Here is a 56,196-nt window from a genome sequence, read left to right on the forward strand (position 1 = left end):
AGGGTTGGGCTGTTCGCCCATTAAAGCGGTACGCGAGCTGGGTTCAGAACGTCGTGAGACAGTTCGGTCCCTATCCGTCGTGGGCGTAGGAAATTTGAGAGGAGCTGTCCTTAGTACGAGAGGACCGGGATGGACGCACCGCTGGTGTACCAGTTGTCTTGCCAAAGGCATAGCTGGGTAGCTACGTGCGGACGGGATAAGTGCTGAAAGCATCTAAGCATGAAGCCCCCCTCAAGATGAGATTTCCTTTAGCGCAAGCTAGTAAGATCCCTGAAAGATGATCAGGTTGATAGGTTCGAGGTGGAAGCGTGGCGACATGTGTAGCTGACGAATACTAATCGATCGAGGACTTAACCAATTTAAATGAACGATATGAATAATCTTGATGAAAATATATTATCTAGTTTTGAAAGAACAAATCTTTCAACTAAATATGTCTGGTGATGAAGGCGAAGAGGTCACACCCGTTCCCATACCGAACACGGAAGTTAAGCTCTTCAGCGCCGATGGTAGTTGGGGGCTGTCCCCCTGTGAGAGTAGGACGTCGCCAGGCAAAAGGAAAAAACGGTTTTGTGCTAATAGGCGCTGACCGTTTTTTTTGTTGTCTAGTTCCAGGTGTTAGCGGCTAACAAACTTCCCATTCTGTCCGTACGATAAGTCAACATCGGTTCATGCTAACGCATTCACCGTGTTTCCTTTATCTCCTACCAGAATAGTCCAGTTTGTACGCCGCTGATCGAACGCCTTCCACTTTTCTACTTTGTTCGGTATGGGAACGACCGAAGGTCGAAAAGTAAATATTATTAAAATGGAATAGAAAATAAAACAGTACACTCCCGATGGTGCCAGAGAAGCGAGAAGATCGAGGAAGCGAAGGCCGTGAGGACCGGAGTGTACGTTTGCGAGGGTACATGAGGACCGGAGCGGCAGAGCTGACGAAGAGGTTCGACGCTTATCGGGCGCCAGCGGCGAACACGGAAGTTAAGCTCTTCGGTGCCGATGGTAGTTGGGGGCTGTCCCCCTGTGAGAGTAGGACGTCGCCAGGCAAAAGGAAAAAACGGTTTAGTGCTAATAGGCGCTGACCGTTTTTTTGTCTAGTTCAGGCGTTAGTGGTTAATGCCATTTATATAAGCAAAAAATCCCGCTCTGTAATGCTGAATCGGCTCAAGGGTGGTTTATTTTTATCGGTTAATAATAGCAAACTCGAACACCTACGTTATACAGTGTCTATATCCGTTTCATCATATTACATGGAGCAAAAGAAACTCATTTGAAACATTAATGTACAATTATTGAGATAACATGGGGTTCATTCTATTCATTGCGAGTAAAATGATGGTGTAAAATATGTTTTATTATAAAAATAGGTAAGGTACTTAACAGATTTACTGATTTACTTAACAAGTTGAGAAGAATACTTAACAGATTTACAGATTTACTAACAAATTGAAAAAAATACTTAACAGATTTACTGATTTACTTAACAAGTTGAGAAAATTACTTAACAGATCTGCTGATTTACTTAACTTGTTGAAAAAAACTTAACAGACCGACTTATTTACTTAAAAGTGATGAATTTGCCCTTTTTAATTCAAAAAAATAAACAGTACTACTTTTGGAAGGTTCACAACACTAGAGGCTGCCCCCCCTGTGAGAGTAGGACGTCGCCAGGCAAAAAGAAAAACGGTTTAGTGCTAATAGGCGCTGACCGTTTTTTTTGTTGTCTGGCTATGGTAAATAGGATTAGCCCATAAAGTTGGTCAATAAATGCAAATCACTTAACGTTACCTTTGGATGTGAATGATGATGGTGCACATATCCTCACACTACTACTAACGTTCTTTTATCATTATATGCGTCAAATAATTGAACATGGATATGTATACGGATAAAGGCGCTACTGTCTAACTCTTTACTATCTGTTTAACTTCAACCATGTGAAAATTCAAAAGAAAAATTTACTGACTAATATTTTCTACTAATTAAGTTTAACTAGAGGCAAAATGTGGAATTCTGTTTATGGAGGTTCTAATAGTTGAAAAATCTTCTCGGACATTATATATTTTTATTATAGTCAAAGATAGTCAAGGTCAAGAGAGGGGGTAATCCGGCAATGAGAAACATTTCAGACATCATTGAGCAATATTTGAAGCAAGTATTAGAGCGAAATGATAATAATTTTGCTGAAATTAAAAGAAGTGAAATTGCTGATAAGTTTGAATGTGTACCTTCCCAAATTAATTATGTCATTAATACAAGATTTACGTTAGAGCGTGGTTATATTGTTGAGAGTAAGCGAGGTGGCGGCGGCTATATTCGAATAATGAAAATTAAACCACATAGTCATATACATCTCATAGATCAAATAATTGATATTGTACGAAACAGGGTTTCGCAATCGAGTGCCGAAGATATAATATACCGTTTAGTGGAAGAAGAAGTAATCTCTGCGAGGGAAGCAAAAATAATGATTAGTGTTATGGATCGTTCCGTATTATATTTAGAATTACCTCAAAGAGATGAATTGCGGGCGAGGATGCTCGTGGCAATGCTAAATTCTTTAAAATATCGATAGGGGAGAGTGTATCGATGATATGTCAAGAGTGTGGCCAAAGACCAGCTACAATGCATTTTACGAAAATTATTAATGGTGATAAAACAGAGTCTCATTTGTGTGATCAATGCTCACAAGAAAAAGGAGAAATGTTTATGTTCCCAGGGAACTCGGCTTTTTCCATTAATGATTTATTGTCGGGGTTATTAAATAATAATCAACAAATGTCACAGTCCAAAGAGAGTGCTGTACAGAATAATAAAGTACTTCAATGTGATCGTTGCAAATTAACATATGAACAATTTACGAAGATTGGAAGGTTTGGTTGCTCTAATTGTTATAAAACATTTCAACCAAACATTTTGCCGATTTTGAAAAGGTTGCATGCAGGAAATACAAGTCATACAGGGAAAATACCTAAACGTATCGGCGGTGGCTTGCATATTCGAAAAGAAATAGAAGAATTAAAAACACAGTTACAATCGTTCATCGCAACAGAAGAGTTTGAAAAGGCTGCGGAAGTGAGAGATCGTATACGGAATTTAGAAAAAGTGCTAAATGAACAGGGGGATCGATAGTTATGTCTCTTGAGCATTTTTTAAATCATACGGTAAATTCTTGGATGAATGAGGAAGGCCCCTACTCTGATATCGTGTTAAGTAGTCGAATTAGATTGGCTCGAAATTTAAATAATATTCAGTTCCCAACGGTTGCAACAAACGAAGAAGGTCAACAAATTATCGGATTAATGATGGAGCATTTTGCTGAAAAGGAAGTCGAAAAAGTTGGGAAACTTGAGTTCCTAAACATTAGTGAATTAAAATCATTAGAAAAATGGGTGTTAGTGGAAAAACATTTAATAAGCCCTCAACTTGCAGAAGAATCTAACTATGGTGCTTGCTTACTATCACCAAATGAAGAAGTTAGCATTATGATTAATGAAGAAGATCATATACGGATACAATGTCTTTTTCCGGGTTTGCAATTAAATGAAGCGTTGGAGTTAGCTCAGCAATTTGATGATTGGATGGAAGAAAAACTAGATTTTGCATTTGATGAAAAATTAGGATTTCTAACGAGTTGTCCAACAAATGTAGGTACAGGTATGAGAGCTTCCGTTATGATGCATTTGCCAGCTCTTGTCATCACTCAGCAAATAAACCGAATGCTACCAGCTATTAATCAATTAGGTTTAGTGGTAAGGGGCACATATGGTGAAGGTAGTGAGGCACAGGGTAATATTTTTCAAATATCAAATCAAATTACTTTAGGTAAATCTGAAGAGGATATTGTTGATGATCTATTAAGTGTTGTACATCAATTAATTACTCAAGAGAGAACAGCGAGAGAAGCATTACTAAAAACTTCTCACATACAATTAGAAGACAGAGTCTTTCGTTCTTACGGAATATTAGCCAATAGTCGAATAATTGAATCGAAAGAAGCTGCTATTTGCTTATCTGATGTCCGTTTAGGGATTGATTTAGGATTAATTAAAAATGTTTCAAGAACGATATTAAATGAGTTAATGATTTTAACACAACCGGGATTTTTACAACAGTACGCTGGTGGTCCACTTCGACCAAATGAGCGTGATATAAGAAGAGCTACTTTTATACGTGAAAGATTAAAACTAGAAGAGTTAAAAGATAATGGAGGCGATGTAAAATGATGTTCGGTAGATTTACAGAAAGAGCACAAAAAGTATTAGCACTAGCCCAAGAAGAAGCACTTCGTTTAAAACATAATAATATTGGTACAGAGCATATTTTACTAGGTCTAGTACGTGAAGGAGAAGGTATTGCGGCAAAAGCACTTATTGCACTTGGCTTAGGTCCAGAAAAGATACAAAAAGAAGTTGAAAATTTAATTGGACATGGGCAAGAAAGTGGTCAATCAATACCTCACTACACACCAAGAGCGAAAAAAGTTATTGAGCTTTCTATGGATGAGGCAAGAAAACTAGGACATTCCTATGTCGGAACAGAGCATATTTTATTAGGGCTAATTCGCGAAGGTGAAGGTGTAGCAGCTCGAGTATTAAATAACTTAGGAGTTAGTCTAAATAAAGCAAGGCAACAAGTGCTACAATTGCTAGGTAGTAGTGAGACTTCAAGTGGACACCAAGGTGGTGCTGCGTCTAATGTTAATACACCAACTTTAGATAGTTTAGCTCGTGATTTAACAGCCGTAGCTCGAGAAGGTAGCTTGGATCCTGTAATAGGAAGAAGCAAAGAGATTCAACGTGTTATTGAAGTTCTTAGTCGTAGAACAAAAAATAACCCAGTATTAATAGGAGAGCCTGGTGTAGGTAAAACAGCTATTGCTGAAGGTTTAGCTCAACAAATTGTAAATAATGAAGTTCCTGAAATACTTCGTGATAAACGAGTAATGACACTCGATATGGGTACGGTAGTAGCAGGTACGAAATATCGTGGGGAATTTGAAGATCGTTTAAAGAAAGTAATGGATGAAATTCGTCAAGCAGGCAACATTATTTTATTTATTGATGAGCTTCATACGTTAATTGGTGCTGGAGGAGCAGAAGGTGCTATCGATGCATCGAATATTTTAAAACCTTCATTAGCACGTGGAGAATTACAGTGTATTGGTGCAACGACATTAGATGAATATAGAAAATATATTGAGAAAGATGCTGCTCTTGAAAGACGTTTCCAACCAATCCGTGTTGACGAACCAACAGTGGAAGAGTCTATTCAAATATTAAAAGGGTTACGTGATCGTTACGAGGCTCATCACCGTGTATCCATTTTAGATGAAGCAATTGAGCAAGCAGTAAAGCTATCAGACCGTTATATTTCAGACCGCTTCTTACCGGATAAAGCGATTGACTTAATCGATGAAGCTGGTTCGAAAGTACGTTTACGCTCTTTTACTACTCCACCAAACTTAAAAGAGTTAGAAGTAAAGTTAGAGACAGTTCGTAATGAAAAGGATGCAGCAGTTCAAGGCCAAGAGTTTGAAAAAGCAGCATCACTCCGAGATACAGAACAGAGATTAAGAGAACAACTAGAAGAAACGAAAAAGACGTGGAAAGAGAAACAAGGTAAAGAAAATACGGAAGTGACAGTAGAAGACATCGCAATGGTCGTTTCTAGCTGGACGGGAGTACCAGTATCGAGATTAGCACAAACTGAAACAGATAAGTTATTAAATATGGAACAACTTTTACACGGTCGAGTAATTGGTCAAGATGAAGCGGTTATAGCCGTTTCAAAAGCTGTTCGTCGTGCTCGTGCAGGGCTAAAAGATCCAAAACGCCCAATAGGCTCTTTCATTTTCTTAGGACCAACAGGTGTAGGGAAAACAGAATTAGCTAGAGCGCTTGCAGAGTCTATTTTCGGAGACGAAGATGCAATGATCCGTATCGACATGTCAGAATATATGGAGAAACATTCAACATCACGTTTAGTTGGGTCGCCTCCAGGGTATGTAGGTTATGATGAGGGTGGTCAATTAACAGAAAAAGTTCGTCGTAAACCATATTCAGTCGTATTGTTAGATGAAATTGAAAAAGCACACCCTGACGTATTTAATATTTTATTACAAGTTTTAGAGGATGGTCGCTTAACAGATTCTAAAGGAAGAACAGTAGATTTCCGAAATACAATTTTAATTATGACATCTAACGTCGGAGCAGATGCATTAAAACGTAATAAATTTGTAGGATTCAATATACAAGATGAAAACCAACAGTATAAAGATATGAAAGGGAAAGTAATGGATGAACTAAAGAGAGCGTTCCGTCCCGAATTCCTAAACCGTATCGATGAAATGATTGTATTCCACTCTTTAGAAAAACAACACTTAAAAGAAATTGTAACGTTATTAGCAGATCAATTAACAAAACGTTTAAAAGAGCAAGATATTGATCTTGAATTGACGGAAGCAGCAAAAGAAAAAATATCAGAAGAAGGATATGACCCTGAATACGGTGCAAGACCACTTCGCCGAGCAATTCAAAAACATATTGAAGACCGTTTATCAGAAGAGCTTTTAAAAGGCACAATAGAAAAAGGTCAAAAAGTTGTATTAGATGTGCAAGATGGACAGTTTGTCGTGAAAGCAGCGGAAAAAGCAATAAAATAAAAGCCTTAGCATCTAGGAGGTAAGCCATGAAAGAAAAAATGGATTACCTCCTTTTTTAAAATGTTTTAGGCTATCTTTTCGAGAAATTTTTATCATAAAAGAAACGAAACAAAGGTATTTTAATATAGAGAGGGTTTATGTATGGCTAAGACAAAAACAAAATTTATTTGTCAAGATTGCGGTTATGAATCTCCAAAATGGATGGGGAAGTGTCCAGGGTGTAATGCTTGGAATTCAATGACGGAGGAAATAGAAAAAAAAGCTTCGAGAAGAGGTGGGTTTACTACTTCAGACAGTTCTATCGTTCGAAAGCCAGAGCCAATCACCTCGATTGAATCTAGGAAAGAGCCTAGAATAAGGACGGAAATGAAGGAATTAAACCGAGTACTTGGCGGTGGAATTGTTCAAGGTTCCCTCGTTTTAATTGGAGGAGATCCAGGGATAGGGAAATCTACTTTACTATTACAAGTATGTGCACAACTCGCTTCAAACAAGCAACGAGTACTCTATTTATCTGGTGAGGAATCTGTTCAGCAAACGAAATTACGCGCAGACCGATTAAATGTTAGTGCCGATGAACTTTTCGTCCTAGCAGAAACGGATTTTGAATTCATTTCCAAGGCAATAGACGAAGTAAAACCAGACTTTGTTATTGTTGACTCTATTCAAACAATCTATCACCCAGCTGTAACATCTGCACCTGGAAGTGTTTCACAAGTACGTGAGTGTACATCTGAACTTATGAGAATAGCAAAAACAAAAAATATAGCTATCTTTATTGTCGGTCACGTGACGAAGGAAGGTGCTATTGCGGGGCCGAGATTATTAGAACATATGGTAGATACCGTCCTTTATTTTGAGGGAGAACGCCATCATACATATCGAATACTTCGCTCTGTGAAAAATAGATTTGGTTCTACAAATGAAATGGGAATATTTGAAATGAAGGAGGAAGGGTTGCGAGAGGTTGCCAATCCTTCGGAAATCTTTTTAGAAGAACGTTCTAAGGGAGCTGCCGGTTCAACAGTTGTTGCCTCAATGGAAGGTACAAGACCAGTCCTAGTCGAAATACAAGCACTTATTTCACCAACAAGTTTTGGTAATCCTCGTAGGATGGCAACAGGAATCGATCATAATCGTGTTTCGTTAATTATGGCTGTTTTAGAGAAAAGAGCAGGGCTGTTATTACAAAATCAAGATGCGTACTTAAAAGTAGCTGGAGGAGTCAAACTAGATGAGCCTGCGATTGATTTAGCAGTTGCTGTAAGTATAGCTTCAAGTTTTCGAAACCAATCTACAGAAGCTACTGATGTTGTAATTGGAGAAGTCGGATTAACCGGAGAAGTTAGGCGAGTGTCGCGTATTGAGCAACGTGTACAGGAAGCGGCAAAGCTTGGATTTAAACGTATTATTATTCCAGAACGAAATTTAGGAGGATGGACCCCACCAGAAGGTATTGTAATCCTAGGAGTTTCCACAATTAATCAAGCCCTGAAGTACACACTAGGAGGTTAACATGGAAACGAGTGAAAAAATAAAAGCAGAAATACTGCAATTTATTGCACCAGGAACACCTATTCGTGAAGGTATGGACAATATTTTACGGTCAAAAACGGGTGGTTTAGTAGTCCTCGGTATTAATGACAAAGTAAAACAAATAGTTGATGGTGGATTTTATATTAATTGTGCATTTAGCCCTGCCTATGTATACGAATTAGCAAAAATGGATGGTGCGATTATTTTAAATGAAAAAGGAACGAAAATTTTGTATGCAAATGCTCAATTAACACCAGACCCAACGATATTATCAACAGAAACAGGAATGAGGCATCGAACAGCAGAACGAGTTTCAAAACAGACAGGGTGCTTAGTTGTTGCTATATCTCAAAGGCGAAACGTTATTACATTGTATAAAGGTAATTACCGGTACGCATTAAAAGATATCGGCGTTATTTTCACTAAGGCAAACCAAGCTATCCAAACGTTAGAAAAATATACAACGGTGCTAGAGCAGGGAATTACTAATTTAGGTGCATTAGAATTCGAAGAGCAAGTAACGTTGTCTGAACTATTACAAGTTATACACCGAATAGAAATGGTCCTTCGCATTAAAAATGAGATTATTAGTTATATAAATGAACTTGGAACAGAAGGTCGACTTATCCGTTTACAAATGACTGAGTTACTGTCTCATGTTGAAGATGAAGCAACTCTATTAATAAAAGATTATTGTGTCGATAAAGAAATGGATGCTGCACAAATTATAAAAAAACTACAAAGTATGGCAAACACAGAACTTTTAGAAGATAGTATCGTCTTAAAGTTATTAGGTTTTTCTAATTTTGTTAATGTTGAAGAGCTAGTGTACCCAAGAGGGTATCGAATTCTTCATAAAATTCCAAGATTACCACCACTTGTTATTGAAAATTTAGTTTGTAGCTTTAAAAATTTGAAACATATTATTAAAGCAACCGTAGAAGAATTAGATGAAGTTGATGGTATTGGAGAGGTGAGGGCCCGTAAAATTAAAGAAGGGCTAAAAAGAATACAAGATCAATTACAAATTGATCGCCAAATTTAGAAAAATGACGTTGATATTTCAAAAACGTGTCAAAAATCTAACAAATATTCATTTTGATTGTTTCAACACGTTATAATCGGTCAAAACTGTTTATAATGAATATAGGGAGGTGACACAATGTTAAGGCGCATTGTTCAAATTTTCTTCGTCGTTATTGGTGGGATGCTAGGCATCTTCTTTATCCCTGAATTGTTTTATCTATTTGGTTGGGGAGATACATTATTAACGAAGCCTTATACGGTTGCTATTTTAGGAGCAATTATATTTTTTATCCTTACTTTTTGGTTAGTTGATTATGTAGTTGGATTCATTAAATGGATGGAAGAATCACTTGTTAAAGCACCTGTTACAGACGTGTTATTTGGTAGTTTAGGATTAATTTTTGGTTTGATTGTTGCATTTCTTGCGGTTATCCCTTTAGGGAAAATACCATTTCAATTAGTAAGTACAGTAATACCAATTTTCCTAACGATTTTATTAGGTTATTTAGGATTCCAAGTTGGGTTTAAAAAGAGAGATGAATTAGTTGGTCTTTTCTCGATTTCTGGTAAGTTCGGTAAGAAAAAAGTGCTGGAAGAAGAGGAAGTTGACCTTTCCTCCAAAAAGCTTAAAATATTAGATACAAGTGTCATTATTGACGGTCGTGTAGCAGATATATGTCAAACAGGATTTTTAGAAGGAACTATAGTTATTCCGCGCTTCGTTTTAGAAGAATTACAGCACATTGCAGATTCTTCGGATGTGTTAAAACGTAATAGAGGAAGACGTGGTTTAGATATACTAAACCGAATTCAAAAAGAGCTTTCGATTAAAGTTGAGATTTATGAAGGGAATTTTGAGGACATTCAAGAAGTCGATAGTAAACTTGTAAAATTAGCTAAATTGACTTCTGGAGTCGTCGTAACAAATGATTTTAACTTAAATAAAGTTTGTGAGCTTCAAAATGTTGACGTGTTAAACATTAACGATCTAGCTAACGCCGTCAAACCAGTAGTTTTGCCAGGAGAAGAATTAACGGTACAAGTAATTAAGGATGGGAAAGAACATAATCAAGGTGTGGCATATTTAGACGATGGGACGATGATCGTTGTGGAAGAAGGAAGAGACTTTATCGGCAAACATATCGAAGTGTTGGTTACGAGTGTGCTTCAAACCTCTGCCGGGCGTATGATTTTTGCAAAACCTAAATTACTAGAAAAAGCACTGTAAAAAATGCTAAATGGAGAGTACGTATGCAATATCAAGTAATTATTCCAGCTGCCGGTCAAGGTAAAAGAATGAACGCTGGTAAAAACAAGCAATTTATTGAGTTGCAAGCATTACCTGTCATGATTCATACATTAAATATATTTGAAATGGATGAGCGTTGTGATGAGATTATTCTTGTGATTAATCCAAATGAGAAACAGTTGGTAGAATCGTTATTAACACAACACAAAATAACGAAAGCAAGAAGGCTTGTCACTGGTGGTGCTGAAAGGCAACATAGTGTATATAACGGATTACAATCACTGAAGGATGCCGAAATTGTACTAGTGCATGATGGGGCAAGACCGTTTATTACTCATAATATCATTCATCGTTTAGTAGATGTCGCAGCGGAAAAAGGAGCATCTGTTGCAGCAGTCCGAGTTAAAGATACAATTAAACGAGTAAGTGATGATGGTGTAGTACTAGAAACAATGGAGCGATCTAGCTTGTGGGCGATCCAGACCCCACAAGCTTTTCGTGTTTCTGTATTAGAAAAAGCGCATGAAGTAGCGAAGGAAAAAGGATTTATTGGGACGGATGAAGCTAGCTTAGTAGAAGAGATAGGTATTCCTGTTCATATTGTTGAAGGAGATTATCAAAATATTAAGCTTACTACTCCTGATGATATACTGTATGCTGAAGCTATATTAGAAAAACAAAGCGGAGGAAGATAGATATGTTTCGAATTGGACAAGGATTTGACGTTCATCAATTTTCAGAAGGGCGCCCTCTCATTATCGGTGGAATTACAATTCCGTACGAAAGAGGACTATTAGGTCATTCAGATGCAGATGTTCTTTTACATACGGTAGCCGATGCTTGCTTAGGAGCAATTGGTGAAGGTGATATTGGAAAGCATTTTCCTGACACAGATCCTAATTTTAAAGATGCAGACTCTGCTGAGTTATTGCAACAAGTATGGAAAATGGTTGAGGAAAGAGGATATACATTAGGCAACATTGATTGTACAATTATTGCACAAAAGCCGAAAATGGCACCTCATATTGAAAGCATTCGTGCACGAATCGCACAACTATTAAACAGTACAGTTGATCGGGTGAATGTTAAAGCAACAACAACAGAAAAATTAGGTTTTACTGGAAGAGAGGAAGGAATTGCTTCTCAAGCGGCAGTACTAATCGTAAAAAAATAGATAAAGTGAATACTTTTAACTCATTGTAATAGATGATAAAATAAGCAATAGATTTTTAAAGATAAAAAAAGGTCTACATAAAATAAAAAGGCTGTGTTATGACAAGTCGGTCATTATTTTAACAGAGCCAATTAATTAGCGGAGGTTACATACAATGACAGTACGTGTACGTTATGCGCCAAGTCCAACAGGACATCTACACATTGGAAACGCACGAACAGCACTTTTTAATTATTTATTTGCTCGTAATCAAAATGGCAAATTTATTATCCGTATTGAAGATACTGATAAAAAGCGTAATATTGAAGGTGGAGAAGAAAGCCAACTAAAATTTTTAAAATGGCTAGGAATCGACTGGGATGAAAGTGTTGATATGGGAGGAGAGTACGGTCCATATCGCCAATCAGAGCGCAATGAAATTTATAAAAAACTGTATGATGAGCTAGTGGAAAAAGGACTTGCATATAAATGCTATTGCACGGAAGAAGAGTTAGAAGCAGAACGCGAAGCACAAATCGCCCGTGGAGAAATGCCACGATACTCAGGTCAACATCGTAATTTGACGAAAGAGCAACAAGATGCATTCGTTAACGAGGGACGTCAACCAAGTATTCGTTTCCGAGTTCCAGAAGGGAAAGTTTATAAGTTTAATGATATGGTAAAGGGAGAAGTTGCCTTTGAATCGGATGGAATTGGTGACTTCGTAATTGTGAAAAAGGATGGAACACCTACTTACAATTTTGCAGTTGCAGTAGATGACCATTTAATGCAAATTTCTCACATATTACGTGGAGATGATCATATATCTAACACTCCTAAACAAATGATGATATACGAAGCATTTGGTTGGGATATTCCACAGTTTGGTCATATGACTTTAATCGTAAACGAAGAGCGTAAAAAATTAAGTAAACGAGACGAAAGTATTATTCAATTTATCGAGCAATATGAGGAACTAGGATATTTACCGGAAGCTCTCTTTAATTTTATAGGACTATTAGGTTGGTCACCGGTCGGCGAAGAGGAAATTTTCTCGAAAGAGGAGTTTATTAATATTTTCGATCCTGCCCGCTTATCTAAATCTCCGGCTGTATTTGATACACAAAAATTAACATGGATGAATAATCAATACTTGAAAAAGTTAGATTTAGACACAGTGGTAGAACTTTCTTTACCGCATTTAATTAAAGCTGGTCGTTTCCAAGAGAATATGTCTGATACAGAGAAACAATGGGCAAAAGATCTTATTTCTCTTTACCAAGAGCAAATGAGTTTCGGAGCTGAAATTGTAGAGCTAACAGAAATGTTCTTTAAGACGCATATTGAATATAATGAAGAAGCTTCGGTAGTGCTAGCTGAAGACCAGGTTCCAGAAGTGTTAAGTGCTTTTGCAGAGGAACTAAAAGATGTAGAAGATTTTTCTGCAGCTAATGTTAAGCAATCGATTAAACACGTACAAAAAGCAACTGGTCATAAAGGGAAAAAGCTATTTATGCCAATTCGAGTAGCAACAACTGGCCAAACACATGGACCTGAACTACCACAAGCTATATCGCTACTAGGAAAAGAAACGGTATTAGCACGATTAGAAAAACTAATTAGTTAACAAATTGAAGAAAAAGTAATATAGTATAAGTATCAATAAAGAACGAAGATGAGGAGAGTAGAAAAGTACCTTTTCATATTAGAGAGAATCGTCATCGGCTGAAAGCGATTTATGAAAAAACTTTTTGAAATGCACCTCGGAGTCTATTACTAAACAGTACTTACCTAGTAAGTAATAGCGGTCGCCTCCCGTTATGAGGAAAAGTGGGATGTATAGTTTTTTACTATACCCAAACAGAGTGGAACCGCGCCAAAAAGCGTCTCTGTGTCTTTAAAAGACACAGAGACTTTTTTATTTGAATTTACTCACGCGCAAAAGCGTTTGTTCTTTGCATTTCACGGGAAAATTTAAGGAGGGGAGAAAATTGTTTCGGTTATTAAAAGAGGATATTGAAGTAGTGTTTGAACAGGACCCAGCTGCTAGAAGTTATTTAGAAGTAATTTTAACGTATTCAGGTTTACATGCTATATGGTCACACCGACTAGCTCACGGATTATATAAACGTAAATTTTTCTTCTTAGCAAGAGTTATTTCTCAAGTCAGTCGCTTCTTTACTGGCATAGAAATTCATCCTGGCGCAAAAATAGGAAGAAGATTTTTTATCGACCATGGCATGGGGGTTGTCATTGGAGAAACGTGTGAAATAGGGAATAATGTTACTGTGTTCCAAGGGGTGACGTTAGGTGGTACGGGAAAAGAAAAAGGAAAAAGACATCCGACCATTCATGATAACGCGTTAATAGCAACTGGTGCAAAAGTATTAGGTTCCATTACTATTGGAGAAAATTCTAAAGTAGGAGCGGGATCAGTCGTCTTAAAAGACGTACCGCCTCATTCAACAGTTGTTGGTATTCCAGGAAAAGTCGTTATTCAAGATGGAATAAAAATAGCCAGAAGTAAAGATTTAAACCATCAAGACTTACCGGATCCAATTGCTGACAGATTTAAAGAGTTAGAAAAACAAATGGAAGAACTTCAAAAAGAGTTGATAAAGGTTACAGAAAGAGAGGGCACGAAAGAATGACCATTCAAATTTTTAATACGTTATCAAGACAGAAGGAACCTTTTATTCCATTAGAGCCTGGTAAGGTAAAAATGTATGTTTGTGGACCAACTGTTTATAACTATATTCATATAGGAAATGCGAGACCTGCAATCGTGTTTGACACGGTAAGAAGATATTTAGAATATAGAGGTTTTGATGTTAATTTTGTTTCGAATTTTACGGATGTGGACGATAAATTAATAAAAGCAGCAAATCAACTTGGTGAAGATGTCCCAACGATTGCAGATCGATTTATTTCTGCCTATTTTGAAGATGTTGAAGCACTAGGTTGCAAACGAGCGACAGTGCACCCTCGAGTTACGGATAATATTGATACAATTGTTACGTTTATCGAGACGTTAATCGAAAAAGGGTATGCTTATGAATCTGAAGGCGATGTTTACTATAAAACGAGAGAATTTGATGGGTATGGTAAGTTATCACATCAGGCAATTGATGAACTTCGCCTAGGGGCAAGAATAGAAGTTGGTGAGAAAAAACAAGATTCGTTAGATTTTGTACTATGGAAAGCTGCTAAAGAAGGAGAGATATATTGGGATAGTCCATGGGGGAAAGGGCGACCGGGTTGGCATATCGAATGCTCTGCGATGGCTAAAAGATACCTAGGAGAATCTATAGATATTCATGCAGGCGGTCAAGACTTAGCTTTCCCTCACCATGAAAATGAAATTGCTCAATCAGAAGCAGCGAATGGGAAAGAATTCGCAAAATATTGGATGCACAATGGGTATATTAATATCGATAATGAAAAAATGTCCAAATCACTAGGGAATTTCATTTTAGTTCATGACATTATTAAACAGTATGATCCGATGTTAATTAGATTTTTCATGCTATCTGTTCATTATCGTCATCCAATTAATTTTAGTGAAGAGTTACTTCTAAATACTAAAAATGGATTAGAAAGATTAAAAACATCTTATAATAACTTGCAACATCGATTAACCAGTGCTGCTAACTTAACAGATAATGACGCAGTGTGGTTATCTAGCATCACTAGTTTGAAAGAGCAGTTTGAAGAGGCAATGGATGATGATTTTAATACAGCTAATGCCATTTCTGTTTTATTTGATCTCGCGAAGCAAGCGAATCTTTATTTAAATGAAAAAAACACATCAACGAACGTTTTAACTTCTTTTATTAATTTATATGATGAGTTAGTAAATGTTCTTGGAATAACATTAAAGGAGAAAGCGGAACTACTTGATGAAGAAATTGAACAGCTTATACAACAAAGAATAGATGCAAGGAAAAATAGAGATTTTGCCTTAGCCGATCAAATTAGAGATGAATTAAAAGAGCGAAACATTATTTTAGAAGATACAGCTCAAGGAACGAGATGGAAAAGAGGCTAAAAAGTGAATGTAGAAAAGAAAGCAATAGACGGACGTCAATTAAATAGTTTAGCTTTAGCTTATTTAGGCGACGCCGTCTATGAGCAATATGTAAGACTTCATTTATTACAGCAAGGTAACGTTAGGCCACATCAATTGCATAAAATTGCAACCAAATATGTTTCAGCAAAGGCTCAAGCAAAATTGCTTCAACAGTTAAAGGAAATATTACCGTTTACTCTAGAGGAAGAAGGAGTAGTAAGACGAGGTAGAAATGCAAAATCTGGAACTGTACCGAAAAATACAGATGTGCAAATATACCGATACGCTACTGCATTCGAGTCATTAATTGGCTTTTTATACGTAACGGAACAAACAGAAAGAATGATGGAAATTATCGAACTATGTCTAAAATTAATTGATGATGAAAGGGGTGCGAAAAATGTCTAAAGAATTTATTATTGGTCGTAATCCCGTACTAGAGGCTTTGAAGGCAAAGCGGGAAATTAACAAGTTATGGGTTGCAGAAGGCGCTGCAAAAGGATCAATCCAACAAGTGGTACATCTAGCAAAAGAGTCGAATGTCCTTGTACAATATGTTCCGAAAAAAAAGTTAGATCAAATGATTGAAGGGAACCATCAAGGAGTAATTGCATCTGTAGCGGCATATGATTATGCGGAGTTAGATGACTTATTTGCACTTTCAGAAAAAAGACAAGAATCTCCATTTTTCCTCATTTTAGATGAACTAGAGGATCCTCATAATTTAGGATCTATTATGAGAACAGCTGATGCGATTGGTGCTCATGGTATTATTATTCCGAAGAGACGAGCAGTCGGACTTACTGCTACGGTAGCAAAGGCGTCAACAGGAGCCATTGAACATATTCCAGTAGTAAGAGTAACAAATCTAGCTCGAACAGTGGACGAGCTAAAAGATAAAGGGCTTTGGATATTTGGAACAGATGCAAAAGGTAGCGATGACTATCGGAATATGGACGGTACGCTACCGTTAGGATTAATTATCGGCAGTGAAGGTAAAGGAATGAGTCGATTGTTAAAGGATAAGTGTGATTTCCTCCTTTCTTTACCGATGGTTGGAAAAGTTACATCGTTAAATGCTTCTGTAGCGGCGAGCCTCCTTATGTACGAAGTGTATAGGAAAAGATACCCAATTGGAGAAAAATAAAAATGGATATCCTACTTGTGGATGGATACAATATTATCGGGGCATGGCCCGAACTTAGAAGGTTAAAAGGAGAAGACCTTGCACTTGCACGAGATATTTTAGTGTCAAAAATGGCCGAATATCAAGCTTATACTGGTTATCAAGTCATTATTATATTTGACGCTCATTTAACTCAAGGTGTAGAAAAAAAATATACAAACTCCAGAGTCGATGTTATTTATACTAGAGAAAATGAGACAGCAGATGAACGTATAGAAAAATTAGCAAGAGAGCTTTCAAATATACGAACACAAATTCATGTAGCAACTTCTGATTTTACCGAACAATGGGCCATTTTTGGACAAGGTGCGTTAAGAAAGTCAGCGAGGGAGCTATTAACAGAAGTAAATGTTATCGAATCAAGAATTAGGAAAAAAGTAACAAACTTCAAAAATGAAAAACCATCAAAACGAATTGAATTAGATGATATAATTTTAAAAAAATTCGAAAAATGGAGAAGAGGGGAGCGTTAAGTGGGTTGACGCTCTTTTTCTATGTACTGTATAATATTGCTATCTACTGTGCGATCGGGGGGATGCGTGTGATAGTTAGCGGCCAGAGAGATCGAATAACAAACTTTGATGTAATGGAAGATGAAGTAGTAGTGGAATTAGTTCATGATGGAAATAGTGAAGCGCTAGATTACTTAATTAATAAATATAGAAACTTCGTAAAAGCGAAGGCGCGTTCTTACTTTCTTATCGGAGCGGATCGTGAAGATATTGTTCAGGAAGGGATGATTGGGTTATATAAAGCAATTCGTGACTTTAAGGAAGACAAGCTTACTTCTTTTAAGGCGTTTGCAGAGCTTTGTATTACAAGACAAATCATCACTGCTATTAAGACAGCAACAAGACAAAAGCATATTCCACTTAACTCTTATGTTTCTTTGGACAAGCCTATCTACGACGAAGAATCAGATCGTACGTTGATGGATGTTATTTCAGGAGCAAAAGTGTCAGATCCAGAAGAATTAATAATAAATCAAGAAGAATTTGATGATATTGAAGTGAAGATGGAGGAGTTACTAAGTGATCTTGAAAGAAAGGTTCTTTCCCTTTACTTAGATGGTCGTTCTTACCAAGAAATTTCAGAAGATTTAAACCGACACGTCAAATCTATTGATAACGCTTTACAAAGAGTAAAACGTAAGTTAGAAAGATATTTAGAACTTAGAGAAATAACACTTTAATGCTTTGTTGACACTTAGATTACCAATATGGTAAAGTTTTAAAGACTTAAATTGTCAAGTGGTGATAAAAGATGAGCAAAAAAGTTGTACTTGCCTGCTCTAATTGTGGAGCTAGAAATTATACAACGATGAAAAGTGAAAAACAAAGCAACGTTCGTTTAGAGATAAATAAGTTTTGTAAAGTATGTAACATACACACGATACATCGAGAAACAAAGTAGTTCGTACTATTCTAGGTGGAGGTAACATCGATGCAACGTTTAACTAACTTTTTCCGTGGTGTCAAACGAGAAATGAAGAAAGTAAGCTGGCCAAAACAAAAAGAACTAACTAGATACACGATTACAGTTGTTGTAACCGTTCTTATTGTTGCGATTTTCTTTGCTGTTATTGATACAGGTCTTTCTGCACTTATGCGATTCCTTATTAATTAATTTTTTATGTATATTTTCATTTATGGTTGAATAACGGCTCGCAAATCATGGTATAATGTGAATAATATCGATTGACAAAAAAAGCCCGGTTACCGGGTTTTTTCATTTGGTAAAAATATATAAATAGAGGGGGGACGGACAGTAAGTCCTTGCGGATGGAAAAGAACTGGTACGTCGTTCATACTTATTCAGGATACGAAAACAAAGTAAAGGCGAATCTTGAAAAAAGAGTAGAATCAATGAATATGCAAGATAAAATCTTCCGAGTTGTTGTACCGGAAGAGGAAGAAACAGAATTAAAGAATGGAAAGAAAAAAGTAGCAAAGAAAAAAGTATTCCCTGGTTACGTGTTAGTAGAAATCGTCATGACAGATGATTCGTGGTATGTAGTAAGAAACACTCCAGGTGTAACAGGATTCGTTGGATCTGCTGGATCTGGTTCAAAGCCAACACCGCTACTACCAGAGGAAGTTAATTCCATTTTAAAGAGAATGGGAATGCAAGAAAAACAGTTAGATGTTGATTTTGAATTAAAAGAAACTGTTAAAGTAAAAGAAGGTCCATTTGCTAATTTTACTGGGTTTATCGATGAAATGGACAAAGAGAAACATAAGGTAAAAGTTTTAGTAAATATGTTTGGTAGAGAAACACCGGTAGAACTTGATTTTTCACAGATAGAAAAATTATAATTGAAAAGAACTTGAAATTATCGAAGGAAAATGATATTATTTCAAAGGTCAGTATGTCTCAATTGAGATGTTCTAATATTAAATATTCTTTATCTCATAATATAAAGAATTAGGATGAGTGGGAGGGAGCAATCCCAAATACCACATCACGGACTTAAGGAGGTGTGTCTCGTGGCTAAAAAAGTAATAAAAATGGTAAAATTACAAATTCCGGCAGGTAAGGCAAACCCAGCTCCACCAGTTGGTCCTGCATTAGGTCAAGCAGGTGTTAACATCATGGGTTTCTGTAAAGAGTTTAACGCTCGTACAGCTGATCAAGCTGGATTAATTATCCCTGTTGAAATTACGGTATTTGAAGACCGTTCATTTACATTTATTACGAAAACTCCACCTGCTGCAGTTTTACTTAAAAAAGCAGCTGGTATTGAGTCAGGTTCTGGTGAACCAAATCGTAATAAAGTAGCTACAGTTAAGCGCGATAAAGTACGCGAGATTGCGGAAACAAAAATGCCGGATCTTAACGCTGCAAGCGTAGAAGCTGCAATGCGCATGGTTGAAGGTACAGCTCGCAGCATGGGTATCGTTATTGAAGACTAATCCTATGTAACTGTTAGCTTTTCTTGTTCTAGGTTGCGAAAAAGGTCTTGGCCAATTCGCAACCTTTATTCGTGGGAGGTTATTCCGCTAAAACCACATAAGGAGGATTTTTAAAATGGCAAAAAAAGGTAAAAAATATGTAGAAGCAGCTAAATTAGTTGACCGCACAACAGCTTACTCTGTTGAAGAGGCAATTGAATTAGTGAAGAAAACTAGCATCGCTAAATTCGATGCAACTGTAGAGGTAGCATTCCGTTTAGGAGTTGACCCTCGTAAAAACGACCAACAAATTCGTGGTGCAGTAGTATTACCACACGGTACTGGTAAAACTCAACGTGTGTTAGTATTTGCTAAAGGCGAAAAAGCGAAAGAAGCAGAAGCTGCTGGAGCAGATTTCGTTGGAGATGCAGACTATATCAACAAGATCCAACAAGGTTGGTTTGATTTTGATGTTATCGTAGCTACTCCAGACATGATGGGTGAAGTTGGTAAACTTGGTCGTGTGTTAGGACCTAAAGGTTTAATGCCGAACCCTAAAACTGGTACAGTTACTTTTGACGTAACAAAAGCAATTAATGAAATTAAAGCAGGTAAAGTAGAGTATCGTGTAGATAAAGCTGGAAACATCCACGTTCCAATCGGAAAAGTATCTTTCGAAAACGACAAACTTGCTGAAAACTTCGCTACAATTTATGAAACTATGTTAAAAGTGAAACCAGCTGCGGCTAAAGGAACTTACGTGAAAAACGTTTCTGTAACTTCTACAATGGGCCCTGGTGTTAAAGTGGATCCATCTACTTTCACTGTAAAAAACTAACATATTGACATTATAAATACACGCGGTTATAATAAATAACGTTGTGTTGAAATAAATATTGTTTGTACCGTAGACAGTAGGTGCCCTTAAAGGCTTAATTTCCTACCGAGGTGTAATTTGAACGTAAAACTTTCTCGTTTTAACGATTAAATTCATACCTCCATGTCTGATGGAGGTATTTTTTATGTACACCAAACGGTATAAGGATATATCACTTTATTAGGAGGTGTAATAATGAGCAAAGCAGTTGAAATGAAGAAACAAGTAGTTGATGAAATCGCTGCAAAACTACGCGAGTCAGTTTCGACAGTTGTAGTAGATTACCGTGGACTAAATGTTGCGGAAGTAACAGAATTACGTAAGCAATTACGGGATGCGGGCATCGACTTCAAAGTTTACAAAAACACATTAACTCGTCGTGCAGCAGAAGCTGCTGAGTTAGCAGGTCTTAACGATGCATTAACAGGACCAAACGCTATCGCTTTCTCTAAAGAAGATGTAGTTGCTCCTGCGAAAATCTTAAATGATTTCGCTAAAAAGCATGAAGCGTTAGAAATTAAAGCGGGTGTAATCGAAGGTAATGTTGCTACTTTAGAAGAGGTAAAAGCTCTTGCGGAACTTCCGTCTCGCGAAGGTTTACTTTCTATGTTGCTTAGCGTCCTTCAAGCTCCTATTCGTAACCTTGCTCTTGCAACAAAAGCAGTTGCAGATCAAAAAGAAGAACAAGGCGCATAATTGTCTTAAAGCAAGTTAACTAGATTTTTTTATAAATGAATCACTTAAAAACAAGGAGGAAATAACAATGACTAAAGAACAAATCATTGAAGCGGTTAAAAATATGACTGTTTTAGAATTAAATGACTTAGTAAAAGCAATCGAAGAAGAGTTTGGTGTAACTGCTGCAGCTCCTGTAGCTGTTGCTGCTGCTGGTGCTGGTGAAGCTGCTGCAGAGCAAACTGAATTTGACGTAGTACTTGAATCTGCTGGTGGACAAAAAATCAAAGTTATCAAAGTAGTACGTGAAATCACTGGTTTAGGATTAAAAGAAGCTAAAGAATTAGTAGACAACACTCCTAAAGCTCTTAAAGAAGGCGTATCTAAAGAAGAAGCTGAAGAAATGAAAGCTAAACTTGAAGAAGTTGGAGCTTCTGTAGAAGTTAAGTAATAACAAAAAGCTCGCTATTAATTTAGCGGGCTTTTTTTATGTATATAAATGTGTAAGATTAATGGGAATAAGACATAATAATAAAGTTGCTAATTTTTATGTTGTCTTATTGCATTTACATTGAGAAAAAGGAGGGTAAATACAATTGAGTAATCACTATTATTCAGAAAATCCAACGGTCGAAAGTGACAGAAAAACTTGGGAGTACAAGTTGAGAGATTTTACTTTAAGTTTTACAACTGACGCTGGTGTGTTTTCAAAGAATGAAATTGATTTCGGTTCAAAGGTGTTGATCGAAGCGTTTGAAATGCCGTTGGTAGAGGGAGATGTATTAGATGTAGGTTGTGGCTATGGACCTATTGGCATAACTTTGGCGAAACAGTTTCAGGATAGACTCATTAAAATGGTAGATGTAAATGAGAGAGCGTTACAATTAGCGAAACAAAACGCGGTTCAAAACGAAGTTGATAATATAGAAATAAAGAAAAGCGATGCTTTAAAAGGTTTAGAAAAGAGCGACACTTTTGCAGCTATTTTAACAAATCCACCTATTCGGGCTGGGAAAAAAGTTGTGCATGAAATTTTAGAAACTTCTTATGAACACTTAGTGAACGGAGGGGAATTGTGGGTAGTTATTCAAAAGAAGCAAGGAGCTCCCTCGGCTATAGATAAATTAAATGAAGTTTTTGAAGAAGTCGAAGTGGTTTTGAAGAAAAAAGGTTATTATATCATAAAATCAAAAAAAGGTTGACGACTTTTTTTACTTGTGGTAGCATTGTTTAATGCCAATATGTATTTTCATGTGTTGTAAAACTTTGCGCACTTTTTGTGTATAAATTTAGTACATATGGAAAAGATAGTAAAATCAATAGAGCGTTAAGTAAAAATGTGGTTTTCTATTAGAAGCCATTTTTCTTTTTTAGCATTTATTAGTTTTATTGCTAAAAATAATAGTAGTATTCCATCAATTACGCTAGATACGAGGGGTGAATCAGTTGACAGGTCAACTAGTTCAATACGGACGACACCGCCAACGCAGAAGTTATGCTCGCATTAGTGAAGTGTTAGAATTACCAAATTTAATTGAGATTCAAACTTCATCTTACCAATGGTTCTTAGATGAAGGCTTAAGAGAAATGTTTCACGATATTTCTCCTATTGAAGATTTCACTGGAAATCTATCATTAGAATTTATTGATTATAGCCTTGGAGAGCCGAAATATCCAGTAGATGAATCGAAGGAAAGAGATGTTACATACTCAGCACCTTTACGTGTAAAAGTGCGCCTCATTAATAAAGAAACAGGGGAAGTTAAAGACCAAGATGTATTTATGGGCGATTTCCCGTTAATGACGGATACTGGTACGTTTGTAATTAATGGTGCAGAACGTGTTATCGTTTCGCAATTAGTACGTTCACCAAGTGTTTATTACAATGGGAAAATGGACAAAAACGGGAAAAAGGGCTTTACAGCTACTGTTATCCCAAACCGTGGTGCTTGGTTAGAATATGAGACAGATGCGAAAGATGTTGTGTACGTTCGTATCGATCGTACTCGTAAACTACCGGTAACGGTTCTTTTGCGTGCGCTAGGATTCGGTTCGGATCAAGAGATTATCGATTTATTAGGTGATAATGAGTATTTACGCAACACGCTTGATAAAGATAATACAGAAAGTACGGAAAAAGCGCTACTAGAAATCTATGAGCGTTTACGTCCAGGTGAACCACCAACAGTTGAGAACGCAAAAAGTTTGTTAGAATCAAGATTCTTCGATCCAAAACGATATGACTTAGCAAGTGTTGGTCGTTACAAAATCAACAAAAAGCTTCATATAAAAAACAGATTATTTAATCAAACGTTAGCTGAAACATTAGTTGACCCTGAAACTGGTGAAATTATCGCAGAAAAAGGGACTATGTTAGATCGCAGAACGTTAGATCGTATCCTACCTTACTTAGAAAACGGTATTGGATTAGTTTCGTTCCATCCATCTGGCGGTGTTGTTGAAGAGGAAGTTGCTCTTCAATCAATTAAGATTTATGCACCAAGTGATGCTGATGGAGAAAAGGAAATTAATGTAATCGGAAATGGGTTTATCGAGGAAAACGTTAAACATATTTCTGCATCAGATATTATTGCTTCTATTAGTTATTTCTTTAATTTACTACATCAAGTTGGAGATACAGATGATATTGACCATTTAGGTAACCGTCGTTTACGTTCTGTTGGTGAACTTTTACAGAACCAGTTTAGAATTGGGTTATCCAGAATGGAGCGTGTAGTACGTGAAAGAATGTCTATTCAAGACACAAACACGATTACTCCGCAGCAGTTAATTAATATTCGTCCTGTTATCGCATCTATTAAAGAGTTTTTCGGAAGCTCTCAGCTTTCACAATTCATGGACCAAACAAACCCACTTGCAGAATTAACACATAAGAGAAGATTGTCTGCTTTAGGACCAGGTGGTTTAACTCGTGAACGTGCTGGATTTGAGGTTCGTGATGTTCACTATTCTCACTACGGTCGTATGTGTCCGATCGAAACTCCAGAGGGTCCAAACATCGGGTTAATAAACTCGTTATCTTCTTTTGCAAAGGTAAACAAGTTTGGATTTATTGAAACTCCTTACCGTAAGGTTGATCCGGAGACTGGTAAAGTAACTTCGCAAATCGACTACTTAACAGCAGATGAGGAAGATAATTACGTTGTAGCCCAAGCAAACGTACTGCTAGGTGACGATGGATCTTTCTTAGATGAAAATGTAGTAGCTCGTTTCCGTGGTGAAAACACAGTAGTAAAACGCGAACGAATTGACTACATGGACGTTTCTCCTAAGCAGGTAGTTTCTGCTGCAACGGCTTGTATCCCGTTCTTAGAGAATGACGACTCAAACCGTGCATTAATGGGAGCGAACATGCAACGTCAAGCAGTTCCTTTACTAAATCCAGAGTCACCAATTGTTGGTACTGGGATGGAGCATGTATCTGCAAGAGATTCAGGTGCTGCAGTAATCTGTAAATATCCTGGAATTGTAGAGCGTGTTGAGGCTCGTGAAGTTCATGTTCGTCGTATCGAAGAGGTAGACGGACAAAAAGTAAAAGGTAATTTAGATAAATATCGCTTACAAAAGTTCATCCGTTCGAACCAAGGTACTTGCTATAACCAACGCCCAATCGTAGCAGTAGGCAATGAAGTGGTAAAAGGAGAAATCCTCGCTGACGGCCCATCTATGCAATTAGGGGAACTTGCTCTTGGTAGAAACGTAATGGTTGCATTCATGACATGGGATGGTTACAACTATGAGGATGCTATCATTATGAGTGAACGCCTTGTAAAAGATGATGTATATACTTCTGTTCATATTGAAGAGTATGAGTCTGAGTCCCGTGATACGAAGCTTGGACCAGAAGAAATTACAAGAGATATTCCTAACGTAGGGGAAGATGCATTAAAGAATTTAGATGAGCGCGGAATTATTCGCATCGGTGCAGAGGTAAAGGATGGCGATCTATTAGTAGGTAAAGTAACTCCTAAAGGTGTAACGGAACTTACTGCAGAAGAAAGACTTTTACATGCAATCTTTGGTGAAAAAGCTCGTGAAGTTCGTGATACATCTCTACGTGTACCACATGGTGGTGGAGGAATCGTTCTAGATGTAAAAGTGTTTAATCGTGAAGATGGAGATGAACTACCTCCAGGAGTTAATCAACTAGTTCGTGTCTACATCGTTCAGAAGCGTAAGATTTCCGAAGGTGACAAAATGGCTGGACGACATGGTAACAAAGGGGTTATTTCCCGCATCTTACCAGAAGAAGATATGCCATATTTACCGGACGGAACACCTGTTGACATCATGTTAAACCCATTAGGAGTTCCATCTCGTATGAATATCGGTCAGGTGCTAGAGCTTCACTTAGGAATGGCAGCTCGTAGACTTGGAATTCATGTAGCATCTCCTGTATTTGATGGTGCAACGGAGGACGATGTTTGGAGTACGTTAGAAGAAGCAGGAATGGCGCGTGATGCGAAGACTGTTCTTTACGATGGAAGAACTGGTGAAGCGTTCGATAATCGTGTTTCTGTAGGAATTATGTATATGATTAAGTTAGCCCACATGGTTGACGATAAATTACATGCTCGTTCCACTGGCCCGTACTCATTAGTTACGCAACAGCCGCTTGGTGGTAAAGCACAATTTGGTGGTCAGCGTTTTGGTGAGATGGAGGTTTGGGCACTTGAAGCTTACGGTGCAGCTTATACACTTCAAGAAATCTTGACAGTTAAGTCGGATGATGTTGTAGGACGTGTTAAGACTTACGAAGCGATCGTTAAAGGTGAGAATGTACCTGAACCAGGAGTACCAGAATCATTCAAAGTATTAATCAAAGAACTTCAAAGTTTAGGAATGGATGTTAAAATCCTATCTGGAGACGATGAAGAGATTGAAATGCGTGACTTAGAAGATGATGAAGATCCTTCTTCTGAAAGCTTAAATGTAAACGCAAATGAAGAAGAAGTAAAAGAAACAGTAGTGAAAGAATAGTGCTGACAGGCATTTGGGTAAAACCTGTATACTATAAGGGAGGTAGGCCCCTTGCTAGATGTTAATAACTTTGAATATATGAAGATAGGTTTAGCTTCTCCGGATAAGATCAGATCATGGTCTTTCGGAGAAGTAAAAAAACCGGAAACAATCAACTATCGTACACTTAAGCCTGAAAAAGACGGCTTATTTTGCGAAAGAATATTCGGTCCAACAAAGGACTGGGAGTGTCACTGTGGTAAGTATAAGCGTGTCCGTTATAAAGGAGTAGTTTGTGATCGTTGTGGAGTTGAAGTAACGAGACAAAAAGTACGCCGTGAGCGTATGGGGCATATTGAGCTTGCAGCACCTGTATCACACATTTGGTATTTCAAAGGAATCCCAAGTAGAATGGGTCTTGTTCTAGATATGTCACCGCGTGCGCTGGAAGAAGTAATTTATTTTGCTTCTTACGTTGTAACGGAAACGGGAGATACACCACTCGAGAAAAAGCAATTGCTTTCAGAAAAGGAATATCGTGCGTATCGTGAAAAATACGGGCAAACTTTCCAAGCTTCTATGGGAGCAGAAGCAATTCGAAAACTTTTATCTGATATCGATTTAGAAAAAGAAGTAGATACATTAAAAGAAGAATTAAAAACTGCACAAGGACAAAGACGTACAAGAGCAATCAAGCGCCTTGAAGTTTTAGAGTCATTTAGAGGGTCTGGTAATGAACCTTCATGGATGATTTTAGATGTTCTGCCGGTAATTCCACCAGAACTTCGTCCGATGGTACAGTTAGATGGTGGTCGTTTTGCAACTTCTGATTTAAACGATCTATATCGCCGTGTTATTAACAGAAACAATCGTTTAAAACGTTTGTTAGATCTTGGTGCGCCAAGCATTATCGTTCAAAACGAAAAGCGTATGCTTCAAGAGGCGGTTGACGCACTAATTGATAACGGTAGACGTGGGCGTCCTGTTACTGGACCGGGTAACCGTCCATTGAAATCCCTATCACATATGTTAAAAGGGAAACAAGGTCGTTTCCGTCAAAACTTATTAGGTAAACGTGTTGACTACTCTGGACGTTCTGTTATCGTCGTTGGTCCGAACTTAAAAATGTATCAATGTGGTCTTCCAAAAGAGATGGCACTTGAACTATTTAAGCCTTTCGTTATGAAAGAGCTAGTTGAAAGAGGACTTGCGCATAACATTAAGAGTGCAAAACGAAAAATCGAAAGAGTTCAACCTGAAGTTTGGGATGTATTAGAGAGTGTTATTAAAGAACACCCGGTTCTACTAAACCGTGCTCCAACGTTACATAGACTTGGAATTCAGGCATTCGAACCTACATTAGTAGAAGGTCGTGCGATTCGTTTGCATCCGTTAGTATGTACAGCTTACAACGCTGACTTCGACGGTGACCAAATGGCTGTTCACGTACCTCTATCTGCAGAAGCGCAAGCAGAAGCACGTATCCTAATGTTAGCTGCTCAAAACATCCTTAACCCTAAAGATGGAAAACCTGTTGTTACTCCTTCTCAAGATATGGTTTTAGGTAACTATTACTTAACTCTTGAAAGAGAAGGTGCAGTAGGGGAAGGTATGGTGTTTAAAGATGTAAATGAAGCACTAATTGCATACCAAAACGGATATGTACATTTACATTCACGTGTCGCAGTTCACGCAGGATCTTTAACGAACGAAACGTTTACTGAAGAACAAAGAAGAAAACTTATCGTTACAACTGTTGGAAAAATGATCTTTAATGAAATTTTACCAACGTCGTTCCCATACATTAATGAGCCTACTCAATATAACTTGGAAAAAGAAACACCATCTAAGTACTTCATTGAGCCGGGAGTAAATGTGAGAGAATTTATTGTGGCACAACCGCTAATCGATCCATTTAAAAAGAAAATTTTAGGTAATATCATTGCAGAGGTATTTAAGCGTTTCAAAATTACTGAAACATCAAAAATGCTTGATAGAATGAAAAACCTAGGATTTAGATACTCGACAAAAGCTGGTATTACAGTTGGTGTGGCTGATATCGTAGTATTGAAAGAAAAAGAAGAAATTTTAACAGAAGCACAAACAAAAGTAGACACTGTTCTTAAGCAGTTCCGCCGTGGTTTAATTACGGAAGAAGAGCGTTATGATCGTGTAATTGCCATCTGGAGTGCTGCAAAGGATAATATTCAAGGTAAGCTAATGGCTTCCTTACCAAGTCTAAACCATATCTTTATGATGAGTGACTCTGGTGCCCGTGGTAACGCATCTAACTTTACACAGTTAGCTGGTATGCGTGGACTTATGGCAAACCCATCTGGTCGTATTATTGAGTTACCGATTAAATCTAGTTTCCGTGAAGGTTTAACCGTATTAGAGTACTTTATCTCTACCCACGGGGCTCGTAAAGGTCTAGCAGATACAGCGTTAAAAACAGCCGACTCTGGTTACTTAACTCGTCGTCTTGTTGATGTGGCGCAAGATGTAATCGTTCGTGAAGAAGACTGTGGTACAGACCGTGGTTTAGAAGTATCTTCTCTAAAGGATGGTACAGAGGTAGTAGAAAAACTAGAAGAACGACTAATCGGTCGTTATGCTAGAAAAAATGTTAAACACCCAGAGACAGGTGAAATACTTGTTGAAGAAAACGGCTTAATAACTGAAGATATCGCTAAAATTATTGTAGATGCAGGTATTGAAACTACTTGGATTCGTTCCGTATTCACTTGTAACACAAGACACGGTGTTTGTAAGAAATGTTATGGACGTAATTTAGCGACTGGTTTAGAAGTAGAAGTTGGGGAAGCTGTCGGAATTATAGCGGCTCAATCCATCGGAGAACCAGGAACTCAGCTTACAATGCGTACGTTCCATACAGGTGGGGTAGCAGGAGACGATATCACACAAGGTTTACCGCGTATTCAAGAGTTATTTGAAGCTCGTAACCCGAAAGGTCAAGCAGTTATTTCTGAAATTTCAGGAGTTGTAACAGCGATAAATGAAGGTCGCGATCGTCAACAGGAGATTGTTGTCCAAGGTGAAGTAGAAACTAGAACGTATACTGCACCGTATACAGCAAGATTAAAGGTTGCTGTTAACAGTGAAGTAGAGCGCGGACAGGTGCTTACAGAAGGTTCTATCGATCCGAAAGAGCTACTAAGAGTAAAAGATATGAACGCAGTTCAAGAATATTTACTTTTAGAAGTACAAAAAGTTTATCGTATGCAAGGGGTAGAAATAGGAGATAAACACGTAGAGGTAATGGTTCGCCAAATGCTTCGTAAAGTACGTGTTATCGACGCGGGAGATACAGATGTATTACCTGGAACTCTGCTCGACATTCACCAATTTACAGATGCAAATGAAAAAGTATTACTAGAAGGTCGTATACCAGCAATTGGTCGCCCTGTATTACTAGGTATTACAAAAGCATCTCTTGAAACTGATTCATTCTTATCTGCTGCATCATTCCAAGAAACAACTCGTGTCCTAACAGATGCTGCAATTAAAGGTAAGCGCGATGAATTATTAGGATTAAAGGAAAATGTAATTATTGGTAAATTAGTACCTGCAGGAACAGGGATGAATCGTTACCGTAAATTTGAATTATCAAAGCAAACGGACGAAGAAGCAGTTCCGGCTGAATAAATAAAGTGATTGTCGGGCGGATCTCGCCCGGCAATCTATTTTAAAGAATAACTAATAGAAAGTGAGAGTATATAATATGCACTCAACTTCTTATTATGATTTTTCTTTTAAATAAAGTTGACTTTTAAAAACAAAGGTGATAATATAGCAAAGGTGCTTATATAACCTGTTGCTTTGGAGGATATATTATATGTCTTATGAAAAAGTAATGCAGGCTACGAACTTCATTGTTGGTACAAAACAATCAGTGAAGGCGCTGAAAGCAGGAACAGCTAGAGAAGTAGTTATTGCAGATGATGCTGATGTGAAAGTTACACAAAAAGTCATCCAAACTGCAATAGAGCATAACGTGCCTATCACAAAAGTAGATTCTATGAAAAAGCTTGGCAAAGCTTGTGGAATTGAAGTGGGAGCTTCTGCTGTTGCAATCATTAAATAAAAACTGTTTTTGTGCTTTTAAACACAAAGACTTTGTTTTTTAATTTAAAATGAACCACCTGGATGTGTGGTCTTAAAAAATTAGGGAGGAGGAAACAAATAATGCCTACTATTAACCAATTAGTACGTAAAGGACGCGAAAGCAAAACGACTGCTTCTAAGTCACCTGCTTTAAACAAAGGTTATAACAGCTTTAAAAAAGCTCAAACTAACCTAACGTCTCCGCAAAAGCGTGGAGTTTGTACTCGTGTTGGTACTATGACACCGAAAAAACCAAACTCAGCATTACGTAAATATGCTCGTGTACGTTTAACTAACGGTATCGAGGTAACTGCTTATATCCCAGGTATCGGGCACAACCTACAAGAGCACAGTGTTGTGTTAATCCGTGGAGGTCGTGTAAAAGACTTACCGGGGGTACGTTACCATATCGTACGTGGTGCACTTGACACTGCTGGAGTTAACAACCGTATGCAAGGTCGTTCTAAGTACGGAGCAAAAAGACCTAAAGCTGCTAAGAAATAATATTAAAACATACAAGAATATCGCTTGAAAGGAGGAAATACTATGCCACGTAAAGGCCCAGTTGCGAAAAGAGACGTGTTACCAGATCCACTTTATAATTCAAAGTTAGTTACTCGTTTAATTAACAAAATGATGATCGATGGAAAAAGAGGTAAGTCTCAAGCAATCATCTATAATGCATTCAAACTAGTAAGCGAGCGTTCTGGTAAAGATGCAATGGAAGTGTTCGAACAAGCACTTAAAAACATCATGCCAGTTCTTGAAGTGAGAGCTCGTCGTGTTGGTGGTGCAAACTACCAAGTACCAGTTGAGGTGCGTCCTGAGCGCCGTATCACATTAGGTCTTCGTTATTTAACTAACTACTCTCGTCTTCGTGGAGAAAAAACGATGGAAGAGCGTTTAGCTAACGAAATCCTAGATGCTGCAAACAACACAGGTGCTTCCGTTAAGAAACGTGAAGACATGCATAAAATGGCAGAAGCAAACAAAGCGTTTGCTCACTACCGCTGGTAAGATCACATACAAACTTAAAGCTGTTACGTGCAATCCGCCTAACAGCTTTAGGTATAAAATAATAAAATCTATACTTACTATAGGAAGGAGAAATACCCAATGGCAAGAGAGTTCTCCTTAGAAAAAACGCGTAATATCGGTATCATGGCTCACATCGATGCTGGTAAAACAACTACAACTGAGCGTGTTTTATTCTACACTGGACGTATCCATAAAATTGGTGAAACTCATGAAGGTGCTTCTCAAATGGACTGGATGGAGCAGGAGCAAGAACGTGGAATCACGATTACATCTGCTGCTACAACAGCTCAATGGAAAGGCCACCGCGTAAACATCATTGACACTCCTGGACACGTAGACTTCACAGTTGAAGTTGAGCGTTCACTACGTGTACTTGATGGTGCGGTTGCAGTTCTAGATGCGCAATCTGGAGTTGAGCCACAAACAGAAACTGTTTGGCGTCAAGCAACAACTTACGGAGTACCACGTATCGTATTTGTAAACAAAATGGACAAAATTGGTGCGGATTTCTTATACTCTGTAGGTACAATACATGATCGTTTACAAGCGAACGCTCACCCAATCCAATTACCAATTGGTGCAGAAGATCAGTTCAACGGTATTATTGATCTAGTAGAAAATGTTGCGTATTACTATGAGGATGATCAAGGGACTCGTACTGAGGCTCGTGAAATCCCTGAAGAATACAAAGAGCAAGCAGAAGAATACCGCAATAGTTTAATCGAAGCGGTTGCTGAGCTTGATGAAGAATTAATGATGAAATACCTAGAAGGTGAAGAACTAACAATAGATGAAATCAAAGCTGCTATCCGTAAAGGTACAGTAAATGTTGAATTCTATCCAGTAATTTGTGGTTCTGCCTTCAAAAATAAAGGTGTACAATTAATGTTGGATGCAGTTATCGATTACTTACCAGCACCAACTGATGTACCTGCTATTAAAGGTATTATTCCTGATACAGAAGAAGAAGTAATTCGTGAGTCTAGTGACGATGCTCCATTCGCTGCACTAGCATTCAAAGTTATGACTGACCCATATGTAGGGAAATTAACATTCTTCCGTGTGTACTCCGGTACATTAAACTCTGGATCTTATGTTATCAACTCTACAAAAGGTAAACGTGAACGTGTAGGTCGTATCCTACAAATGCACGCAAACACTCGTGAAGAAATCTCCATTGTATATTCTGGAGATATCGCGGCTGCAGTTGGTTTAAAAGATACAACAACTGGTGACACTCTATGCGATGACAAAAACCTAGTAATTCTAGAGTCTATGGAATTCCCAGAGCCGGTAATTCAGTTGTCTGTTGAACCTAAATCTAAAGCAGACCAAGACAAAATGACTACAGCGTTGCAAAAATTACAAGAAGAAGATCCAACATTCCGCGCACATACTGACCCTGAAACAGGTCAAACAATTATCGCTGGTATGGGTGAACTTCACTTAGACATTTTAGTAGACCGTATGAAACGTGAATTCAAGGTAGAAGCTAATGTGGGTGCTCCACAAGTTGCTTACCGCGAAACGTTCCGTGCATCTGCTAAAGTTGAAGGTAAATTCGCTCGTCAATCTGGTGGTCGTGGTCAATTCGGACATGTATGGATTGAATTCGAACCAAACGAAGAAGGTAAAGGTTTTGAATTCGAAAACAAAATCGTCGGTGGTGTAGTTCCACGTGAATACGTTCCTGCAGTTCAAGCTGGTCTTGAAGATGCTATGGCTAACGGTGTTCTTGCTGGTTACCCATTAATCGATGTGAAAGCTGCTCTAGTAGATGGATCTTACCATGATGTTGACTCTAGTGAGATGGCGTTTAAAATTGCTGCTTCTTTAGCTCTTAAAAACGCAGTTTCTAAATGTAACCCAGTAATCTTAGAGCCAGTTATGAAAGTTGAAGTAGTAACACCAGAAGAATATATGGGAGATATCATGGGTGGTATCACTGCTCGTCGTGGACGTGTAGAAGGTATGGAAGCTCGTGGTAACGCTCAAGTAGTTCGTGCAATGGTTCCACTTTCTGAAATGTTCGGTTATGCTACATCATTACGTTCTAATACACAAGGACGCGGTGTGTTCACAATGCATTTCGACCATTATGAAGAAGTACCTAAGTCGATCTCAGAAGAAATTATCAAAAAAAATAAAGGTGAATAATTGATTTTATAGTTATCATCCTTTATAAATAATTATGTAGGCTATAAAGTGAGATTCGCTTTCTAGCATCTCATATAAATAAAAACTTTTATTGTAAATTAAGGAGGAATTACGAATGGCTAAAGAAAAATTCGACCGTTCCAAGACGCATGCCAATATCGGTACAATTGGACACGTTGACCATGGTAAAACAACTTTAACAGCTGCTATCACAACTGTACTTGCAAAGCGCAGTGGTAAAGGTGCAGCAATGGGTTATGATATGATTGACGCAGCTCCTGAAGAAAAAGAGCGTGGAATCACTATCTCAACTTCTCACGTTGAGTACGAAACTGACACTCGTCACTATGCACACGTTGACTGCCCAGGACATGCTGACTACGTTAAAAACATGATCACTGGTGCTGCTCAAATGGACGGTGGTATCCTAGTAGTATCTGCTGCTGATGGTCCAATGCCACAAACTCGTGAGCACATTCTTTTATCTCGTCAAGTAGGTGTACCTTACCTTGTTGTATTCATGAACAAGTGTGATATGGTAGACGACGAAGAATTATTAGAACTAGTTGAAATGGAAGTACGTGACTTACTTTCTGAGTACGATTTCCCTGGAGACGACATTCCTGTAATTAAAGGTTCTGCTCTTAAAGCTCTTGAAGGAGAAGCTGAGTGGGAAGAAAAAATTATCGAACTAATGAACGCTGTTGATGAGTATATTCCAACTCCAACACGTGACACTGATAAGCCTTTCATGATGCCTGTTGAGGATGTATTCTCGATCACTGGTCGTGGAACAGTTGCAACTGGACGTGTTGAGCGTGGACAAGTTAAAGTTGGTGACGTTATCGACATCATCGGTTTAACTGAAGAGCCAAAATCAACAACTGTAACTGGAGTAGAGATGTTCCGTAAGCTTCTTGACTATGCTGAAGCTGGAGACAACATCGGTGCACTTCTTCGTGGAGTAGCTCGTGACGATATCCAACGTGGCCAAGTATTAGCTAAGCCTGGTACTATCACTCCACATACAAAATTTAAAGCTGAGGTTTACGTACTATCTAAAGAAGAGGGTGGACGTCATACTCCATTCTTCTCTAACTACCGCCCTCAGTTCTACTTCCGTACAACTGACGTAACTGGTATCTGTAACCTTCCTGAAGGTGTAGAAATGGTTATGCCTGGTGACAACATCGAAATGACTGTTGAACTAATCGCTCCAATCGCGATCGAAGAAGGAACTAAGTTCTCTATCCGTGAAGGTGGACGTACTGTAGGTGCTGGAGTAGTAGCAACTATTCAAGAGTAATTTTACAGATTAAAAGCTGGTATGTGTAAACATACCAGCTTTTTTATATGTTTTACTATTATTTAAACAGTTTATAATTAAATCAACTATATATACTACATTCCAGGTCCGAGTCCTATCAAGCTCCCTTTACTAACATTAGCAGTTTTCTAGGAGACAGATACTGCAAAGTAAGTATTCTTCCTCAATGCCGACGTTATATAACGACTAGTTTCTTCTATATTAATAGAGAGAAAAATATGTTTGGGTGGAATCATTAAACAATTAATTGGTAATAACTGATTAGTAGTAGAATGCATAACTTTTATTGCAATCTTAATAGTAACTAGTTATAATAGTTAAGTGCTCACAGATACACAAAAAAACATTTGCATTATATATTATAGTTATGTATAATAAATAATGTTGGTCTTTGACTTGCGATGAAACGGAAGGTTGCTGACACACCCGGCCGCTTTGCCATGGCGAGTGTCTCAGGTTAATTTCCGCGGAGAATGTCTATGAGTAAATAGGCGAAAGAAGGAGGGAAAATAATGGCAAAAGAAAAAATTCGCATTCGTTTAAAAGCTTATGATCACAGAATTCTTGATCAATCAGCTGAGAAAATCGTGGAAACTGCAAAACGTTCTGGTGCTGCTGTATCTGGACCGATTCCACTTCCAACTGAAAGATCTGTTTACACAATCTTGCGTGCTGTACACAAGTACAAAGATTCTCGTGAACAATTCGAGATGCGTACGCATAAGCGTTTAATCGATATCGTAAACCCAACACCACAAACGGTTGATTCTTTAATGCGTTTGGACTTACCGTCTGGTGTAGACATTGAAATTAAACTTTAATGAAATAAATAATACTTATAATGGAGGTGTGACTCATGACCAAAGGAATCTTAGGAAGAAAAATCGGTATGACTCAAGTTTTTGCTGAAAACGGCGATCTTATCCCTGTAACTGTAATCGAAGCTGCTCCAAACGTAGTGCTTCAAAAGAAAACAGTTGAGACTGATGGATACGAAGCTATCCAATTAGGTTTTGATGATAAGCGTGAAAAATTAGCGAACAAACCTGAAAAAGGTCATGCTACAAAAGCAAACACTGCACCTAAGCGCTTCATTCGTGAAATTAATGGAGTTACCTTAGAAGAATACGAAGTTGGTCAAGAAGTCAAAGTAGATGTATTCGCAAAAGGCGATGTGGTAGATGTAACAGGAATTTCTAAAGGTAAAGGTTTCCAAGGTGCTATTAAGCGTCACGGACAATCTCGTGGACCTATGTCCCACGGTTCTCGTTACCATCGTCGTCCAGGATCAATGGGTCCTGTAGCTCCTAACCGCGTTTTCAAAGGTAAACTATTACCAGGACGTATGGGTGGAGATCGTATTACTATTCAAAATTTAGAAATCGTTAGTGTGGACGCTGAGCGTAACTTACTTTTAGTAAAAGGTAATGTACCAGGTCCTAAAAAAGCATTAGTTACAGTTAAAACTGCTGTTAAAGCGAAGTAATTGTGTAGGAAAGGAGGAACTGTAAATGCCTAAAGTATCATTATTTAACCAAACTGGCTCTCAAGTTGGTGAAATCGAGTTAAATGATGCTGTATTCGGTATCGAACCAAATAACAGTGTTATCTTTGATGCTATCATGATGCAACGTGCTTCATTACGTCAAGGAACTCATAAAGTAAAAGGTCGTTCAGAAGTAGCAGGCGGTGGACGTAAGCCTTGGCGCCAAAAAGGTACTGGTCGTGCACGTCAAGGATCTATTAGATCTCCACAATGGCGTGGTGGTGGTATCGTATTCGGTCCAACTCCAAGAAGCTACAGCTATAAATTACCTAAAAAAGTACGTCGTTTAGCTATCAAATCAGCTTTATCATCTAAAGTTAAAGAAAACGAAGTATTAGTATTAGAAGGTTTAGCATTTGATGCACCAAAAACAAAAGATATGAAGGGTGTCTTATCAAACCTTGATATCACTCGTAAAGCATTAATCGTTACTGGTGATGACAACGAAAACGTTGTTCTATCTGCGCGTAATATTCCAGGAGTTACAGTGATTGCTGCGAATGGTGTAAACGTGCTTGATGTTGTGAACCATGACAAAGTAATCTTTACGAAAGACGCTGTTCAAAAATTAGAGGAGGTGCTTTCATAATGAGAGATCATCGTGATGTTCTTAAGCGCCCCGTTATCACTGAGCGTTCTACTGACTTAATGACAGAGATGAAATACACTTTTGAAGTAGATGTTAAAGCTAATAAAACTGAAGTAAAAGACGCTGTTGAAGCTGTCTTTGGCGTAAAAGTTGAAAAAGTTAACATCATGAACTACAAAGGGAAATTCCGTCGTGTAGGTCGTTACAGCGGATTAACTAACCGTCGTAGAAAAGCAGTTGTAACACTTACTAAAGATAGTGAACCAATCGAGTTCTTCGAGGTATAATTCATAAATTTACGAAAAAGGAGGGAAACATGATGGCGATTAAAAAATACAAACCAACCTCTAACGGTCGTCGTGGAATGACAGTTTCTGATTTTGCTGAGATTACAACTGACAAACCAGAAAAGTCTCTACTTCAACCAATTAAGAGAAAAGGTGGTCGTAATAATCAAGGTAAAATGACAGTTCGTCACCAAGGTGGTGGACATAAACGTCAATACCGCGTCATCGATTTCAAACGCGATAAAGATGGTATACCAGGACGCGTTGCTACAATCGAGTATGATCCAAACCGTTCTGCAAACATCGCGTTAATTCATTATGCTGATGGAGAAAAACGTTACATTCTAGCTCCGAAAAATTTAAAAGTAGGTTTAGAAGTAATGGCTGGTCCAGAGGCAGATATTAAAGTAGGTAATGCATTACCATTAATCAACATTCCAGTTGGTACGGTGATTCATAATATCGAATTAAAACCAGGTAAAGGTGGACAATTAGTTCGCTCTGCAGGTACATCTGCACAAGTACTTGGTAAAGAAGGAAAATACGTATTAGTACGTTTAAATTCTGGTGAGGTTCGTATGATCTTAGCTACTTGTCGTGCTACTGTAGGTCAAGTAGGTAACGAGCAACATGAACTTATCAACATTGGTAAAGCTGGACGTTCTCGTTGGTTAGGTATTCGTCCAACTGTACGTGGTTCTGTAATGAACCCTAACGACCATCCACACGGTGGTGGTGAGGGACGTTCTCCAATCGGACGTAAGTCACCTATGACACCTTGGGGTAAACCAACTCTTGGTTACAAAACTCGTAAGAAGAAAAACAAGTCTGATAAATTTATCGTTCGTCGTCGTAAAAAATAACGGGGTTGTACTACGGTTCATAGGAACCGTAGAGCAATCACGAAGGGAGGTTTCCAAATGGGTCGCAGCTTAAAAAAAGGGCCTTTTGTAGATGATCATTTAATGAAAAAAGTAGAAAAGTTAAATGAAACTGAATCCAAGCAGGTTGTAAAAACTTGGTCTCGTCGTTCTACTATTTTCCCGCAATTTATTGGTCATACGATTGCGGTATATGATGGCCGTAAACATGTACCGGTATATGTAACTGAAGATATGGTAGGTCACAAACTTGGTGAATTCGCTCCAAGTCGTACTTACAAAGGTCATGCAAATGATGATAAGAAAACTAAACGTTAATTAGAGGGGAGGCATTTACATGCAAGCAAAAGCTGTTGCAAGAACAGTTCGTATTGCTCCTCGTAAAGCACGCCTAGTAATGGATTTAATTCGAGGTAAGCAAGTTGGTGAAGCTATTTCTATCTTAACTTTAACACCGAAAGCAGCTTCTCCAATTATCGAAAAGGTTCTAAAATCTGCTATCGCAAACGCAGAACATAACTATGAAATGGACGCTAACAACCTAGTTGTTTCTCAAGCATTCGTTGACGAAGGTCCAACATTAAAGAGATTCCGTCCACGCGCTATGGGTCGCGCAAGCCAAATTAATAAACGCACTAGCCACATCACTATCGTGGTATCAGAAAAGAAGGAGGGATAAGCTGTGGGTCAAAAGGTAAATCCAGTCGGTCTTCGTGTCGGGATCATTCGCGATTGGGAATCTAAATGGTACGCTGGAAAAGATTATGCTAATCTTTTACATGAAGATATCAAAGTACGCGAATATATCACAAAACGCTTAAGCGACGCTTCTGTTTCTAAAGTAGAAATCGAACGTGCGGCTAACCGTTTAAACATCACAGTTCATACTGCTAAACCTGGTATGGTAATTGGTAAGGGTGGTACAGAAGTTGAAGCTTTACGTAAAGCTTTAAACCAGTTAACTGGTAAACGTGTACACATCAACATTATGGAGGTTAAGAGAGCTGATTTAGATGCAAAGTTAGTTGCTGATAACATTGCTCGTCAGTTAGAAAACCGCGTTTCATTCCGTCGTGCGCAAAAGCAATCAATCCAACGTGCTATGCGTGCAGGAGCAAAAGGGATTAGAACAATGGTTTCTGGTCGTCTAGGAGGAGCAGACATTGCTCGTTCTGAACAATACAGTGAAGGTACTGTTCCACTTCATACACTTCGTGCTGATATCGACTATGGTACAGCTGAAGCTGATACAACTTATGGTAAATTAGGTGTGAAAGTATGGATTTATCGTGGAGAGGTCCTTCCTACAAAGAAGAACACTGAGGAAGGAGGAAAATAATTATGTTAATGCCTAAACGCGTTAAATATCGTCGCGAACACCGTGGAAAAATGCGCGGTAAAGCTAAAGGCGGTACAGAAGTTCACTTCGGTGAGTTCGGTTTACAATCAACTGAAGCTTCTTGGATTACAAACCGTCAAATCGAGGCTGCACGTCGTGCGATGACTCGTTACATGAAACGTGGCGGTAAAGTTTGGATTAAAATTTTCCCTTCAAAACCATATACTGCAAAACCTCTTGAAGTACGTATGGGTTCCGGTAAAGGTGCTCCTGAAGGTTGGGTAGCTGTTGTAAAACCAGGAAAGGTTATGTTCGAAATTTCTGGTGTATCTGAAGAAGTTGCACGCGAAGCACTTCGTCTTGCAGCACATAAACTACCTGTTAAATGTAAATTCGTAAAACGTGAAGAAATTGGTGGTGAATCTAATGAAGGCTAATGAAATCCGTGATTTAACCACTGCTGAGATCGAACAAAAAGTTAAATCATTAAAAGAAGAATTATTCAACCTACGCTTTCAATTAGCGACTGGTCAATTAGAAAACACTACTCGTATTCGCGAAGTACGTAAGTCAATCGCTCGTATGAAAACTGTTATTCGCGAGAGAGAGATCGCTTCTAATAAATAATGAAGAGGAGGTTCGCGGGAATGAGTGAACGTAACCAACGTAAGGTTTACACTGGACGTGTTGTTTCTGATAAAATGGACAAAACAATTACAGTGTTAGTAGAGACTTACAAAACTCACCCACTATATGGTAAACGTGTAAAGTACTCTAAAAAGTACAAAGCGCATGATGAAAACGGTCTAGCTAAAACTGGCGATATCGTTAAAATCATGGAGACTCGTCCGTTATCGGCGACAAAACGTTTCCGTTTAGTAGAGGTTGTAGAAAAAGCAGTAATTATATAATTATATAAAGTTCGGATATAAACATTCCGAAGGGAGGTACCATGTATGATTCAACAAGAAAGTCGTTTGAAAGTTGCTGACAACTCTGGCGCTCGTGAAGTACTTGCAATTAAAGTTCTAGGTGGAACTGGACGTCGCTATGCAAATATTGGTGATGTTATCGTTTGTACAGTGAAACAAGCAACACCAGGAGGCGTTGTTAAAAAAGGTGACATTGTAAAAGCTGTAGTTGTACGTACAAAACGTGGAGTTCGACGTACTGATGGTTCTTATATTCGTTTTGATGAGAATGCATGTGTAATTATCAAGGATGACAAGAGTCCACGCGGAACTCGTATCTTCGGACCTGTTGCTCGTGAATTACGTGATAGCAACTACATGAAGATCGTTTCTTTAGCTCCAGAAGTTATTTAATAAGATAAAGTTTTGTTTCCTAAGGAGGTGCAAAAAGATGCATGTAAAAAAAGGTGATAAAGTTCAAGTTATCTCTGGAAAAGATAAAGGTAAGCAAGGTGTAATCCTACAGGCTTTCCCTAAAAAAGACAGAGTACTTGTTGAAGGTGTAAACATCGTGAAAAAACACGCTAAACCTTCCCAAGCAAACCCACAAGGTGGAATCATTAGCCATGAGGCACCTATTCATGTATCAAACGTTATGCCTTTAGACCCTAAAACAGGTGTACCAACTCGTGTTGGTTATAAGGTAGTAGACGGTAAAAAAGTACGTGTTGCAAAAGAATCTGGTGAACAATTAGATAAATAGACAGTAAAGAAAGGAGGTACTTTAGATGAACCGCCTAAAAGAAAAATATCAACAAGAAATCGTTCCTGCTCTAGTGAGCAAGTTTAACTATAAATCTGTAATGCAAGCTCCAAAACTTGAAAAGATCGTTATCAACATGGGAGTCGGTGATGCGGTTGCTAACGCAAAAGCGTTAGATAACGCGGTTGAAGAGCTAGGCTTAATCACTGGTCAAAAACCTGTTGTAACAAGAGCAAAAAAATCTATCGCTGGTTTCCGTCTTCGTGAAGGAATGCCTATCGGTGCAAAGGTTACATTACGCGGTGAGCGTATGTACGAATTCTTAGATAAGTTAGTATCTGTTTCTTTACCACGTGTGCGTGACTTCCGTGGTATTTCTAAAAAGTCATTCGACGGTCGTGGAAACTACACTTTGGGTGTAAAAGAACAGCTTATCTTCCCTGAAATTGACTACGATAAAATTAGTAAAGTGCGTGGTATGGATATCGTTATCGTTACGACTGCTAACACAGATGAAGAAGCTCGTGAGCTATTATCTTCATTCGGTATGCCATTCCAAAAATAATACCATTGACTGGTAAAAGGGAGGCGAAAATGTGGCTAAAAAATCAATGATTGCGAAACAAAAGCGTACACCTAAACATGCAGTGCAAGCTTACACACGTTGCGAGAGATGCGGACGTCCACACTCTGTACTTCGTAAATTTAAGCTTTGCCGTATTTGTTTCCGTGAATTAGCTTATAAAGGCCAAATTCCTGGCGTGAAAAAAGCAAGTTGGTAAAACCCGAAATTAGGGAAGGAGGTAAAATTAATGGTTATGACAGATCCTATTGCAGATATGCTTACTCGCATCCGCAATGCGAATACAGTACGTCATGAGAAGCTTGAAATTCCTGCTTCTAAAATCAAAAAAGAAGTAGCTGAAATCTTAAAACGTGAAGGTTTCATTCGTGATGTTGAATATATTGAGGATAACAAACAAGGTATCATTCGCATTTTCTTAAAATATGGTGCGAACAATGAGCGTGTAATCACAGGCTTAAAGCGTATTAGTAAACCAGGTTTACGTGTATATGCAAAAGCTGACGAAGTACCTCGTGTACTTAACGGATTAGGTATTGCGATCATCTCTACTTCTCAAGGTGTAATTTCTGACAAAGAAGCTCGTCAAAAGCAAACTGGTGGAGAAGTATTAGCATACGTTTGGTAATAATTTTTGAAATGAACGGAGGTGTAACTCTATGTCACGTGTAGGTAAAAAACTAATTGAACTACCAAGTGGTGTTACAATCACTAACAACAACAACACTGTTACAGTAAAAGGACCTAAAGGTGAATTAACTCGTACTTTCAGCGAAGATATGGTTATCAATGTTGAAGAGAACGTAATCACTGTTACTCGTCCAACTGACAACAAAGAACACCGTGCATTACACGGAACAACTCGTGCTCTATTAGCGAACATGGTTGAAGGTGTATCTAAAGGTTTTGAAAGAGGATTAGAACTTATCGGGGTAGGTTACCGTGCTCAAAAACAAGGTAACAAACTAGTTCTTAACGTAGGATATTCTCATCCTGTAGAAATTACTCCAGAACAAGGAATTGAAGTTGAAGTTCCTGCTAATACAAAAATCGTTGTTAAAGGAATCGACAAAGAACGCGTTGGTGCTTTAGCAGCAAACATTCGTGATGTTCGTCCACCTGAGCCTTACAAAGGTAAAGGAATTCGTTACGAAGGTGAATATGTACGTCGTAAAGAAGGTAAAACTGCGAAGTAATACAGCATAATGAGAAGAAAGGAGTGACTGCTCGATGATTACTAAGCCTGATAAAAATTCTACTCGTAAGAAAAGACATGCTCGTGTTCGTTCAAAATTATCAGGAACAGCTACTCGTCCGCGTTTGAATGTATTCCGTTCAAATCAGCACATTTATGCACAATTAATTGATGATACTAACTCTGTAACGATCGTTAGTGCATCTTCTGTAGATAAAGAGCTTTCTCTTGAGAACGGTGGAAACGTAGAAGCTGCTCAAAAAGTTGGAGAACTTGTTGCAAAACGCGCTGTAGAAAAAGGAATTAAATCCGTAGTATTTGACCGCGGAGGATATTTATATCATGGACGTGTGAAAGCATTAGCAGATGCTGCACGTGAAGCTGGACTAGAATTTTAATCGACAAAGGAGGGACACTGATGAGTCGTATTGATGCAAATAAATTAGAACTTGAAGAACGCGTTGTTACTGTTAACCGCGTTGCGAAAGTTGTAAAAGGTGGACGTCGTTTCCGCTTTGCTGCTCTTGTAGTAGTAGGTGACAAAAACGGTAATGTTGGCTTCGGTACTGGTAAAGCACAAGAGGTACCTGATGCAATTCGTAAAGCAATCGAAGATGCGAAGAAAAACTTAGTAGCTGTACCTATCGTTGGTACTACTATTCCACATCAAGTATTAGGACAATTTGGTTCTGGTGAAATCCTATTAAAACCTGCTTCAGAAGGTACTGGGGTTATCGCTGGTGGACCGGTTCGTGCGGTACTTGAGTTAGCTGGAGTTCAAGACATCTTATCTAAATCTTTAGGATCTAACACACCAATTAACATGATTCGTGCTACAGTAAACGGATTAAAGCAATTAAAACGTGCAGAGGACGTTGCTAAATTGCGTGGTAAAACGGTAGAAGAACTGTTAGGATAAGGAGGGAAAAACAATGGCAAACAAATTAGAAATCACCCTCACTCGCAGTGTTATTGGTCGTCCACAAGATCAACGTACTACTGTGGAAACACTTGGACTTAAAAAACTACATCAAACTGTAGTTCATGAGGATAATGCAGCTATCCGCGGTATGATTAACAAGGTAGCTCATCTTGTAACTGTAAAAGAGCAGTAAAAATAAGTTTTCATAATAAGGAGGTGCCACAATGAAACTTCATGAGTTAAAACCAGCAGAAGGTTCCCGTAAAGAGCGTAATCGTGTAGGTCGCGGTACAGGTTCTGGTAACGGTAAAACTTCTGGTAAAGGACACAAAGGTCAAAACGCTCGTTCGGGTGGTGGCGTTCGTCCTGGATTTGAAGGTGGTCAAACACCTCTATTCCAACGTCTACCAAAGCGTGGATTTACGAACATCAACCGCAAAGAGTTTGCAATCGTAAACCTTGAAGCGTTAAATCGATTTGAAGAAGGTACTGAAGTAACACCTGAATTACTTATTGAAACTGGTGTAGTAAGTAAGTTAAACGCAGGTTTAAAAGTATTAGGTAACGGTAAAATCGATAAAAAGCTAACTGTTCGTGCACATAAGTTTTCCTCTTCAGCCAAAGAAGCAATCGAAGCAGCTGGCGGAACTGTAGAGGTGATTTAATGTTCCAGACATTCTCCAATTTTATGCGTGTGGGTGACATTAGAAACAAAATTTTGTTCACCCTAATTATGTTAGTAATATTTCGTATCGGGACGTTCATTCCAGTACCTGGTGTAGAACGTGAAGTATTAAGATTCAGTGATGAATTTAATGTATTTGGTATTTTGAATACATTTGGTGGAGGAGCGTTAGAGAATTTCTCCATCTTTGCAATGGGTGTCATGCCGTATATTACTGCATCTATCATAGTACAATTACTACAAATGGATGTTGTACCTAAATTTACGGAATGGTCTAAGCAAGGTGAAGTTGGCCGAAGAAAGCTAGCTCAATTCACTAGATACTTTACAATCGTCCTTGCCTTTATCCAAGGTATCGGGATGTCGATTGGATTTAATAATTTAATGGGTGGCCAACTAATTATGAATCCATCGTTTACGACGTATGTAACGATTGCAATTGTATTAACAGCAGGAACAGCATTTTTAATGTGGCTTGGTGAACAAATCACAGCCCATGGTGTTGGTAATGGTATTTCCATTTTAATTTTCGCTGGTATCGTTGCAGCCATCCCTAATGGCGCTAACCAAGTTTATGCACAATTAATAGAAGGCGCAGGAGACCAATTATTCCTAAACCTTGTTATTGTTGCTTTAATCGTTTTAGCAATATTAGCAGTTATTGTCGGTGTTATCTTTATTCAACAAGCATTACGAAAGATTCCGATCCAATATGCGAAAGGTAATTCTGGTCGTAATCCTGTTGGAGGGCAAACATCACATTTACCGTTAAAAGTTAATGCTGCGGGAGTTATTCCTGTAATCTTTGCAGTTTCATTTATTATCACTCCACCAACAATTGCATCTTTCTTTGGTACTAATAGTACGACTGAATGGATTCAAACGGTATTTGATTATACTCAACCGATTGGTATGGTAATATATGTAGCATTAATTATTGCCTTTACGTATTTCTACACATTTGTACAGTCTAATCCTGAACAAATGGCAGATAACTTGAAAAAACAAGGTGGATATATCCCAGGAATTCGTCCTGGTTTAAATACACAAGAGTATTTAACAACAATTATCTATCGATTAACGTTCGTTGGGGCTCTTTTCCTAGCAGTCATTTCTATCCTTCCTGTAATCTTTATGGATTTAGCTAAACTACCACCTGCTGTACAAATAGGTGGAACTGGCTTGCTTATCGTTGTTGGGGTTGCCCTAGATACGATGAAACAATTGGAGAGTCAGTTAGTTAAGCGTCATTATAAAGGATTTATTAAATAATGAAGTGATGGGATATCAATTATCCCACTGCTTCATCAGATATTGAGGGGGCAAAAGAATGAATTTAGTTCTTATGGGACTTCCTGGTGCCGGTAAAGGTACTCAAGCAGAACGTATTGTCGAAAAATATAATATCCCTCATATTTCTACCGGAGATATGTTTAGGGCTGCAATGAAGGAAGAAACTGAACTAGGCCTTAAGGCTAAATCTTTTATGGATCAAGGACAACTTGTCCCAGATGAAGTAACGATCGGTATCGTTCGTGAAAGACTGGAAAAAGAAGATTGTCAAAACGGATTCTTACTAGACGGTTTCCCTAGAACAGTACCTCAAGCAGAAGCGCTAGAGGAACTAATGAATCAGCTTGGTCGTACACTTGATTATGTTATTAATATAGATGTAGATCAAAGCATATTATTAGAACGTTTAACAGGAAGACGTATTTGTAAAGAATGTGGATCCACTTACCACTTAGTTTTCAACCCTCCTGCAAATGAAGGTGTTTGTGACAAGTGTGGCGGTGAATTATATCAACGTGCTGATGATAATGCAGAAACAGTTGGTAACCGTTTAGAGGTAAACATTAAACAAGCAAAACCTTTGTTAGATTTTTATGAGTCTAAAGGATATTTGCGAAATATTGACGGTCAGCAAGCAATCGACATAGTATTCTCTGATATAACTGAGTTGCTTGGAGGACGCGCGTAATGATTATCTGTAAAACTCCTCGTGAGATTGAAATCATGAAGGAAGCAGGTAAAATAGTTGCGTTAACGCATCAAGAACTAAAAAAACACATTGTTCCCGGCGTTACGACGAAGCAGCTTGATAAAATTGCAGAAGACTTCATTAGGAGTCATAATGCAACACCTTCGTTCAAAGGGTATAATGGATTTACGGGTAGTATTTGTGCTTCTGTAAACGAAGAACTGGTTCATGGAATACCGGGTAACCGAGTTCTAAAAGATGGTGACATCATTAGCGTTGACATTGGTGCAAAATTAAACGGCTATCATGGAGATTCTGCTTGGACTTATCCAGTAGGAACTATTTCTGAAGATACCCAACGTTTATTAGAGGTTACGGAAGAATCATTGTTTAAAGGTTTGGAAGAAGCGAAACCAAATGTAAGACTTTCAAACATCTCTCATGCGATACAAACTTTTGTAGAAGCAAATAACTTTTCTATAGTAAGAGAGTATGTTGGTCATGGAGTTGGTCAAAACTTACATGAGGATCCTCAAATTCCACACTATGGTCCTCCTAATAAAGGACCAAGGTTAAAACCTGGAATGGTACTTGCGATTGAACCGATGGTGAATGCAGGTTCTCGCTATGTAAAAACGTTAGAAGACAACTGGACAGTTGTAACTGTTGACGGTAAAATGTGTGCTCACTTTGAACATACAATTGCGATTACAGAAACAGGTTACGAAATTCTAACTAAAGCTTAGTCGGTGAAAGAAGATGAGTAATCAGAACTTTTTACCACAAGTCGGACAGTTAGTAAGGATTGTACAGGGCAGAGATTCAGGTCAGTTTGCTCTCGTTGTTAAAATTCTTGATGAACGTTTTGTCGTCCTGGCAGATGGAGATAAGCGAAAATTCGACCGACCTAAGAAGAAAAATATTCATCACCTTGAATTTTTTGATTACGTGTCTCCAGAAGTTCAGAACAGTATTATGGAAACAGGTCGTGTGACAAATAGCAAATTGCGTTTTGCGCTCTTAAATTTTGTCAATGAGCATGTTACTGATTTGAAGAAGGGAGAACTTAATTAATGGCGAAAGACGATGTAATTGAAGTAGAAGGTACGGTTCTTGAGACTTTACCAAATGCGATGTTTAAAGTAGAATTGGAAAATGGCCATACTGTGTTAGCTCACGTATCTGGAAAAATCCGTATGCACTTCATACGAATACTTCCTGGTGATAAAGTTACAGTAGAGCTTTCTCCTTATGATTTAACTCGCGGTAGAATTACGTATCGTTTCAAATAAATTATTACAGCACTCCGTACTATCAAGGAGGTATATAAGATGAAAGTGAGACCATCTGTTAAGCCGATCTGCGAAAAATGTAAAGTTATCCGCAGAAAAGGTAAAGTTATGGTTATCTGTGAAAACCCTAAACATAAACAAAAACAAGGATAATTATTGAGGGAGGTGCGCAATTATGGCACGTATTGCTGGTGTTGATATTCCACGTGACAAACGCGTTGTAGTATCTTTAACATATATTTTCGGTATTGGTCGTACGACTGCAGCGAAAGTACTTGCAGAAGCTGGTGTTTCTGAAGATACACGCGTTCGTGATTTAACAGAAGAAGAACTTGGAAAAATCCGTGATGTTGTGGATCGTTTAAAAGTAGAAGGTGACCTTCGTCGTGAAGTTTCACTTAACATTAAACGTCTAATCGAAATCGGATGTTACCGTGGATTACGTCATCGTCGTGGATTACCTGTTCGTGGTCAAAACACTAAGAACAACGCTCGTACTCGTAAAGGTCCACGTCGTACAGTAGCGAACAAAAAGAAATAATAAAGTAAGGAGGTAGATTTCAGTTATGGCACGTAAAACTAATACTCGTAAACGCCGTGTGAAAAAGAATATTGAAACTGGTGTTGCGCATATCCGTTCTACATTCAACAATACGATTGTAACAATCACAGACGTACATGGAAATGCACTTTCTTGGTCAAGTGCTGGTGCTCTTGGATTTAGAGGTTCTCGTAAATCAACTCCGTTTGCTTCTCAAATGGCTGCAGAAACTGCTGCGAAAACAGCTATGGAGCATGGTTTAAAGAGCTTAGAAGTTACAGTTAAAGGCCCTGGAGCTGGTCGTGAAGCAGCTATCCGTGCTTTACAAGCAGCTGGTCTTGAAGTAACTGCTATTAGAGACGTAACTCCTGTACCTCATAACGGTTGCCGTCCACCAAAACGTCGCCGTGTTTAATTTGTCTGTATAAAATTTTTATTTTTGGCAATAATGGCTTATGTTAAAGAAAAAAAGAACATACAGATAATATTAAATGTTGTTGTGCACATTCGGGACATACCATATGGGAATTTCGGTTAGACATAAAAATGTCTTTCCGGGGTTTCGACGTTTTGAAGGAGGGTTATGAATGTTAGAAATCGAAAAACCAAAAATCGAAACGGTTGAAATCAGCGACGACGCCAATTTCGGTAAATTCGTTGTCGAACCACTTGAGCGTGGATATGGTACTACTTTGGGTAACTCCTTACGTCGTATCCTACTATCCTCACTCCCTGGTGCCGCTGTTACATCTATTCAAATAGATGGTGTACTCCATGAGTTCTCAACAATTGAAGGCGTCGTAGAGGATGTTACTACTATAATCTTGCACGTTAAAAAACTAGCGTTAAAAATCTATTCAGATGAAGAAAAAACGTTAGAAATTGACGTACAAGGTGAAGGAACGGTTACTGCCGCAGATATTACTCATGACAGCGACGTTGAGATTCTTAATCCCGACCTTCATATTGCGACGTTAGCAAAAGACGCACACTTACGTATTCGCTTTACTGCTAAAAGAGGACGTGGATACGTACCAGCGGATGGAAACAAACGTGAAGATCAACCAATTGGTGTAATTCCAATTGACTCTATTTTTACTCCTGTTTCTCGTGTTTCATACTTTGTAGAAAATACTCGTGTAGGTCAAGTAAGTAATTACGATAAACTTACGTTAGATGTATGGACTGATGGTAGCATTGGACCACAAGAAGCAGTTGCGCTTGGAGCTAAAATCTTAACGGAACATCTCAACATATTTGTTGGATTAACGGACGAAGCTCAAAATGCAGAAATTATGGTTGAAAAAGAAGAAGATCAGAAAGAGAAAGTTCTAGAAATGACTATTGAAGAACTAGATCTATCTGTTCGTTCTTACAACTGTTTAAAACGTGCAGGAATTAATACTGTACAAGAGCTTGCTAATAAAACTGAAGAAGATATGATGAAAGTTCGTAACTTAGGTCGCAAATCACTAGAAGAAGTGAAGCATAAATTAGAAGAACTTGGTTTAGGCCTACGTAAAGATGACTAGTTTTTTGTAACGAAAACTAGGCATCTTTATGTGTTTGAACTTATCCATACTTTCAACAAAGGAGGGACCTCAAGATGGGTTACAGAAAGTTAGGACGTACAAGTGCTCAACGTAAAGCGTTATTACGCGACTTAGCAACTGATTTAATCATCAGCGAGCGTATTGAAACGACTGAAGCTCGTGCTAAAGAATTACGTTCTGTAGTTGAAAAGATGATCACTCTTGGTAAGCGTGGAGATTTACATGCTCGACGTCAAGCAGCTGCTTTCATTCGTAAAGAAGTTGCTAACGAAGAAACTGGTCAAGACGCAGTACAAAAATTATTCGGTGACATTGCTCCTCGCTATGAAGAGCGCCAAGGCGGATACACTCGTATCATGAAGCTTGGACCTCGTCGTGGAGACGGTGCACCAATGGTTATTATCGAACTAGTCTAATTATAATTAGTCATAAATAGAAGGGCGGACAGTTGTAATGACTGATTCTAGCCCTTTATTTTTTTAATATTATCTTTTTTCACAACCCATTCTGAAGTAGTTTCGCATCGTAAGTGTAGGTGACGAAAGGTAAGGAAAGGGCTTTTTTTCTATAGTGAGAGAAAGTATACTAAGATGAGATAGAAGAGCAGAGAGGAGGGGGTATCATGAAAGATCCTATTTTAACGGTTGAAAATCTTTCATTTCAATATCCAAACCAGGAAGAGCAAACTATACACGAATTATCTTTGCAAATAGAACGTGGAGAATGGATTGCGATTGTTGGTCATAACGGTTCTGGAAAATCTACTTTTGCAAAAATATTAAACGGTTTACAAATGCCTACATCTGGATCTGTTTTTATTGATGCTATTGAATTAACCGAAGAGACAGTATGGCAAATAAGGAAAAAAGTTGGCATGGTCTTTCAAAATCCGGATAATCAATTCGTAGGGACTACTGTTCAAGATGATGTTGCATTTGGATTGGAAAATTTAGGTGTGCCTCGTAATGAAATGGTCACTAGAGTACATCATGCCATTAATAAAGTGGGGATGGAACAGTATTTTGACCAGGAGCCTCATCAGTTATCAGGAGGACAGAAGCAACGAGTAGCGATAGCGGGTATTATTGCACTACAGCCTTCTATCATTATTTTGGACGAAGCTACGAGTATGTTGGACCCACAGGGAAGAATAGAGGTAATAAATACGCTTCGAAGTTTGAAGGATGAGTTAGGTATTACTGTATTATCCATTACACATGATTTAGAAGAAGCTGCCTTAGCTGATCGTGTTTATGTGTTAAATGAAGGAAAAGTGTTTGCAGAAGGAACACCTAAAGATATTTTTCGTTTAGGGCAACAACTAAAGGACATTGGGTTAGATTTGCCTTTTGCTGTGAAACTTAGAGATAAGCTTGAAAAGCATGGCATACGTATCGGGGATGTAATTAGTAGTGAAGGGTTGATAGAAGAGCTATGGAAATTACGATAAGGGATTTAGAACATGCGTATCAAAAAAACACCCCTTTTGAACGAAGGGCTCTATATCATATAAATACAACGATCCTCTCTAATAGTTATACTGCAATTATCGGGCATACTGGTTCTGGGAAATCGACATTACTACAGCATTTAAACGCCTTATTAAAACCGACTAGTGGTTCTCTGCATATTGGAGAATATAAAATCAGCGCAAATGAAAAAGAAAAAAAAATTAAATCATTAAGGAAAAAAGTTGGAATTGTTTTTCAGTTTCCAGAACATCAGCTTTTTGAAGAAACAGTAGAAAAAGATATTTGTTTCGGTCCTATGAATTTTGGTGTATCAGAGAAAGAAGCGAAAAGAAAAGCTAGAGAAGCACTTCGATTAGTTGGGCTTGATGAAAAATATTTAGAAGTTTCTCCTTTTGATTTAAGTGGTGGTCAAATGAGAAGGGTGGCAATTGCGGGTGTTTTAGCAATGGAGCCTGAAATATTAGTTTTAGACGAGCCAACAGCAGGACTTGATCCAAGAGGCCGAGAAGAGATAATGGACTTATTTTACTCATTGCATAAACAAAAAGAGATGACAACCATTTTAGTTACACACAGTATGGAAGATGCAGCAAAATATGCTGATCAAATTATCGTAATGAGTAAAGGGACTATCGCTTTACAAGGAAGTCCGATAGAAATATTTGAGCAATATGAAACGTTGCAACAGCTTGGCTTAGATGTTCCAGAAACCGTTCGCTTTATAAAAGAGTTAGAAAGTAGGCTGAATAAGCAATCAGGAAAAGTTGCTTTAACATTAAGTGATGCTACAGAAATAGTTGTATCTCTTTTGAAAGAGGGGGATACAGATGTTAAATAACCTAATTATTGGCAGATATGTTCCTAAAGACTCATTTGTTCATCGAATGGATCCTAGAGCTAAACTAATACTAGTTTTTTTATTTGTTTTTATCGTATTTCTTGCTAATAATACGTGGGCATATCTTATATTAGGTCTGTATGTTTTATTCGTTACGGCACTTACAAAAATTCCGATCACATTTATATTAAAAGGACTAAAGCCGATAATATGGATTATATTGTTTACGATGGTCTTCCATATTTTTTTAACAAGAGGTGGAGAGCTCTTATTCCAAATTGGGCCACTTTCTATTTATGAAGAAGGAATTAGACAAGCTATTTTTATTTCTTTACGATTTCTTTATTTAATTACTATTACGACGATTTTGACGTTAACGACGACTCCAATTGAAGTGACGGATGGGATGGAAACATTATTTGGGCCATTAAAAAAGTGGAAAGTACCAGTTCATGAACTTTCGTTAATGATGTCAATTTCCTTACGATTCATTCCAACGTTACTACAAGAAACGGACAAGATCATGAAGGCGCAAAGTGCTAGAGGTGTCGACTTTTCCTCAGGCCCTATAAAGGATCGTGTAAAGGCGTTAGTTCCGCTCCTTGTCCCGCTATTTATTAGTTCATTTAAGCGTGCTGAGGAGCTAGCAATTGCGATGGAGGCACGAGGCTATCAAGGTGGGGAAGGTAGAACGAAATATCGATTGTTACATTGGGGTGGAAAAGACACTGTTATGTTAATAGGATTAGTAGTTCTGACGATTATCCTTATCTTTATTCGGACATAATGGGAGTATGAATATGAAAAGGTTAAAGTCAACAATCGCATACGACGGTACAAATTTCGAAGGTTATCAAATCCAACCGAATGGAAGAACTGTTCAAGGAGAGCTCCAAAGTGCTTTGAATCAGCTTCATAAAGGATCAAAAGTAAAAGTGTATGCATCCGGGAGAACAGACGCGGGAGTGCATGCTGCTGGTCAAGTAATTCATTTTGATACGAATCTACACATACCACCTGAAAAATGGCCATATGCTATGCATACGAAGCTACCAGCAGATATTCGAATTCTCTCGGTAGAAGAGGTTCCTTCATCGTTTCATGCTCGTTTTTCTGTAGTTCAAAAAGAGTATCGATACAAAGTATGGATTGGGGAGCGGCAAGATGTTTTTCAACGTCACTACACATATTTCTATCCGTTTAAATTAAATATTGCTTCGATGGAAGTGGCTAAACAATATTTAATTGGAACTCACGATTTTACTAGTTTTTGTTCTAGTAAGACAGAAATAGAAGATAAAGTTCGGACGATTTATGAACTAGACATTTATGAAGAAGAAAATGTTCTTGTTTTTCGTGTAGTAGGCAATGGATTTTTATATAATATGGTTCGAATCATTGTAGGTACATTGTTAGATGTTGGAAGAGGTAAAATAAATGCTAATAATCTAACAACTATTCTAAAAGAGGGAAATCGTGAACAGGCTGGTAAAACAGCACCTGCGCATGGTTTATACTTATGGAATGTTGTTTACAATGACAACTAATCCTGGTGTAACATTTTCTTGACATTAGAGCCAGAAAGTTATAAGATATCCTATGGTATGTATTTCAGCCCCACGATAAAGCCCCGGAAGAGTTTCATCGTGTTGAAATAATATAAGAGTAAAAGTTTTTATTTTTTTAGGAGGGAAAACAATGCGTACAACTTACATGGCGAAAGCTAGCGAAGTAAATCGTAAATGGTACGTGATTGACGCTGAAGGTAAAACTTTAGGTCGTCTTTCTAGTGAAGTAGCGTCCATCTTACGTGGTAAACATAAACCAACATATACTCCAAACGTAGACACTGGAGATCATGTAATTCTAATTAATGCATCTAAAATCGAATTAACTGGTAAAAAATTAACTGATAAAATTTATTACCGTCATAGTCAACATCCAGGTGGTTTAAAATCTAGAACTGCTCTAGAAATGCGTACAAACTACTCTGAAAGAATGTTAGAGCTTGCTATCCGTGGAATGCTTCCAAAAGGAAGTCTTGGACGTCAAATGTTCAAAAAGTTACACGTTTATGCTGGTAACGAACATCCACACCAAGCACAACAACCGGAAGTTTACGAACTTCGCGGATAATAAAAAAGGGAGGGTATTACTTTGGCACAAGTACAATATTACGGAACTGGTCGTCGTAAAAGCTCTGTTGCTCGCGTACGTTTAGTACCTGGTAACGGACGTATCGTAATCAACGACCGTGACATTGAAAACTATATTCCATTCGAAGCTTTACGTAACGTTGTAAAGCAACCATTAACTGCTACTGAAACTGTAGGAAACTATGATGTATTAGTAAACGTAAACGGTGGAGGTTACACTGGTCAAGCTGGTGCTATCCGTCACGGTATCGCACGTGCACTATTACAAGCAGATCCTGAGTACCGCGCAACTTTAAAAAGCGCAGGTCTATTAACTCGTGACGCACGTATGAAAGAGCGTAAAAAATACGGTCTTAAAGGTGCACGTCGCGCGCCTCAGTTCTCAAAACGTTAATATATTTACGTTTCAAGACTCTTTTCACTTCGGTGGAAAGAGTCTTTTTTATTAAATAAAAGAGTATATAATTTTGTCACACCATGGTCCTTGCTATGGAGGTTTTTTATAGAAAAACTCAAGAAGTAGATTTAGTAATTATTAAAGTGTAATAGTAGTCATTGTGATTGATGGCTGTATTGTATTAAACCAATTTGATTTCAAAAATAAAGGGGTGACTCAAGCTTCTGTCAACTTTTAGACACCCTTGCTAGTTTTTAAGGAATTTAATTTATTGTTATATTCCACTCCAAAGATCAAATAAATTTTTATTTTTTTTCATACCAGCATTTATTAAATCGTTTAATAAGTCTTTCTTATCTCTTGGCCTTCCTAGTACGATCACTCCGTCTATATCTTTGCTTTGAATATAGTTAATAATTTCAGAGCTTGCCTTTTTTGTTTTAATTGGAATCGTTTTTCTAACCCTTACATTTTTTTTTGTAGCTTGAATAAATTTATTACACCCATTTATCGTTCCAACTAAAACAAAGGTTGGCTTTTTACTCTTATGAGAAAAATTATTCGTTAATAGAAATTTTGAAAAAGAAGTGAATAATTCTATAGAAGTAAGTTCGTCGTTTTTGTGAGATAAAGATTCTTTATAAATTCTATACTTATATAAAACCTTTGGAATATTTTCAATTGTCCCTATGTTAATAAGACGGCACCATAATTCATAGTCATATGCAATTTTATACATAGGATTATATTTCCCAGCTTCATAAAAAGCTGACTTTAGGAACGTTACCGAACCGTGGGTTAGTGGACAACCCGTATAGAGTAAGGAACGAATTTCTTTATGACTCGTAAATTTGTTTCGACCCAAATTTTGTGGTAGTGTTCTGTTTTTTTTGTCCATACATTCTATAAATGTACCTACCGCTACTAAATTTTTATTATTTTTAATATGTTTGACTTGTTCTTCAATTCGCTCAGGATAGCTGATATCATCAGCATCATGAATAGCAATCCATTTCCCTTTTGCATGATCAATTCCAAGATTAAGTGCAATAGCTGCTCCTTTGTTTCTTCTTAAATGTAAAACGTGAACTCGCTTATCAGTTATTCTATCTAAAATTTCCTTTGTTTTGTCAGATGAGCCATCATTAACAATAATAACTTCGATATTACTATAGGTTTGTTCCAAAATTCCTACAATCGCATCTTTCAAATACTGTTCTCCATTATGAACTGCCATAACGATGGAAACTAACATAGAAACTCTCCCCTCGATTTATTGCTTAAGATAATGTATGAGTTCCGTATATCTTTG

At 38.0% G+C, this 56,196-nt stretch carries 69 protein-coding genes, 2 rRNA genes, 1 pseudogene and 2 other annotated features (1 of these 74 cut by a window edge); of the genes and pseudogenes, 71 read left to right on the forward strand and 1 reads right to left on the reverse strand.

Translation table 11 applies throughout. The features are described from left to right. From BC6307_RS23515 to rpsI, 71 genes and pseudogenes are all read left to right on the forward strand, one after another. A 23S ribosomal RNA gene (locus BC6307_RS23515) occupies nt 1-358 on the forward strand (it extends 2,577 nt beyond the left edge of the window). 78 nt (nt 359-436) lie between these two features. Next, nucleotides 437-553: ribosomal RNA gene (rrf, locus tag BC6307_RS23520) — 5S ribosomal RNA — on the forward strand. Nucleotides 554-1,793: 1,240 nt separating this feature from the next. After that, nucleotides 1,794-1,886, forward strand: a pseudogene (locus BC6307_RS25765) (hypothetical protein); the annotation flags it as partial. 227 nt (nt 1,887-2,113) lie between these two features. Further along, the gene (locus tag BC6307_RS23525; RefSeq protein ID WP_066413950.1) at nt 2,114-2,575 is read left to right on the forward strand and encodes a CtsR family transcriptional regulator; all 462 of its coding nucleotides are present in this window, start codon (nt 2,114-2,116) and stop codon (nt 2,573-2,575) included. Nucleotides 2,576-2,589: 14 nt separating this feature from the next. Continuing rightward, complete coding sequence (gene mcsA, locus BC6307_RS23530) at nt 2,590-3,132, forward strand: protein-arginine kinase activator protein McsA (RefSeq protein ID WP_066413952.1); 543 nt, start codon at nt 2,590-2,592, stop codon at nt 3,130-3,132. Between the two features lie 2 nt (nt 3,133-3,134). Next, nucleotides 3,135-4,226: a protein-arginine kinase McsB gene (gene mcsB, locus BC6307_RS23535; RefSeq protein WP_066413954.1), complete on the forward strand. Its 1,092-nt coding sequence runs from the start codon at nt 3,135-3,137 to the stop codon at nt 4,224-4,226. After that, nucleotides 4,223-6,664, forward strand: coding sequence for an ATP-dependent protease ATP-binding subunit ClpC (gene clpC / locus BC6307_RS23540; RefSeq protein WP_066413956.1), 2,442 nt, complete (start codon nt 4,223-4,225; stop codon nt 6,662-6,664). The genes mcsB and clpC overlap by 4 nt, the downstream gene beginning before the upstream one ends. Before the next feature lie 141 nt (nt 6,665-6,805). Next, a complete protein-coding gene (gene radA, locus BC6307_RS23545; RefSeq protein WP_066413964.1) occupies nt 6,806-8,179 on the forward strand; it encodes a DNA repair protein RadA in 1,374 nt (457 codons plus the stop codon). Between the two features lies 1 nt (nt 8,180). Next, on the forward strand, nt 8,181-9,245 hold the full coding sequence (gene disA, locus BC6307_RS23550) for a DNA integrity scanning diadenylate cyclase DisA (protein WP_066413967.1): 1,065 nt from the start codon (nt 8,181-8,183) through the stop codon (nt 9,243-9,245). A gap of 117 nt (nt 9,246-9,362) precedes the next feature. Then, nucleotides 9,363-10,454: a PIN/TRAM domain-containing protein gene (locus BC6307_RS23555; RefSeq protein ID WP_066413970.1), complete on the forward strand. Its 1,092-nt coding sequence runs from the start codon at nt 9,363-9,365 to the stop codon at nt 10,452-10,454. 23 nt (nt 10,455-10,477) lie between these two features. Then, nucleotides 10,478-11,170 (forward strand): 2-C-methyl-D-erythritol 4-phosphate cytidylyltransferase, encoded by a 693-nt coding sequence (gene ispD, locus BC6307_RS23560; protein WP_066413974.1) that lies wholly within the window; start codon nt 10,478-10,480, stop codon nt 11,168-11,170. 2 nt (nt 11,171-11,172) lie between these two features. Then, entirely contained in the window at nt 11,173-11,649 is a 477-nt protein-coding gene (ispF, locus tag BC6307_RS23565) for a 2-C-methyl-D-erythritol 2,4-cyclodiphosphate synthase (RefSeq protein ID WP_066413979.1), read from the forward strand. Between the two features lie 154 nt (nt 11,650-11,803). Then, nucleotides 11,804-13,255, forward strand: a complete 1,452-nt coding sequence (gene gltX / locus BC6307_RS23570) for a glutamate--tRNA ligase (RefSeq protein ID WP_066413980.1) — start codon at nt 11,804-11,806, stop codon at nt 13,253-13,255. A gap of 36 nt (nt 13,256-13,291) precedes the next feature. Then, nucleotides 13,292-13,522: a binding site (T-box leader), on the forward strand. Nucleotides 13,523-13,619: 97 nt separating this feature from the next. After that, entirely contained in the window at nt 13,620-14,279 is a 660-nt protein-coding gene (cysE, locus tag BC6307_RS23575) for a serine O-acetyltransferase (protein ID WP_066413981.1), read from the forward strand. After that, nucleotides 14,276-15,676, forward strand: a complete 1,401-nt coding sequence (gene cysS, locus BC6307_RS23580; RefSeq protein WP_066413982.1) for a cysteine--tRNA ligase — start codon at nt 14,276-14,278, stop codon at nt 15,674-15,676. Before cysE ends, cysS begins: the two co-directional genes overlap by 4 nt. Nucleotides 15,677-15,679: 3 nt before the next feature. Beyond that, nucleotides 15,680-16,105 (forward strand): Mini-ribonuclease 3, encoded by a 426-nt coding sequence (locus tag BC6307_RS23585; protein ID WP_094366248.1) that lies wholly within the window; start codon nt 15,680-15,682, stop codon nt 16,103-16,105. Further along, the gene (gene rlmB / locus BC6307_RS23590) at nt 16,098-16,844 is read left to right on the forward strand and encodes a 23S rRNA (guanosine(2251)-2'-O)-methyltransferase RlmB (protein WP_066413986.1); all 747 of its coding nucleotides are present in this window, start codon (nt 16,098-16,100) and stop codon (nt 16,842-16,844) included. Before BC6307_RS23585 ends, rlmB begins: the two co-directional genes overlap by 8 nt. A 2-nt stretch (nt 16,845-16,846) precedes the next feature. Continuing rightward, a complete protein-coding gene (locus BC6307_RS23595) occupies nt 16,847-17,356 on the forward strand; it encodes an NYN domain-containing protein (RefSeq protein ID WP_066413988.1) in 510 nt (169 codons plus the stop codon). Between the two features lie 5 nt (nt 17,357-17,361). Beyond that, a complete protein-coding gene (sigH, locus tag BC6307_RS23600; RefSeq protein WP_213083728.1) occupies nt 17,362-18,075 on the forward strand; it encodes an RNA polymerase sporulation sigma factor SigH in 714 nt (237 codons plus the stop codon). Nucleotides 18,076-18,146: 71 nt separating this feature from the next. Further along, complete coding sequence (gene rpmG, locus BC6307_RS23605; RefSeq protein WP_084380300.1) at nt 18,147-18,296, forward strand: 50S ribosomal protein L33; 150 nt, start codon at nt 18,147-18,149, stop codon at nt 18,294-18,296. A gap of 30 nt (nt 18,297-18,326) precedes the next feature. Next, the gene (gene secE, locus BC6307_RS23610; protein WP_066413994.1) at nt 18,327-18,509 is read left to right on the forward strand and encodes a preprotein translocase subunit SecE; all 183 of its coding nucleotides are present in this window, start codon (nt 18,327-18,329) and stop codon (nt 18,507-18,509) included. A gap of 155 nt (nt 18,510-18,664) precedes the next feature. After that, complete coding sequence (gene nusG, locus BC6307_RS23615) at nt 18,665-19,198, forward strand: transcription termination/antitermination protein NusG (protein ID WP_066413996.1); 534 nt, start codon at nt 18,665-18,667, stop codon at nt 19,196-19,198. A gap of 171 nt (nt 19,199-19,369) precedes the next feature. Beyond that, entirely contained in the window at nt 19,370-19,795 is a 426-nt protein-coding gene (gene rplK, locus BC6307_RS23620) for a 50S ribosomal protein L11 (RefSeq protein ID WP_028397322.1), read from the forward strand. A gap of 115 nt (nt 19,796-19,910) precedes the next feature. Then, the gene (rplA, locus tag BC6307_RS23625; RefSeq protein ID WP_066413999.1) at nt 19,911-20,612 is read left to right on the forward strand and encodes a 50S ribosomal protein L1; all 702 of its coding nucleotides are present in this window, start codon (nt 19,911-19,913) and stop codon (nt 20,610-20,612) included. Nucleotides 20,613-20,661: 49 nt separating this feature from the next. After that, nucleotides 20,662-20,806 (forward strand) — a sequence feature (ribosomal protein L10 leader region). A gap of 40 nt (nt 20,807-20,846) precedes the next feature. Further along, nucleotides 20,847-21,347 carry a 50S ribosomal protein L10 gene (gene rplJ / locus BC6307_RS23630; RefSeq protein WP_066414001.1) on the forward strand — a complete coding sequence of 167 codons (501 nt, stop codon included), beginning with the start codon at nt 20,847-20,849 and terminating at the stop codon, nt 21,345-21,347. A gap of 67 nt (nt 21,348-21,414) precedes the next feature. Continuing rightward, nucleotides 21,415-21,777, forward strand: a complete 363-nt coding sequence (gene rplL, locus BC6307_RS23635; RefSeq protein WP_066414005.1) for a 50S ribosomal protein L7/L12 — start codon at nt 21,415-21,417, stop codon at nt 21,775-21,777. Between the two features lie 145 nt (nt 21,778-21,922). After that, nucleotides 21,923-22,528 carry a class I SAM-dependent methyltransferase gene (locus BC6307_RS23640; RefSeq protein WP_066414007.1) on the forward strand — a complete coding sequence of 202 codons (606 nt, stop codon included), beginning with the start codon at nt 21,923-21,925 and terminating at the stop codon, nt 22,526-22,528. Nucleotides 22,529-22,772: 244 nt separating this feature from the next. Further along, nucleotides 22,773-26,327, forward strand: coding sequence for a DNA-directed RNA polymerase subunit beta (rpoB, locus tag BC6307_RS23645; protein ID WP_066414009.1), 3,555 nt, complete (start codon nt 22,773-22,775; stop codon nt 26,325-26,327). Nucleotides 26,328-26,378: 51 nt separating this feature from the next. After that, complete coding sequence (gene rpoC, locus BC6307_RS23650) at nt 26,379-29,972, forward strand: DNA-directed RNA polymerase subunit beta' (protein WP_066414012.1); 3,594 nt, start codon at nt 26,379-26,381, stop codon at nt 29,970-29,972. 190 nt (nt 29,973-30,162) lie between these two features. Then, nucleotides 30,163-30,411 (forward strand): 50S ribosomal protein L7ae-like protein, encoded by a 249-nt coding sequence (locus tag BC6307_RS23655; protein ID WP_066414014.1) that lies wholly within the window; start codon nt 30,163-30,165, stop codon nt 30,409-30,411. A gap of 101 nt (nt 30,412-30,512) precedes the next feature. Then, a complete protein-coding gene (gene rpsL, locus BC6307_RS23660; RefSeq protein WP_066414016.1) occupies nt 30,513-30,935 on the forward strand; it encodes a 30S ribosomal protein S12 in 423 nt (140 codons plus the stop codon). 42 nt (nt 30,936-30,977) lie between these two features. After that, nucleotides 30,978-31,448 carry a 30S ribosomal protein S7 gene (rpsG, locus tag BC6307_RS23665; protein WP_066414018.1) on the forward strand — a complete coding sequence of 157 codons (471 nt, stop codon included), beginning with the start codon at nt 30,978-30,980 and terminating at the stop codon, nt 31,446-31,448. Between the two features lie 99 nt (nt 31,449-31,547). Continuing rightward, complete coding sequence (gene fusA / locus BC6307_RS23670) at nt 31,548-33,626, forward strand: elongation factor G (protein WP_066414021.1); 2,079 nt, start codon at nt 31,548-31,550, stop codon at nt 33,624-33,626. Between the two features lie 115 nt (nt 33,627-33,741). Beyond that, the gene (gene tuf, locus BC6307_RS23675) at nt 33,742-34,932 is read left to right on the forward strand and encodes an elongation factor Tu (protein WP_066414023.1); all 1,191 of its coding nucleotides are present in this window, start codon (nt 33,742-33,744) and stop codon (nt 34,930-34,932) included. 533 nt (nt 34,933-35,465) lie between these two features. Next, nucleotides 35,466-35,774: a 30S ribosomal protein S10 gene (gene rpsJ / locus BC6307_RS23680; RefSeq protein ID WP_066414024.1), complete on the forward strand. Its 309-nt coding sequence runs from the start codon at nt 35,466-35,468 to the stop codon at nt 35,772-35,774. Between the two features lie 35 nt (nt 35,775-35,809). After that, the gene (gene rplC / locus BC6307_RS23685; protein WP_066414025.1) at nt 35,810-36,439 is read left to right on the forward strand and encodes a 50S ribosomal protein L3; all 630 of its coding nucleotides are present in this window, start codon (nt 35,810-35,812) and stop codon (nt 36,437-36,439) included. 25 nt (nt 36,440-36,464) lie between these two features. Then, a complete protein-coding gene (rplD, locus tag BC6307_RS23690) occupies nt 36,465-37,088 on the forward strand; it encodes a 50S ribosomal protein L4 (RefSeq protein WP_066414033.1) in 624 nt (207 codons plus the stop codon). Continuing rightward, nucleotides 37,088-37,375, forward strand: coding sequence for a 50S ribosomal protein L23 (gene rplW / locus BC6307_RS23695; RefSeq protein WP_066414036.1), 288 nt, complete (start codon nt 37,088-37,090; stop codon nt 37,373-37,375). Before rplD ends, rplW begins: the two co-directional genes overlap by 1 nt. Before the next feature lie 32 nt (nt 37,376-37,407). Then, on the forward strand, nt 37,408-38,238 hold the full coding sequence (gene rplB / locus BC6307_RS23700) for a 50S ribosomal protein L2 (protein WP_066414038.1): 831 nt from the start codon (nt 37,408-37,410) through the stop codon (nt 38,236-38,238). Nucleotides 38,239-38,295: 57 nt separating this feature from the next. Next, nucleotides 38,296-38,574: a 30S ribosomal protein S19 gene (gene rpsS, locus BC6307_RS23705; RefSeq protein WP_066414040.1), complete on the forward strand. Its 279-nt coding sequence runs from the start codon at nt 38,296-38,298 to the stop codon at nt 38,572-38,574. Nucleotides 38,575-38,593: 19 nt separating this feature from the next. Continuing rightward, a complete protein-coding gene (gene rplV / locus BC6307_RS23710; RefSeq protein WP_066414042.1) occupies nt 38,594-38,935 on the forward strand; it encodes a 50S ribosomal protein L22 in 342 nt (113 codons plus the stop codon). A 3-nt stretch (nt 38,936-38,938) separates the two neighbouring features. Beyond that, nucleotides 38,939-39,595 (forward strand): 30S ribosomal protein S3, encoded by a 657-nt coding sequence (rpsC, locus tag BC6307_RS23715; protein ID WP_066414047.1) that lies wholly within the window; start codon nt 38,939-38,941, stop codon nt 39,593-39,595. A gap of 2 nt (nt 39,596-39,597) precedes the next feature. Beyond that, the gene (gene rplP, locus BC6307_RS23720) at nt 39,598-40,032 is read left to right on the forward strand and encodes a 50S ribosomal protein L16 (protein ID WP_066414051.1); all 435 of its coding nucleotides are present in this window, start codon (nt 39,598-39,600) and stop codon (nt 40,030-40,032) included. Then, nucleotides 40,022-40,222 (forward strand): 50S ribosomal protein L29, encoded by a 201-nt coding sequence (rpmC, locus tag BC6307_RS23725; protein ID WP_066414054.1) that lies wholly within the window; start codon nt 40,022-40,024, stop codon nt 40,220-40,222. The genes rplP and rpmC overlap by 11 nt, the downstream gene beginning before the upstream one ends. Before the next feature lie 20 nt (nt 40,223-40,242). Continuing rightward, on the forward strand, nt 40,243-40,506 hold the full coding sequence (gene rpsQ, locus BC6307_RS23730; RefSeq protein ID WP_066414056.1) for a 30S ribosomal protein S17: 264 nt from the start codon (nt 40,243-40,245) through the stop codon (nt 40,504-40,506). Between the two features lie 45 nt (nt 40,507-40,551). After that, nucleotides 40,552-40,920 (forward strand): 50S ribosomal protein L14, encoded by a 369-nt coding sequence (rplN, locus tag BC6307_RS23735; protein ID WP_066414058.1) that lies wholly within the window; start codon nt 40,552-40,554, stop codon nt 40,918-40,920. A 37-nt stretch (nt 40,921-40,957) separates the two neighbouring features. Next, nucleotides 40,958-41,269, forward strand: coding sequence for a 50S ribosomal protein L24 (rplX, locus tag BC6307_RS23740; RefSeq protein WP_066414059.1), 312 nt, complete (start codon nt 40,958-40,960; stop codon nt 41,267-41,269). A 25-nt stretch (nt 41,270-41,294) separates the two neighbouring features. Beyond that, nucleotides 41,295-41,834, forward strand: coding sequence for a 50S ribosomal protein L5 (gene rplE, locus BC6307_RS23745; protein ID WP_066414063.1), 540 nt, complete (start codon nt 41,295-41,297; stop codon nt 41,832-41,834). A 31-nt stretch (nt 41,835-41,865) separates the two neighbouring features. Beyond that, nucleotides 41,866-42,051 carry a type Z 30S ribosomal protein S14 gene (locus BC6307_RS23750; RefSeq protein ID WP_066414066.1) on the forward strand — a complete coding sequence of 62 codons (186 nt, stop codon included), beginning with the start codon at nt 41,866-41,868 and terminating at the stop codon, nt 42,049-42,051. A 30-nt stretch (nt 42,052-42,081) separates the two neighbouring features. Beyond that, nucleotides 42,082-42,480, forward strand: coding sequence for a 30S ribosomal protein S8 (gene rpsH / locus BC6307_RS23755; RefSeq protein WP_066414068.1), 399 nt, complete (start codon nt 42,082-42,084; stop codon nt 42,478-42,480). Between the two features lie 31 nt (nt 42,481-42,511). Beyond that, nucleotides 42,512-43,048, forward strand: coding sequence for a 50S ribosomal protein L6 (rplF, locus tag BC6307_RS23760; RefSeq protein WP_066414070.1), 537 nt, complete (start codon nt 42,512-42,514; stop codon nt 43,046-43,048). A 34-nt stretch (nt 43,049-43,082) separates the two neighbouring features. Then, the gene (gene rplR, locus BC6307_RS23765; RefSeq protein WP_066414078.1) at nt 43,083-43,445 is read left to right on the forward strand and encodes a 50S ribosomal protein L18; all 363 of its coding nucleotides are present in this window, start codon (nt 43,083-43,085) and stop codon (nt 43,443-43,445) included. 20 nt (nt 43,446-43,465) lie between these two features. After that, complete coding sequence (rpsE, locus tag BC6307_RS23770; protein ID WP_066414081.1) at nt 43,466-43,966, forward strand: 30S ribosomal protein S5; 501 nt, start codon at nt 43,466-43,468, stop codon at nt 43,964-43,966. Between the two features lie 13 nt (nt 43,967-43,979). Then, nucleotides 43,980-44,162, forward strand: a complete 183-nt coding sequence (rpmD, locus tag BC6307_RS23775; RefSeq protein WP_066414084.1) for a 50S ribosomal protein L30 — start codon at nt 43,980-43,982, stop codon at nt 44,160-44,162. A gap of 31 nt (nt 44,163-44,193) precedes the next feature. After that, a complete protein-coding gene (gene rplO, locus BC6307_RS23780) occupies nt 44,194-44,634 on the forward strand; it encodes a 50S ribosomal protein L15 (protein WP_066414087.1) in 441 nt (146 codons plus the stop codon). After that, nucleotides 44,634-45,926: a preprotein translocase subunit SecY gene (secY, locus tag BC6307_RS23785; protein WP_066414090.1), complete on the forward strand. Its 1,293-nt coding sequence runs from the start codon at nt 44,634-44,636 to the stop codon at nt 45,924-45,926. Before rplO ends, secY begins: the two co-directional genes overlap by 1 nt. 58 nt (nt 45,927-45,984) lie before the next feature. Beyond that, on the forward strand, nt 45,985-46,635 hold the full coding sequence (locus BC6307_RS23790; RefSeq protein ID WP_066414094.1) for an adenylate kinase: 651 nt from the start codon (nt 45,985-45,987) through the stop codon (nt 46,633-46,635). Beyond that, nucleotides 46,635-47,381, forward strand: a complete 747-nt coding sequence (gene map, locus BC6307_RS23795) for a type I methionyl aminopeptidase (RefSeq protein ID WP_066414097.1) — start codon at nt 46,635-46,637, stop codon at nt 47,379-47,381. The genes BC6307_RS23790 and map overlap by 1 nt, the downstream gene beginning before the upstream one ends. A 13-nt stretch (nt 47,382-47,394) precedes the next feature. After that, nucleotides 47,395-47,709, forward strand: a complete 315-nt coding sequence (locus tag BC6307_RS23800; RefSeq protein ID WP_066414100.1) for a KOW domain-containing RNA-binding protein — start codon at nt 47,395-47,397, stop codon at nt 47,707-47,709. Next, on the forward strand, nt 47,709-47,927 hold the full coding sequence (gene infA, locus BC6307_RS23805) for a translation initiation factor IF-1 (protein WP_025909748.1): 219 nt from the start codon (nt 47,709-47,711) through the stop codon (nt 47,925-47,927). Before BC6307_RS23800 ends, infA begins: the two co-directional genes overlap by 1 nt. Nucleotides 47,928-47,966: 39 nt before the next feature. Beyond that, on the forward strand, nt 47,967-48,080 hold the full coding sequence (gene rpmJ / locus BC6307_RS23810; RefSeq protein WP_003156543.1) for a 50S ribosomal protein L36: 114 nt from the start codon (nt 47,967-47,969) through the stop codon (nt 48,078-48,080). 22 nt (nt 48,081-48,102) lie between these two features. Then, nucleotides 48,103-48,468, forward strand: a complete 366-nt coding sequence (gene rpsM / locus BC6307_RS23815; protein WP_066414103.1) for a 30S ribosomal protein S13 — start codon at nt 48,103-48,105, stop codon at nt 48,466-48,468. Nucleotides 48,469-48,493: 25 nt separating this feature from the next. Beyond that, nucleotides 48,494-48,883, forward strand: a complete 390-nt coding sequence (rpsK, locus tag BC6307_RS23820; RefSeq protein ID WP_066414105.1) for a 30S ribosomal protein S11 — start codon at nt 48,494-48,496, stop codon at nt 48,881-48,883. Nucleotides 48,884-49,055: 172 nt separating this feature from the next. Continuing rightward, nucleotides 49,056-50,000: a DNA-directed RNA polymerase subunit alpha gene (locus tag BC6307_RS23825; RefSeq protein WP_066414107.1), complete on the forward strand. Its 945-nt coding sequence runs from the start codon at nt 49,056-49,058 to the stop codon at nt 49,998-50,000. Nucleotides 50,001-50,074: 74 nt separating this feature from the next. Beyond that, a complete protein-coding gene (rplQ, locus tag BC6307_RS23830) occupies nt 50,075-50,437 on the forward strand; it encodes a 50S ribosomal protein L17 (RefSeq protein ID WP_066414109.1) in 363 nt (120 codons plus the stop codon). A gap of 206 nt (nt 50,438-50,643) precedes the next feature. Next, a complete protein-coding gene (locus tag BC6307_RS23835; RefSeq protein ID WP_066414112.1) occupies nt 50,644-51,471 on the forward strand; it encodes an energy-coupling factor ABC transporter ATP-binding protein in 828 nt (275 codons plus the stop codon). Then, entirely contained in the window at nt 51,456-52,331 is an 876-nt protein-coding gene (locus BC6307_RS23840) for an energy-coupling factor ABC transporter ATP-binding protein (protein ID WP_066414115.1), read from the forward strand. The genes BC6307_RS23835 and BC6307_RS23840 overlap by 16 nt, the downstream gene beginning before the upstream one ends. After that, nucleotides 52,321-53,118: an energy-coupling factor transporter transmembrane component T family protein gene (locus tag BC6307_RS23845; protein ID WP_066414117.1), complete on the forward strand. Its 798-nt coding sequence runs from the start codon at nt 52,321-52,323 to the stop codon at nt 53,116-53,118. The genes BC6307_RS23840 and BC6307_RS23845 overlap by 11 nt, the downstream gene beginning before the upstream one ends. Nucleotides 53,119-53,131: 13 nt before the next feature. Continuing rightward, nucleotides 53,132-53,878: a tRNA pseudouridine(38-40) synthase TruA gene (gene truA / locus BC6307_RS23850; RefSeq protein ID WP_066414118.1), complete on the forward strand. Its 747-nt coding sequence runs from the start codon at nt 53,132-53,134 to the stop codon at nt 53,876-53,878. 151 nt (nt 53,879-54,029) lie between these two features. Beyond that, nucleotides 54,030-54,467: a 50S ribosomal protein L13 gene (rplM, locus tag BC6307_RS23855; RefSeq protein ID WP_066414119.1), complete on the forward strand. Its 438-nt coding sequence runs from the start codon at nt 54,030-54,032 to the stop codon at nt 54,465-54,467. 21 nt (nt 54,468-54,488) lie between these two features. Beyond that, a complete protein-coding gene (gene rpsI / locus BC6307_RS23860) occupies nt 54,489-54,881 on the forward strand; it encodes a 30S ribosomal protein S9 (RefSeq protein WP_066414122.1) in 393 nt (130 codons plus the stop codon). A gap of 277 nt (nt 54,882-55,158) precedes the next feature. On the opposite strand, the gene BC6307_RS23865 is transcribed toward rpsI, so the two are convergent. Then, nucleotides 55,159-56,139, reverse strand: a complete 981-nt coding sequence (locus BC6307_RS23865) for a glycosyltransferase family 2 protein (protein ID WP_066414124.1) — start codon at nt 56,137-56,139, stop codon at nt 55,159-55,161. Nucleotides 56,140-56,196: the final 57 nt, after the last annotated feature.

The sequence above is a fragment of the Sutcliffiella cohnii genome (genome assembly GCF_002250055.1).
GTDB lineage: Bacteria > Bacillota > Bacilli > Bacillales > Bacillaceae_I > Sutcliffiella > Sutcliffiella cohnii.

Coding starts and splice junctions, on each gene's coding strand:
- BC6307_RS23525 (WP_066413950.1), top strand. CDS start 2,114: ATGAGAAACATTTCAGACATCATTGAGCAATATTTGAAGCAAGTATTA.
- mcsA (WP_066413952.1), top strand. CDS start 2,590: ATGATATGTCAAGAGTGTGGCCAAAGACCAGCTACAATGCATTTTACG.
- mcsB (WP_066413954.1), top strand. CDS start 3,135: ATGTCTCTTGAGCATTTTTTAAATCATACGGTAAATTCTTGGATGAAT.
- clpC (WP_066413956.1), top strand. CDS start 4,223: ATGATGTTCGGTAGATTTACAGAAAGAGCACAAAAAGTATTAGCACTA.
- radA (WP_066413964.1), top strand. CDS start 6,806: ATGGCTAAGACAAAAACAAAATTTATTTGTCAAGATTGCGGTTATGAA.
- disA (WP_066413967.1), top strand. CDS start 8,181: ATGGAAACGAGTGAAAAAATAAAAGCAGAAATACTGCAATTTATTGCA.
- BC6307_RS23555 (WP_066413970.1), top strand. CDS start 9,363: ATGTTAAGGCGCATTGTTCAAATTTTCTTCGTCGTTATTGGTGGGATG.
- ispD (WP_066413974.1), top strand. CDS start 10,478: ATGCAATATCAAGTAATTATTCCAGCTGCCGGTCAAGGTAAAAGAATG.
- ispF (WP_066413979.1), top strand. CDS start 11,173: ATGTTTCGAATTGGACAAGGATTTGACGTTCATCAATTTTCAGAAGGG.
- gltX (WP_066413980.1), top strand. CDS start 11,804: ATGACAGTACGTGTACGTTATGCGCCAAGTCCAACAGGACATCTACAC.
- cysS (WP_066413982.1), top strand. CDS start 14,276: ATGACCATTCAAATTTTTAATACGTTATCAAGACAGAAGGAACCTTTT.
- rlmB (WP_066413986.1), top strand. CDS start 16,098: ATGTCTAAAGAATTTATTATTGGTCGTAATCCCGTACTAGAGGCTTTG.
- BC6307_RS23595 (WP_066413988.1), top strand. CDS start 16,847: ATGGATATCCTACTTGTGGATGGATACAATATTATCGGGGCATGGCCC.
- rpmG (WP_084380300.1), top strand. CDS start 18,147: ATGAGCAAAAAAGTTGTACTTGCCTGCTCTAATTGTGGAGCTAGAAAT.
- secE (WP_066413994.1), top strand. CDS start 18,327: ATGCAACGTTTAACTAACTTTTTCCGTGGTGTCAAACGAGAAATGAAG.
- nusG (WP_066413996.1), top strand. CDS start 18,665: ATGGAAAAGAACTGGTACGTCGTTCATACTTATTCAGGATACGAAAAC.
- rplA (WP_066413999.1), top strand. CDS start 19,911: ATGGCAAAAAAAGGTAAAAAATATGTAGAAGCAGCTAAATTAGTTGAC.
- rplJ (WP_066414001.1), top strand. CDS start 20,847: ATGAGCAAAGCAGTTGAAATGAAGAAACAAGTAGTTGATGAAATCGCT.
- rplL (WP_066414005.1), top strand. CDS start 21,415: ATGACTAAAGAACAAATCATTGAAGCGGTTAAAAATATGACTGTTTTA.
- BC6307_RS23655 (WP_066414014.1), top strand. CDS start 30,163: ATGTCTTATGAAAAAGTAATGCAGGCTACGAACTTCATTGTTGGTACA.
- rpsL (WP_066414016.1), top strand. CDS start 30,513: ATGCCTACTATTAACCAATTAGTACGTAAAGGACGCGAAAGCAAAACG.
- rpsG (WP_066414018.1), top strand. CDS start 30,978: ATGCCACGTAAAGGCCCAGTTGCGAAAAGAGACGTGTTACCAGATCCA.
- fusA (WP_066414021.1), top strand. CDS start 31,548: ATGGCAAGAGAGTTCTCCTTAGAAAAAACGCGTAATATCGGTATCATG.
- tuf (WP_066414023.1), top strand. CDS start 33,742: ATGGCTAAAGAAAAATTCGACCGTTCCAAGACGCATGCCAATATCGGT.
- rpsJ (WP_066414024.1), top strand. CDS start 35,466: ATGGCAAAAGAAAAAATTCGCATTCGTTTAAAAGCTTATGATCACAGA.
- rplC (WP_066414025.1), top strand. CDS start 35,810: ATGACCAAAGGAATCTTAGGAAGAAAAATCGGTATGACTCAAGTTTTT.
- rplD (WP_066414033.1), top strand. CDS start 36,465: ATGCCTAAAGTATCATTATTTAACCAAACTGGCTCTCAAGTTGGTGAA.
- rplW (WP_066414036.1), top strand. CDS start 37,088: ATGAGAGATCATCGTGATGTTCTTAAGCGCCCCGTTATCACTGAGCGT.
- rplB (WP_066414038.1), top strand. CDS start 37,408: ATGGCGATTAAAAAATACAAACCAACCTCTAACGGTCGTCGTGGAATG.
- rpsS (WP_066414040.1), top strand. CDS start 38,296: ATGGGTCGCAGCTTAAAAAAAGGGCCTTTTGTAGATGATCATTTAATG.
- rplV (WP_066414042.1), top strand. CDS start 38,594: ATGCAAGCAAAAGCTGTTGCAAGAACAGTTCGTATTGCTCCTCGTAAA.
- rplP (WP_066414051.1), top strand. CDS start 39,598: ATGTTAATGCCTAAACGCGTTAAATATCGTCGCGAACACCGTGGAAAA.
- rpmC (WP_066414054.1), top strand. CDS start 40,022: ATGAAGGCTAATGAAATCCGTGATTTAACCACTGCTGAGATCGAACAA.
- rpsQ (WP_066414056.1), top strand. CDS start 40,243: ATGAGTGAACGTAACCAACGTAAGGTTTACACTGGACGTGTTGTTTCT.
- rplN (WP_066414058.1), top strand. CDS start 40,552: ATGATTCAACAAGAAAGTCGTTTGAAAGTTGCTGACAACTCTGGCGCT.
- rplX (WP_066414059.1), top strand. CDS start 40,958: ATGCATGTAAAAAAAGGTGATAAAGTTCAAGTTATCTCTGGAAAAGAT.
- rplE (WP_066414063.1), top strand. CDS start 41,295: ATGAACCGCCTAAAAGAAAAATATCAACAAGAAATCGTTCCTGCTCTA.
- rpsH (WP_066414068.1), top strand. CDS start 42,082: ATGGTTATGACAGATCCTATTGCAGATATGCTTACTCGCATCCGCAAT.
- rplF (WP_066414070.1), top strand. CDS start 42,512: ATGTCACGTGTAGGTAAAAAACTAATTGAACTACCAAGTGGTGTTACA.
- rplR (WP_066414078.1), top strand. CDS start 43,083: ATGATTACTAAGCCTGATAAAAATTCTACTCGTAAGAAAAGACATGCT.
- rpsE (WP_066414081.1), top strand. CDS start 43,466: ATGAGTCGTATTGATGCAAATAAATTAGAACTTGAAGAACGCGTTGTT.
- rpmD (WP_066414084.1), top strand. CDS start 43,980: ATGGCAAACAAATTAGAAATCACCCTCACTCGCAGTGTTATTGGTCGT.
- rplO (WP_066414087.1), top strand. CDS start 44,194: ATGAAACTTCATGAGTTAAAACCAGCAGAAGGTTCCCGTAAAGAGCGT.
- secY (WP_066414090.1), top strand. CDS start 44,634: ATGTTCCAGACATTCTCCAATTTTATGCGTGTGGGTGACATTAGAAAC.
- BC6307_RS23790 (WP_066414094.1), top strand. CDS start 45,985: ATGAATTTAGTTCTTATGGGACTTCCTGGTGCCGGTAAAGGTACTCAA.
- map (WP_066414097.1), top strand. CDS start 46,635: ATGATTATCTGTAAAACTCCTCGTGAGATTGAAATCATGAAGGAAGCA.
- BC6307_RS23800 (WP_066414100.1), top strand. CDS start 47,395: ATGAGTAATCAGAACTTTTTACCACAAGTCGGACAGTTAGTAAGGATT.
- infA (WP_025909748.1), top strand. CDS start 47,709: ATGGCGAAAGACGATGTAATTGAAGTAGAAGGTACGGTTCTTGAGACT.
- rpmJ (WP_003156543.1), top strand. CDS start 47,967: ATGAAAGTGAGACCATCTGTTAAGCCGATCTGCGAAAAATGTAAAGTT.
- rpsM (WP_066414103.1), top strand. CDS start 48,103: ATGGCACGTATTGCTGGTGTTGATATTCCACGTGACAAACGCGTTGTA.
- rpsK (WP_066414105.1), top strand. CDS start 48,494: ATGGCACGTAAAACTAATACTCGTAAACGCCGTGTGAAAAAGAATATT.
- BC6307_RS23825 (WP_066414107.1), top strand. CDS start 49,056: ATGTTAGAAATCGAAAAACCAAAAATCGAAACGGTTGAAATCAGCGAC.
- rplQ (WP_066414109.1), top strand. CDS start 50,075: ATGGGTTACAGAAAGTTAGGACGTACAAGTGCTCAACGTAAAGCGTTA.
- BC6307_RS23835 (WP_066414112.1), top strand. CDS start 50,644: ATGAAAGATCCTATTTTAACGGTTGAAAATCTTTCATTTCAATATCCA.
- BC6307_RS23840 (WP_066414115.1), top strand. CDS start 51,456: ATGGAAATTACGATAAGGGATTTAGAACATGCGTATCAAAAAAACACC.
- BC6307_RS23845 (WP_066414117.1), top strand. CDS start 52,321: ATGTTAAATAACCTAATTATTGGCAGATATGTTCCTAAAGACTCATTT.
- truA (WP_066414118.1), top strand. CDS start 53,132: ATGAAAAGGTTAAAGTCAACAATCGCATACGACGGTACAAATTTCGAA.
- rplM (WP_066414119.1), top strand. CDS start 54,030: ATGCGTACAACTTACATGGCGAAAGCTAGCGAAGTAAATCGTAAATGG.
- BC6307_RS23865 (WP_066414124.1), bottom strand. CDS start 56,139: ATGTTAGTTTCCATCGTTATGGCAGTTCATAATGGAGAACAGTATTTG.